Source organism: Exiguobacterium sp. s193, from assembly GCF_018618755.1.
Classification (GTDB): Bacteria; Bacillota; Bacilli; order Exiguobacteriales; family Exiguobacteriaceae; genus Exiguobacterium_A.
Map to the genome: position 1 here is coordinate 115,343 of NZ_JACSMR010000004.1, position 57,671 is coordinate 173,013.

At 44.4% G+C, this 57,671-nt stretch carries 55 protein-coding genes (2 of these 55 running past the window's edge); 17 read left to right on the forward strand and 38 right to left on the reverse strand.

All coding sequences use genetic code 11. The features are described 5' to 3' along the window. On the forward strand, positions 1–270 hold the 3' portion of the coding sequence (locus KNQ04_RS07835; RefSeq protein ID WP_214849049.1) for an NUDIX hydrolase. 177 nt of this gene lie to the left of the window's left edge; the window shows 270 of its 447 coding nt (coding positions 178–447); its start codon lies off the left edge, out of view; the stop codon is at positions 268–270. Between the two features lie 413 nt (positions 271–683). Here KNQ04_RS07835 and KNQ04_RS07840 read toward each other — a convergent pair whose 3' ends face one another. The 10 genes from KNQ04_RS07840 to KNQ04_RS07885 all read right to left on the reverse strand — a co-directional run bounded on the left by KNQ04_RS07840 (position 684) and on the right by KNQ04_RS07885 (position 13,897). Then, positions 684–1,289 carry a hypothetical protein gene (locus KNQ04_RS07840; RefSeq protein WP_214849052.1) on the reverse strand — a complete coding sequence of 202 codons (606 nt, stop codon included), beginning with the start codon at positions 1,287–1,289 and terminating at the stop codon, positions 684–686. 395 nt (positions 1,290–1,684) lie between these two features. Continuing rightward, positions 1,685–2,857, reverse strand: a complete 1,173-nt coding sequence (gene tnpB / locus KNQ04_RS07845; protein ID WP_214849054.1) for an IS200/IS605 family element RNA-guided endonuclease TnpB — start codon at positions 2,855–2,857, stop codon at positions 1,685–1,687. Positions 2,858–3,161: 304 nt separating this feature from the next. Then, on the reverse strand, positions 3,162–3,944 hold the full coding sequence (locus tag KNQ04_RS07850) for a GNAT family N-acetyltransferase (RefSeq protein ID WP_214849057.1): 783 nt from the start codon (positions 3,942–3,944) through the stop codon (positions 3,162–3,164). Between the two features lie 399 nt (positions 3,945–4,343). Beyond that, a complete protein-coding gene (gene bcaP / locus KNQ04_RS07855; RefSeq protein WP_214849059.1) occupies positions 4,344–5,729 on the reverse strand; it encodes a branched-chain amino acid transporter BcaP in 1,386 nt (461 codons plus the stop codon). 222 nt (positions 5,730–5,951) lie between these two features. Further along, complete coding sequence (locus tag KNQ04_RS07860; protein WP_214849062.1) at positions 5,952–7,754, reverse strand: mechanosensitive ion channel; 1,803 nt, start codon at positions 7,752–7,754, stop codon at positions 5,952–5,954. Between the two features lie 170 nt (positions 7,755–7,924). Next, entirely contained in the window at positions 7,925–9,334 is a 1,410-nt protein-coding gene (locus tag KNQ04_RS07865) for an MBL fold metallo-hydrolase (RefSeq protein WP_214849066.1), read from the reverse strand. 46 nt (positions 9,335–9,380) lie between these two features. Then, positions 9,381–9,680, reverse strand: a complete 300-nt coding sequence (locus tag KNQ04_RS07870) for a rhodanese-like domain-containing protein (protein WP_214849067.1) — start codon at positions 9,678–9,680, stop codon at positions 9,381–9,383. Between the two features lie 146 nt (positions 9,681–9,826). Continuing rightward, positions 9,827–11,695: an ABC transporter ATP-binding protein gene (locus KNQ04_RS07875; RefSeq protein ID WP_214849070.1), complete on the reverse strand. Its 1,869-nt coding sequence runs from the start codon at positions 11,693–11,695 to the stop codon at positions 9,827–9,829. Beyond that, complete coding sequence (locus KNQ04_RS07880; protein WP_214849072.1) at positions 11,692–13,416, reverse strand: ABC transporter ATP-binding protein; 1,725 nt, start codon at positions 13,414–13,416, stop codon at positions 11,692–11,694. The genes KNQ04_RS07875 and KNQ04_RS07880 overlap by 4 nt, the downstream gene beginning before the upstream one ends. Beyond that, on the reverse strand, positions 13,409–13,897 hold the full coding sequence (locus KNQ04_RS07885; protein WP_214849075.1) for a MarR family winged helix-turn-helix transcriptional regulator: 489 nt from the start codon (positions 13,895–13,897) through the stop codon (positions 13,409–13,411). Before KNQ04_RS07885 ends, KNQ04_RS07880 begins: the two co-directional genes overlap by 8 nt. Positions 13,898–14,105: 208 nt before the next feature. On the opposite strand from KNQ04_RS07885, the gene KNQ04_RS07890 reads away from it, so the two are divergent. Next, complete coding sequence (locus KNQ04_RS07890) at positions 14,106–14,435, forward strand: ASCH domain-containing protein (protein WP_483299244.1); 330 nt, start codon at positions 14,106–14,108, stop codon at positions 14,433–14,435. Further along, entirely contained in the window at positions 14,419–15,081 is a 663-nt protein-coding gene (locus KNQ04_RS07895; protein WP_251136937.1) for a class I SAM-dependent methyltransferase, read from the forward strand. The genes KNQ04_RS07890 and KNQ04_RS07895 overlap by 17 nt, the downstream gene beginning before the upstream one ends. Before the next feature lie 45 nt (positions 15,082–15,126). On the opposite strand, the gene KNQ04_RS07900 is transcribed toward KNQ04_RS07895, so the two are convergent. Then, positions 15,127–15,996, reverse strand: a complete 870-nt coding sequence (locus tag KNQ04_RS07900) for a cation diffusion facilitator family transporter (protein ID WP_214849231.1) — start codon at positions 15,994–15,996, stop codon at positions 15,127–15,129. 306 nt (positions 15,997–16,302) lie between these two features. On the opposite strand from KNQ04_RS07900, the gene KNQ04_RS07905 reads away from it, so the two are divergent. Beyond that, on the forward strand, positions 16,303–16,626 hold the full coding sequence (locus KNQ04_RS07905) for a thioredoxin family protein (RefSeq protein WP_214849091.1): 324 nt from the start codon (positions 16,303–16,305) through the stop codon (positions 16,624–16,626). 43 nt (positions 16,627–16,669) lie between these two features. Here the strand turns inward: KNQ04_RS07905 and KNQ04_RS07910 are convergent, their stop codons facing one another. The 8 genes from KNQ04_RS07910 to KNQ04_RS07945 all read right to left on the reverse strand — a co-directional run bounded on the left by KNQ04_RS07910 (position 16,670) and on the right by KNQ04_RS07945 (position 25,985). Continuing rightward, positions 16,670–16,969, reverse strand: a complete 300-nt coding sequence (locus KNQ04_RS07910) for an excalibur calcium-binding domain-containing protein (RefSeq protein WP_214849094.1) — start codon at positions 16,967–16,969, stop codon at positions 16,670–16,672. A 172-nt stretch (positions 16,970–17,141) separates the two neighbouring features. Then, on the reverse strand, positions 17,142–17,615 hold the full coding sequence (locus KNQ04_RS07915) for a hypothetical protein (protein WP_214849097.1): 474 nt from the start codon (positions 17,613–17,615) through the stop codon (positions 17,142–17,144). Positions 17,616–17,750: 135 nt separating this feature from the next. After that, positions 17,751–20,144 (reverse strand): carbohydrate binding domain-containing protein, encoded by a 2,394-nt coding sequence (locus KNQ04_RS07920; protein ID WP_214849100.1) that lies wholly within the window; start codon positions 20,142–20,144, stop codon positions 17,751–17,753. 64 nt (positions 20,145–20,208) lie between these two features. Then, entirely contained in the window at positions 20,209–21,555 is a 1,347-nt protein-coding gene (locus tag KNQ04_RS07925) for a GH1 family beta-glucosidase (RefSeq protein ID WP_214849104.1), read from the reverse strand. A 26-nt stretch (positions 21,556–21,581) separates the two neighbouring features. Continuing rightward, on the reverse strand, positions 21,582–22,502 hold the full coding sequence (locus tag KNQ04_RS07930) for a carbohydrate ABC transporter permease (RefSeq protein ID WP_214849106.1): 921 nt from the start codon (positions 22,500–22,502) through the stop codon (positions 21,582–21,584). A 3-nt stretch (positions 22,503–22,505) separates the two neighbouring features. Then, the gene (locus KNQ04_RS07935) at positions 22,506–23,402 is read right to left on the reverse strand and encodes a carbohydrate ABC transporter permease (protein ID WP_214849107.1); all 897 of its coding nucleotides are present in this window, start codon (positions 23,400–23,402) and stop codon (positions 22,506–22,508) included. Between the two features lie 60 nt (positions 23,403–23,462). Continuing rightward, positions 23,463–24,770 (reverse strand): ABC transporter substrate-binding protein, encoded by a 1,308-nt coding sequence (locus KNQ04_RS07940; protein WP_214849110.1) that lies wholly within the window; start codon positions 24,768–24,770, stop codon positions 23,463–23,465. 201 nt (positions 24,771–24,971) lie between these two features. Further along, positions 24,972–25,985: a LacI family DNA-binding transcriptional regulator gene (locus KNQ04_RS07945; protein ID WP_214849111.1), complete on the reverse strand. Its 1,014-nt coding sequence runs from the start codon at positions 25,983–25,985 to the stop codon at positions 24,972–24,974. A 211-nt stretch (positions 25,986–26,196) separates the two neighbouring features. Between KNQ04_RS07945 and KNQ04_RS07950 the strand changes: the two genes are divergently transcribed. After that, on the forward strand, positions 26,197–26,616 hold the full coding sequence (locus KNQ04_RS07950; RefSeq protein WP_214849113.1) for a VOC family protein: 420 nt from the start codon (positions 26,197–26,199) through the stop codon (positions 26,614–26,616). Between the two features lie 240 nt (positions 26,617–26,856). Beyond that, positions 26,857–27,066 carry a hypothetical protein gene (locus KNQ04_RS07955; RefSeq protein ID WP_214849115.1) on the forward strand — a complete coding sequence of 70 codons (210 nt, stop codon included), beginning with the start codon at positions 26,857–26,859 and terminating at the stop codon, positions 27,064–27,066. 11 nt (positions 27,067–27,077) lie between these two features. Here the strand turns inward: KNQ04_RS07955 and KNQ04_RS07960 are convergent, their stop codons facing one another. From KNQ04_RS07960 to KNQ04_RS07995, 8 genes are all read right to left on the reverse strand, one after another. Next, positions 27,078–28,055: a hypothetical protein gene (locus KNQ04_RS07960; protein WP_214849116.1), complete on the reverse strand. Its 978-nt coding sequence runs from the start codon at positions 28,053–28,055 to the stop codon at positions 27,078–27,080. A gap of 23 nt (positions 28,056–28,078) precedes the next feature. After that, positions 28,079–28,774, reverse strand: a complete 696-nt coding sequence (locus KNQ04_RS07965) for a DNA/RNA nuclease SfsA (RefSeq protein WP_214849123.1) — start codon at positions 28,772–28,774, stop codon at positions 28,079–28,081. Positions 28,775–29,195: 421 nt separating this feature from the next. Beyond that, complete coding sequence (locus tag KNQ04_RS07970; RefSeq protein ID WP_214849125.1) at positions 29,196–33,860, reverse strand: FtsK/SpoIIIE domain-containing protein; 4,665 nt, start codon at positions 33,858–33,860, stop codon at positions 29,196–29,198. Beyond that, positions 33,857–35,338, reverse strand: coding sequence for a hypothetical protein (locus KNQ04_RS07975; protein ID WP_214849127.1), 1,482 nt, complete (start codon positions 35,336–35,338; stop codon positions 33,857–33,859). The genes KNQ04_RS07970 and KNQ04_RS07975 overlap by 4 nt, the downstream gene beginning before the upstream one ends. 14 nt (positions 35,339–35,352) lie before the next feature. After that, positions 35,353–36,903: a hypothetical protein gene (locus KNQ04_RS07980; protein WP_214849129.1), complete on the reverse strand. Its 1,551-nt coding sequence runs from the start codon at positions 36,901–36,903 to the stop codon at positions 35,353–35,355. A gap of 25 nt (positions 36,904–36,928) precedes the next feature. After that, on the reverse strand, positions 36,929–38,986 hold the full coding sequence (locus KNQ04_RS07985; protein WP_214849131.1) for a Druantia anti-phage system protein DruA: 2,058 nt from the start codon (positions 38,984–38,986) through the stop codon (positions 36,929–36,931). A 153-nt stretch (positions 38,987–39,139) separates the two neighbouring features. After that, positions 39,140–41,455: a DEAD/DEAH box helicase family protein gene (locus KNQ04_RS07990; RefSeq protein ID WP_214849142.1), complete on the reverse strand. Its 2,316-nt coding sequence runs from the start codon at positions 41,453–41,455 to the stop codon at positions 39,140–39,142. Continuing rightward, positions 41,452–41,775 (reverse strand): nucleoside triphosphate pyrophosphohydrolase, encoded by a 324-nt coding sequence (locus KNQ04_RS07995; RefSeq protein ID WP_214849144.1) that lies wholly within the window; start codon positions 41,773–41,775, stop codon positions 41,452–41,454. Before KNQ04_RS07995 ends, KNQ04_RS07990 begins: the two co-directional genes overlap by 4 nt. Positions 41,776–41,885: 110 nt before the next feature. On the opposite strand from KNQ04_RS07995, the gene KNQ04_RS08000 reads away from it, so the two are divergent. Then, positions 41,886–42,275 carry a RidA family protein gene (locus tag KNQ04_RS08000; RefSeq protein ID WP_214849146.1) on the forward strand — a complete coding sequence of 130 codons (390 nt, stop codon included), beginning with the start codon at positions 41,886–41,888 and terminating at the stop codon, positions 42,273–42,275. Positions 42,276–42,309: 34 nt separating this feature from the next. Here the strand turns inward: KNQ04_RS08000 and KNQ04_RS08005 are convergent, their stop codons facing one another. From KNQ04_RS08005 to KNQ04_RS08015, 3 genes are read right to left on the reverse strand one after another with little or no spacing between them, the layout of a single operon-like run. Further along, positions 42,310–42,576 carry a hypothetical protein gene (locus KNQ04_RS08005; RefSeq protein ID WP_214849148.1) on the reverse strand — a complete coding sequence of 89 codons (267 nt, stop codon included), beginning with the start codon at positions 42,574–42,576 and terminating at the stop codon, positions 42,310–42,312. A 14-nt stretch (positions 42,577–42,590) separates the two neighbouring features. Then, positions 42,591–42,974: a hypothetical protein gene (locus tag KNQ04_RS08010; protein ID WP_214849150.1), complete on the reverse strand. Its 384-nt coding sequence runs from the start codon at positions 42,972–42,974 to the stop codon at positions 42,591–42,593. Further along, on the reverse strand, positions 42,971–43,345 hold the full coding sequence (locus KNQ04_RS08015) for a hypothetical protein (protein ID WP_214849152.1): 375 nt from the start codon (positions 43,343–43,345) through the stop codon (positions 42,971–42,973). Before KNQ04_RS08015 ends, KNQ04_RS08010 begins: the two co-directional genes overlap by 4 nt. 146 nt (positions 43,346–43,491) lie before the next feature. Here KNQ04_RS08015 and KNQ04_RS08020 point away from each other — a divergent pair, with 146 nt between their 5' ends. From KNQ04_RS08020 to KNQ04_RS08030, 3 genes are all read left to right on the forward strand, one after another. Beyond that, on the forward strand, positions 43,492–44,205 hold the full coding sequence (locus tag KNQ04_RS08020) for a Type 1 glutamine amidotransferase-like domain-containing protein (protein ID WP_214849155.1): 714 nt from the start codon (positions 43,492–43,494) through the stop codon (positions 44,203–44,205). Further along, on the forward strand, positions 44,148–44,558 hold the full coding sequence (locus tag KNQ04_RS08025) for an NUDIX hydrolase (protein WP_214849158.1): 411 nt from the start codon (positions 44,148–44,150) through the stop codon (positions 44,556–44,558). The genes KNQ04_RS08020 and KNQ04_RS08025 overlap by 58 nt, the downstream gene beginning before the upstream one ends. Positions 44,559–44,777: 219 nt before the next feature. Then, positions 44,778–45,809 (forward strand): DNA/RNA non-specific endonuclease, encoded by a 1,032-nt coding sequence (locus KNQ04_RS08030; protein WP_214849161.1) that lies wholly within the window; start codon positions 44,778–44,780, stop codon positions 45,807–45,809. Between the two features lie 38 nt (positions 45,810–45,847). Here the strand turns inward: KNQ04_RS08030 and KNQ04_RS08035 are convergent, their stop codons facing one another. Then, the gene (locus KNQ04_RS08035) at positions 45,848–46,933 is read right to left on the reverse strand and encodes a GGDEF domain-containing protein (protein WP_214849164.1); all 1,086 of its coding nucleotides are present in this window, start codon (positions 46,931–46,933) and stop codon (positions 45,848–45,850) included. A gap of 159 nt (positions 46,934–47,092) precedes the next feature. Between KNQ04_RS08035 and KNQ04_RS08040 the strand changes: the two genes are divergently transcribed. Next, entirely contained in the window at positions 47,093–47,278 is a 186-nt protein-coding gene (locus tag KNQ04_RS08040; RefSeq protein WP_214849166.1) for a hypothetical protein, read from the forward strand. 71 nt (positions 47,279–47,349) lie between these two features. Here the strand turns inward: KNQ04_RS08040 and KNQ04_RS08045 are convergent, their stop codons facing one another. Beyond that, entirely contained in the window at positions 47,350–47,877 is a 528-nt protein-coding gene (locus tag KNQ04_RS08045) for an NUMOD4 domain-containing protein (RefSeq protein ID WP_214849169.1), read from the reverse strand. Between the two features lie 137 nt (positions 47,878–48,014). Between KNQ04_RS08045 and KNQ04_RS08050 the strand changes: the two genes are divergently transcribed. Both KNQ04_RS08050 and KNQ04_RS08055 read left to right on the forward strand, forming a co-directional pair. Continuing rightward, positions 48,015–48,596 carry a DEAD/DEAH box helicase family protein gene (locus tag KNQ04_RS08050; protein ID WP_214849172.1) on the forward strand — a complete coding sequence of 194 codons (582 nt, stop codon included), beginning with the start codon at positions 48,015–48,017 and terminating at the stop codon, positions 48,594–48,596. Positions 48,597–48,618: 22 nt separating this feature from the next. Continuing rightward, positions 48,619–48,915 carry a hypothetical protein gene (locus tag KNQ04_RS08055; protein WP_214849175.1) on the forward strand — a complete coding sequence of 99 codons (297 nt, stop codon included), beginning with the start codon at positions 48,619–48,621 and terminating at the stop codon, positions 48,913–48,915. A 51-nt stretch (positions 48,916–48,966) separates the two neighbouring features. Here KNQ04_RS08055 and KNQ04_RS08060 read toward each other — a convergent pair whose 3' ends face one another. Genes KNQ04_RS08060 through KNQ04_RS08070 form a run of 3 tightly spaced genes read right to left on the reverse strand, consistent with a single transcriptional unit; the run spans position 48,967 to position 51,387 of the window. Continuing rightward, complete coding sequence (locus tag KNQ04_RS08060) at positions 48,967–49,296, reverse strand: hypothetical protein (RefSeq protein WP_214849179.1); 330 nt, start codon at positions 49,294–49,296, stop codon at positions 48,967–48,969. 2 nt (positions 49,297–49,298) lie between these two features. Further along, positions 49,299–50,342: a DNA alkylation repair protein gene (locus KNQ04_RS08065; protein ID WP_214849181.1), complete on the reverse strand. Its 1,044-nt coding sequence runs from the start codon at positions 50,340–50,342 to the stop codon at positions 49,299–49,301. Continuing rightward, on the reverse strand, positions 50,329–51,387 hold the full coding sequence (locus tag KNQ04_RS08070; RefSeq protein WP_214849183.1) for a bifunctional transcriptional activator/DNA repair enzyme AdaA: 1,059 nt from the start codon (positions 51,385–51,387) through the stop codon (positions 50,329–50,331). The genes KNQ04_RS08065 and KNQ04_RS08070 overlap by 14 nt, the downstream gene beginning before the upstream one ends. Before the next feature lie 164 nt (positions 51,388–51,551). Here KNQ04_RS08070 and KNQ04_RS08075 point away from each other — a divergent pair, with 164 nt between their 5' ends. The 3 genes from KNQ04_RS08075 to KNQ04_RS08085 are packed head-to-tail and all read left to right on the forward strand — an operon-like array spanning position 51,552 to position 54,131. Continuing rightward, positions 51,552–52,127, forward strand: a complete 576-nt coding sequence (locus tag KNQ04_RS08075; RefSeq protein WP_214849185.1) for a class I SAM-dependent methyltransferase — start codon at positions 51,552–51,554, stop codon at positions 52,125–52,127. After that, positions 52,102–52,791: a response regulator transcription factor gene (locus KNQ04_RS08080; protein WP_214849187.1), complete on the forward strand. Its 690-nt coding sequence runs from the start codon at positions 52,102–52,104 to the stop codon at positions 52,789–52,791. Before KNQ04_RS08075 ends, KNQ04_RS08080 begins: the two co-directional genes overlap by 26 nt. Then, the gene (locus KNQ04_RS08085) at positions 52,788–54,131 is read left to right on the forward strand and encodes a sensor histidine kinase (RefSeq protein WP_214849190.1); all 1,344 of its coding nucleotides are present in this window, start codon (positions 52,788–52,790) and stop codon (positions 54,129–54,131) included. Before KNQ04_RS08080 ends, KNQ04_RS08085 begins: the two co-directional genes overlap by 4 nt. Before the next feature lie 169 nt (positions 54,132–54,300). On the opposite strand, the gene KNQ04_RS08090 is transcribed toward KNQ04_RS08085, so the two are convergent. Next, complete coding sequence (locus KNQ04_RS08090; protein ID WP_214849193.1) at positions 54,301–54,894, reverse strand: DedA family protein; 594 nt, start codon at positions 54,892–54,894, stop codon at positions 54,301–54,303. Positions 54,895–55,086: 192 nt separating this feature from the next. Here KNQ04_RS08090 and KNQ04_RS08095 point away from each other — a divergent pair, with 192 nt between their 5' ends. Then, the gene (locus KNQ04_RS08095) at positions 55,087–56,877 is read left to right on the forward strand and encodes an acyltransferase family protein (protein ID WP_214849197.1); all 1,791 of its coding nucleotides are present in this window, start codon (positions 55,087–55,089) and stop codon (positions 56,875–56,877) included. Between the two features lie 55 nt (positions 56,878–56,932). On the opposite strand, the gene KNQ04_RS08100 is transcribed toward KNQ04_RS08095, so the two are convergent. Together KNQ04_RS08100 and KNQ04_RS08105 are read right to left on the reverse strand one after the other, a co-directional pair. After that, on the reverse strand, positions 56,933–57,196 hold the full coding sequence (locus KNQ04_RS08100) for a hypothetical protein (RefSeq protein WP_214849205.1): 264 nt from the start codon (positions 57,194–57,196) through the stop codon (positions 56,933–56,935). Between the two features lie 253 nt (positions 57,197–57,449). Continuing rightward, positions 57,450–57,671, reverse strand: partial view of a copper amine oxidase gene (locus tag KNQ04_RS08105; RefSeq protein ID WP_214849208.1) — the final stretch only. The gene runs 1,149 nt beyond the window's last position; 222 of the gene's 1,371 nt are visible here — the last part of the coding sequence; its start codon lies off the right edge, out of view; its stop codon occupies positions 57,450–57,452.

Below are 57,671 nucleotides of genomic sequence, written 5' to 3' on the forward strand. Positions count from 1 at the left end.
GCGCGACGTGAGTTATTCGAAGAAACCGGTCTCGTCGCGGATACGCTCAATCTGCTTGGTGTCTACTCCGGTAAAAATTACGTCACGACACTCGCAAATGGGGATGTGTTTCAAAGCGTCACCCTTGCGTACATTGCGTCCGATACTTCCGGCACACTCCGTGTCAGTGATGAAAGTGTTGCATTGACGTATGTGTCGCTGACGGACTTACCGGATAATATCGTCGGTTCGCATCTTCTGATGATTCAAGATTATATTGCTAAACGCTAACTCTTAAAGCACTCAGGTTGTATCTAAAGTTTTTTTGATGCAAGAGTCTGTAAAAAAACACTCTCTTTTCTCGTACTTTCCTCAGGTGAGACATAAGCTATTCCAATGAATAATGCCTTCACGCTGATCTGCAAAATAACGCTTTGATTAAGAAAAGGTTCTATACAGGTTTTCATGCAGTCCACTCTAAGTTAATGCGCCTCTTTCTAAAAAAGAAAGCTAGGCGTTTTTTTTACGTGTCATCTTCTCAATTATGTATTTCATCAAAATAAGTCATGCGATACCGGAAATAATATCAATCATATTTCCTGCAAAAGTTCAAGTAACTAAAGTTCAGTCGACGAAATAGAAAGCGTAGATGTTCCATTGGCATGACGGACTTTTATCAAAAATCAGGCGAGAATACTCCCACCTCAGATGACATCTCCGCCTACCTCACAGTGAAATTGAACGGGAATGACATGAGAGGTAGTAATACCGCTCTCTGTATACTTACCACCTACAGAAATATCATAGGTAGTCAGCGCATCAATCAAGTCCGCTGAATAACCTGTTTGTTTCCATGTCCCTTTAGAGGGCGATTTTGAAGTCAATGAGAGGATACCAGTGAATACTTGACGTTTTCCTCGAGTATCCGTTTCGAATTCACCTTTGATCGCAATGTAAGCACTTGCTCCTTTTGCCTTAAATGACTTCGTTTTGGTTTTAGAGGAGGTAGCCATTTTAGTTGAACCATTATTTTTTTCAGAGAACTCGTTATTAACACGTTTCAATGCTACTTTTTTAAATTGGACAGGTGAAACCCAATCTTCTTTTTTGAACTGTTTTTTTGACGCAAGCTCTAGATCAGCATCAGGATATTTTTCATTCACTTGATTGATTGTCACGGCGTACTGCTTATAGTAAACATTTTTTTGATGCTGTGATGGTTCTGTTGATTTCGCTCCTACATCATGGACCAAAGAAAAAGTAAGTGCAGAAGTGACGACTATTGCTAAAGCGGGTTTGATGAAATTCATAATAAATCTCCTTTTAGAATAGAAATGGCAATGCATTGCTTAATTAAGTTAGCATTTAAAAATAGCTATTCCAATAGGTATAGTATCTATTTTATTCATTTTGATCATCATCCTGTTTCGTGTAGTTAATAAACTTAATTTAATTTCAGTTATGATGTACTTACATATATAGATTTTGGCGCTGAGTAAATAAAAACATCAAGAGGATGCATATTGTTTTTAGTGTAAATCTTTTGTTTTACGGCTGTCTCTACCGTTTCAAGAAACGAAGGACTGGACGAATGGGACAAATATAGTGCACGCTTAAGTTACTTCGTAAATTGAACTAACTCCACTTACGCTTCGCTTAGAGGTGGAGGATTCCTGAGTGATCCGACCTAACGGTCGAAAATTGATCAGGCTAACCCCGTCGTCCCGACGGTTGAAGAAGCTAAGAGGCGTTCAGCTTCTTGTTTAAGGTTCAGTCCTGCGTTCACATCACGGTCGTGGTGGATCCCGCAACTCGGGCATGTCCATTCACGCAAGCCAAGATGTTTCACGTCTTTGTGTTGATGTCCGCAACTGGAGCACAGTTGACTGGAGGCGAAGGTCTTGCCGACTTTCACGACGGTCTTCCCGTACCATTCCGCCTTGTATCCGAGCATGCGGAAGAACTCCGACCAACTGACTTCGGAGATGGACTTGCTCAACTTGCGATTCTTCTGCATGTTCTTCACTTGCAAGGTCTCAATGCCGATGACGTCGTGGTTTTTGACGATCTCGGTCGATACCTTGTGCAGGAAATCGGTTCGCTTGTTGGCAATCTTCTCGTGGATGCGGGCGACCTTCTGCTTCTGCTTCTGATAGTTCTTCGCCTCGGAAAGTTTCACTTTCTTGTCCAAGGCCAACCGTTGACGACGAGAGAGTTTACGTTGCTCGCGCGCTAGCTTTTTCTCAAGCGAACGGAAGTAACGGTCATTCTTGTACACCGTGCCGTCCGACAGGATGGCGAAGTGCTTCAACCCGACATCGACGCCGACGAATGAGCCCGTCTTCGGCATTTCGTTGCTCTCCTGCTCGACGAGCAGGGAGACGAAGTATTTTCCTGAAGCGTTCCGTCGGATGGTCGCGTTCAAGAGGCGTCCGACGACCTGCCTCGAGTTGGCGAAACGCACCCACTTCAGCTTTGGAATTTTGATTTTGGCGCCGACGATCGAGACTTCTGGAAGTTGAGACTTGCCCTGAATGTTCGTCTTATACGATTGAACGGGATTGCTCTTCGACTTGAAGCGAGGCCGTTCGTTCTGTTTCTTGAAGAAGCGGTCAAAGGCATCAGCAAGATGTTTGACGCTCGTCTGCACAGACGTGCTATCGACTTCCTTCAGCCAGTCGAACGCTTGCTTCAACAGCGGGAGTTCTTTCGAACAAGAACCGTAAGACAGTCCTTTCCCTGTCGCTTTATACGTCTCATCCCACTTCGCCAAGAAGTGGTTGAAGACGAAGCGCGAACAACCAATGGTCTTCGCGATTAGGATTTCCTGCTCTTTTGTCGGGTAGATTCTGAATTTGTAGGCCTTGTATGTCAACATTATGTTCACCTCCTTACAAAGGATATACCCGAAAGAGAGGGTGGCGATTCATCTCCCACTTTCACTAGGGTTTCACCCGAATCGTTTAGAAGTGGGCGTATTCTCTCCTAATTTAGATAAAGAGTAACACTCTAGAAATGAGGCCTTTCCAATGATGAACAAAATTATGCTCGTCATACTTGGTGGCACTGGAATCTTATTCGTAATTTTCGCCATCATCGTCATGATTAGTTTATGGACATGACAAATAGCCATTCGTTCCAAAGTAGTAGTCACTACTTACGAACGATGGCTATTTTTTTCGTTAACGAATGGCTTTACTCATGACGAATTGTTTTAAATCACGCTGTACCCATCCTTCTGCACGCAATGCTTCCCAGACAAGTGGATTCGTCGACTGTACTTGATACGTCGTTCCACTCAAACGTCGGGTCGCTTCTGTCGCGATGCGCGCGACCTCTGATTCTTCCGTCAGAATGGCAAAAATCGAGTCGTTTGCAGCAGCGATGAATGCTCCATCCAGTTCATAATAGGTTGCCTTCCTATATTTCATCACGCCCAAATCTTGCTGCCAGATGTATTCGCCTTGCTGGGCATATCTCCGTTCAAATGCCGTCTCATCAATCTCAACGAGTGGGTCAACGTGACTCGGTTCATCCCGCTTGAAGTACCCGAGTTCATGGTCTTGGCGGTAGCCGAGATGGTGATACAAATCAATTGCAGGTGTATTACCTTGGATGACTTCAAGCATCAATCGATCGACTTCCAGCTCTTTCGCATAACTTAGTTGAGCCTCGTATAATGCTTTTGCGATGCCGAGACGGCGATACTGCGGATCTATACCAAGACCACCACACCGCATGACTTGTTCCTTCTTGATTTTCTTGAGACCGTTCAGCCATAACCCAACAGGTCGTTCTCCATGAAAAGCGACAAACGAGTGCTCCAACTGGTTGGCATCCCGCGTCAAAATCCGTTCCTGAAAAACTTCAAGTGACAAACCGAGCGGAATCATGTAATCACTGAACCCTTCTTGCATCGCTTTGTAGGCAGATTCTAAATCAGGATTTCTTTTAATATGAATCATATGTAGTTCCTCCTCTTCTCTCTTCAATCGTTCGACTCTTTGAGAGACGTTTCCTGCACTTGTTCCTAACAAAAAAATCACCCCCGATGAAATCGAGGGTGATCGAGACGATAAACAAACTCTATGAAACATGAGGAATCCATACGGGGATGATTACGTATCATGCTCCCCTGTCTCGTCTTCAAAGCGGCACGTTTCGTTGACTCCTACGGAGAAAGTGCAAGTTCCCTTGCGCTGTCAGAGGCAGGCAAGACCCTGCTCATTGTCCGTGAGGATCAAGGAGCAACGGCTTGCGCCTCGCCCGAGGAAAGCAACGAAAGGAAAGACGCTTTTACTTCCTCACATCACTCTTATCTACGCACTACATCACCCCCGATGAAATCGAGGGTGATCGTGTACTTAATTCAATTTCGAACGGCTTCTTCCATATCCGAAGTAGACCAGTAATCCAATCGCTGTCCAGATGAAGAACGCAATCCATGTAAAGGTTTGAAGGTTCAACATCAGCATGATACATGCGAGAACTGATAAAATCGGAAGAACCGGGACGAATGGGACTTTGAATGCCCGTTTCAAGTCAGGACGCGTCCGACGCAAGATGATGACAGCAACGGAGATTAACGCGAATGCAGCAAGCGTTCCGATATTAATCAATTCAGCTAACGTTCCGAGCGGGACAAATGCGGCAATCAAAGCAGATGTCGTACCGAGAATCCAAGTCGCTTTGACCGGTGTATGGGATTTTTCATTAACGTCCGAGAAAACTTTCGGAAGTAATCCGTCACGGCTCATCGCAAACAACAGACGGACAAGACCAAACGTCATGACAAGGATTACTGTCGTCATCCCGACGATTGCCCCTAAATCGACGAATCCAGCGACCCAGTTTTGACCTGCGACTTTCAAAGCAAGCGAAACCGGGCTGTCGACACCTTCAAACTGCTTGAACGGAACGATTCCGACCATGATTGCAGAAACGACGACGTATAAGACGGTAACGATCGAAAGTGATCCTAAAATCCCAATCGGTAAGTTCCGACCCGGATCTTTTACTTCTTCTGCCGCTGACGTCACGGCATCAAAGCCAAGGTAAGCGAAGAAAGCAATCGCTGATGCTTGCAGAACACCACTGATTCCAAATGGTGCAAATGGTGTATAGTTACTTGGTTCAACGTACCAAATCCCGACGACGATGAATAAGATGACGACGGCAACTTTGACGAGAACCATGACATTATTAACGCGTTTCGTTTCTTTGATTCCGAGTGATAACAAGAAAGTGATGACCATTAAAATCAAAAAGGCCGGTAAGTTAAAGAACGTCTCACTTCCCGGTACAGCACCCGGTGCAGCAGTGAGAGCTGTCGGCAGATTGATGTCAAATCCGGCTAACAGTGACTGGAAGTATCCCGACCAACCTGTAGCGACGGCACTCGAAGCAAGTCCGTATTCTAAAATCAGACACCAACCGATGATCCAGGCGACGAGTTCACCAATCGTTGCGTACGTGTATGTGTATACACTACCCGATACAGGAATCATCGAAGAAAACTCCGCATAACAGAGGGCGGCTAACGCACAGACAATGGCTGAAATAATGAATGAGACCGGTAATGCTGGACCTGCGTATAAAGCGCCTGTTCCTGTTAATACGAAAATACCTGTACCGATGATGGCACCGATTCCGAGTAAGACTAAATCGAAACCAGATAGATGACGCGCAAGCTTAGAATGGCTTTTATTTTCCATCATTACGCTGACATCTTTTTTACGAAGCAAACTCATGATTCATCCTCCGAACTTTTCTCTTTTTTCTGAATATTCAAATCATTTTCTGATTGACCTTCTCATCATAACAAACGATGTCAGCTTTTATAAGCAGTCCCATCTGTGTTTTTTCACAAATTGGTTTGACCAATTTTGTTAATTACTACAACGCACATATGCAAATATGCGTTGACGCACTAAAATCCCCTTCGCGAATACACGAAGGGGATTTCTTCAGCCTTACGGACGATCATTTGGATGATCGAGGTTCGGTCCAAGATTTGGGTCAATCGGATAGTCATCTTGTTGCGCTAAATCATTTTCAGGAAGTGCACCTTTTGGTGTACCATGTGTCGGATTTTTTTCATTCGAATCTGACGGACGTGAAGAACGTGGTGCCCGGTCCGGTGTGACATCATCTGCTGCTTTTGTCGCCGCACCTTTTGCTGCTTCTTTTAAGCTAGGTTTTGTTGAAGCAGACGGTGTGTTGTTTGATGGCAAGTTTGATGTGTCAATATCTGCGTTTTCTGCTTTTTTCTGGAGACGATCGAGGTAACGTGATGCATTATCACGACCACCTAAACCAAATGCTAAACCGAATGCAAGTGCAACAGCACCAAGAATCAAGATGAACGCTGAGTTGACGATTGTAGCTGCAACACCAAGTTGATCAAGTGCCATAAAGACAGCTAGAGCTAGGATAGCGTATTTCGCAACGTTTGAAAGAACTTTTAAATCTGATTTTGCAAACAAGCTGTCCATCGTACGTTTCACCAAGTTGCTGACGATAATACCAATTGCCAAGATGACGATTGCTGTCAAGACGCTTGGAAGGAAAGCAAGGACTGCACGACCTAAATCGACCATGAAGGTAAGACCAATCAAGTTGAACGCTTCGACGACGAACAAGACGACGATAACGATTTCTACAAGTGATCCAACAATCGATGATGGCGATGTCGAAGCATTGTTTGCATCCCAGTTGCCGATTTTCAAGTGACGTGTTAAGTTGTTGAATCCGAGGCGTGACAAGAGATCGGCAACAAATTTTTTCACGAAGCGACCAACGTAAAGACCAACAAGAATTAGGACAATCCCGACGATAATGTTTGGAATCATACCGAGAACATCGTTTAACATGTTGATGGCTGGTCCTGTGATTCCTTTAATATTGAGTTGATCCAGTGCCGAAATCGTAATCGGAATTAAAATTAAGATGAAGACGACTGTACCAAGGATTGAAGAAAGCGATTTTGTATCTTTTTGTTCGTTTGTACCAATGTTGAAGCGTGACGCAAATTTGTCTGTCCCGACTGCATGCAGGAAGTTCGTGACGATATCGCGCACAATCTTCGCAACAAGGAATCCGACGAAGAAGATCGCCGCTGCCGCAATCAGACGTGGGATGAACCCAAGGAATGACGATAATAACTGACTAAATGGTTCCGAAACGCTGCTAATGTTGAGTGCATCGAGCACACCTGGTAGGAAAATCAACAGGACCAAGTAAAAGACGATATCCCCGGCAATTTTCGGATAATTCGATAAATCTGCTTGCCCTTGAAGCATTTTGTTCGAACGAACTTTTTCATTCGCCATCAACTTCGTTCCACCCTTGACGATGATCATCCGTAAAACGACGGCGATGATGTAGGCAAACAGTAGAACGAGTGCAGCTTTTAAGATGTTCGGAATCGCGGCAAGCAACGTACTCATCGTGTCTGCGAGTGGTGCTGCGATGATTCCGAGGTTAAGAATGTTGAATACTAAAATTAGTACAAAAACCATTAAGACCCAAAAAATGACTGTTCCGATGACTTTCTCTGGTGTCCATTTCTTTTTCTCCGTTTTCGCTTCAGCTGACTTTTCAGGCATCAATTTCTCGACGACACCGGATTTTTCCAAAGCTTTTTGAATGCCGTTTGCGATCAGCTTCGCAATCAGCCACCCGATCAGGAATACGACAAGTGCTCCTAAAATGTTTCCGAGAGTTCCAAGAATCCCGTTTGCGTCAAATGACGTCGTGTTCCAAAAGTTGTTCATCTTTCCACACCCCTTCATCTCTAAAATGAATTCATATATTTCTGACACTTCTTTAATTTCCCCCGCTAAAGGATATGTTAAACACTTTACGTCACAAAATATTTTTCTTAAAAAAGTATATGAAAAAATGGACGTTCCCGTAAGAGAACGCCCATTTTCATCATGAGTCATTACCGTGCTGTTGCTATTTTCGAATCATCCAGGACGTCTTCAATCGCTGCATATCCGCCCTCGATGTTGATGACATTCTTCAGACCGAGTGACTGGAGGACACTGACCGCCATCCGTGACCGAACACCTGATGCACAGTGGACAGCAATCGGTTGGTCGCTCGGAAGCTCTTCATGACGCGCGGCGAGTTTTCCGAGTAAAATCCGGTGAGCCTGTTCATAATGGCTCTCTTCCCACTCCGTTTTATTACGGACGTCAAGGACATAGACGTCACCGGCTTCAGCTGCTGCGATGGCTTGGTCTGCAGTCCAGTCTGGATAACTTTCTGTTAACTGACCCGCTGTCAGTTCTTTGACATCAAGCAATGTCACGAAACGATCCAGTCCGATCGATTGTAAATCCGTTTGAATCGTTTCCAGTTGATCCGCTGCTGCGAGGATGGCGATATCCTGATTAAAATCGACTAACCAGCCTGCCCAGGCAACGAATTTCGAATTGTAAGGGATGTTGATCGTACCTGGTACATGTCCCGCACCAAATGTTTTTCCATCTCGTGTATCGACGACTTGCATCGTCTTGACGAGTTCTCCCACTGTGTTCGCTTCAGCAAGGCGTGGACGATCGATTCCTGTCGTCACGGCAATACCTTCTTTGTTGACTTTTTTCATCATCGCGAAGTAGTTCGGTGGTTCTGGTTGATCCGTTGTCAATTCCTTGACGAATGCTGCTTCATCCTCCATCTGGAGTGCCCAGTTCGTCGCTTTTTCGTAGCCGACCGTTGATGTCGGAACAGCACCGAGTGCTTTGCCGCATGCACTTCCGGCACCGTGTCCTGGCCAGACTTGTGTGAAGTCAGGCAGTTGTTTGAAGCGTTTCAAGGACTGGAACATTTGCTTTGCACCGAGTGCTGTCGTTCCTTGAATACCGGCAGCTTCTTCCAGTAAATCCGGACGTCCGATATCGCCGACGAAGACGAAGTCGCCCGTAAATATTCCCATCGGAACCGTTTGATCACGATCGTATAAGACAAACGAGATATGTTCCGGTGTATGACCTGGTGTATGCATGACTTCAAGCGTCACATTCCCGACTTTGAACGTCTCTCCGTCTTTGACGAGACGGGCATCAATCTCTGAAGCAAAACCATACTTCCAAGAAGCATCGCCTTCATCTGATAGATAAGCTGTCGTTCCGAGACGTTTCGCGAATTCGCGTGTCCCAGAAACGAAATCAGCATGAATGTGTGTTTCCGCCGTCGCCGAAATTCGAAGCCCTTCTTTTTCCGCTTCTTTGAGGTACGGTTCGATGTTTCGTGCCGGATCGATGACGATCGCTTCCCCCGTCTTCTGGCACCCTACCATATATGAAGCTTGTGCTAATTTTTCATCATAGAAATAGCGTAATAACATAACGATTCCTCCTTTAGTTGAATGGTCGTACCCGATTGATTGTTGCTTAGCGTGTGACGTTTCCTTCCCAGCTCATCATTCCGCCGTCGACGTTCGTGACGTCGAAGCCCGCTTGCTCCAAATACATCGAAGCATTCATGCTCCGTCCACCAGATAAGCAAATGACGTGAATCGGTTGTTTCGCATCCAGTTCAGCTGTGCGTTCCGTCAATTCAGATAGCGGAACATTTTTAGCTTGTTCGATATGACCACCTGCGTATTCATCCGTTTCGCGGACATCAATCAACTGGATGGATGCATCCGTTTGAAGTGTTTGTTCAAGTTCAATCGTTGATATGTTTTTCATGGAAGTTCTCTCCTTTTGTTGCCCGTTCGGCAAAATGATTTCTGTCCATAATATACCCCCTGCGGTATTAAAAATCAAGGAAAAGGATTATTCCGACAAAAAAAGCAGCTCCCCGTTTCAGGGGAACTGCTTCATTTTTGATCCTGTCAGACGACTTCTTTTTCGGAAAACTGACTGTTGTAAAGGTCCGCATAGAAACCATCTGCTTTTAACAACGCTTCATGCGTTCCTTGTTCGATGACACGTCCTTGATCCATGACGAGGATTAAGTCCGCATCTTTAATCGTCGACAGGCGGTGGGCGATGACGAAGCTTGTCCGTCCGTCCATCAAGCGTTGCATCGCCTGCTGGATGAAGATTTCCGTCCGCGTATCGACGCTCGACGTCGCTTCATCCAAAATCATGATCGGTGGATCGGCGAGGACCGCACGGGCAATCGTCAACAATTGTTTTTGCCCTTGTGAGATGTTCGAGGCCTCTTCGTTCAAGACCGTCTCATACCCGTCCGGTAACGTCCGGATGAAGTGATCGGCATGGGCTGCTTTAGCCGCATCGATGATGTCTTCTTCCGATGCTCCGACTTTCCCGTACGCGAGGTTATCGCGGATCGTCCCATTAAAGAGCCATGTATCTTGTAAGACCATCCCGAAGGTCGTCCGCAAGTCTTCCCGTGACATGTCTCGCGTGTCGATTCCGTCAATCCGGATCGCACCGCCATTTAATTCATAGAAACGCATCAACAGGTTGATTAAGGTCGTTTTTCCGGCACCGGTCGGACCGACGATGGCGACGGTTTGTCCCGGTCGGACATCGATGTTCATGTCTTCAATCAAGAGTTCTTTTCCATAACCGAAGTCGACGTGTTCAAACGCGACGGCACCGTCCGCACGTGCCAGGTGATGTGTCGTCACTTCTTTGATTTCCTCTTCTTCATCTAATAATTCAAAAACACGTTCGGCTGCTGCGACCGTTGACTGGACGATGTTCGCGATGTTCGCCGTTTGCGTGATCGGTTGTGTGAATTGTCGGGTATACGTGATGAAGGCTTGAATGTCCCCGATTGAGATACTGCGCTGCGTCACTAAAATCCCGCCGACGACACTGATCAAGACATAACTGATGTTCCCGATGAACATCATCATCGGCATGATGATTCCGGAAATGAACTGCGCTTTTCGTCCGGCATCATACAGCTGTTCATTGACGTCGTCAAACTCTGCGACCGCTTTTCGTTCATGACCGAAGGCCTTGACGACCGGGTGTCCCGTATACATCTCTTCGACGTGACCATTCAGTTGACCGAGCGTCCGTTGTTGATCGGCAAAATACTTCTGTGACCGTTTTAAGATCGGTCGGATCGCAAAAATCGATAATGGTAACGTCACGAGTGAAATTAACGTCAAGAGCGGACTGATCGTCAGCATCATGATTAAGATCCCGACGATTGTGACGATGGACGTAATGAACGATGTGACACTTTGTTGGAGCGTACTCCCAATCGTATCGATATCGTTTGTCACCCGGCTGAGCGTTTCCCCGTTCGGTCGTCCGTCATAATACTTCAGCGGCAACCGCTCGAGTTTCTGATTGACGTCCTCCCGTAAGTCATACACCGTTTTTTGGGCGACGCTCGACATGATGTATTGCTGAATGTAACTAAATATACTACTGATGACGTAAAGTCCTGCGAGGAGCAGCAAAATCTGGCCAATCTTCGTAAAGTCGATGGCAGCACCCGGAACCCCTTGGAACTTCGCATACGCCCCTTCGAACAGTTCCGTAATCGCTGTCCCCATGATTTTTGGTCCGGCGATCATAAAGACCGTACTGAGAATCGCGGCGACAAACACAGCAATCAGTGCCGTCCGCCGTGGTTTTAAATAGGCGAGTAACCGACGGAACGTCGCTTTGAAGTCTTTCGGTTTCTCCCCCATCATCATCATGTTCCCACCGCCGGGACCGCCACCGGGTCCACCCGGAGGTCCGCCGGCAGGTCGTTTCGTTGTCTGACTCATGCGATTTCCTCCTCTGACAGTTGAGATTTGACGATTTCTTGATAAACGTCGTTTGTTGCATACAGCTCGTCATGCGTTCCGATGCCTGCGACGCGCCCTTCCTCAAGAACGATGATTTGATCCGCATCCATGACCGTACTGACACGTTGGGCGACGATCAGGACGGTCGCTTGACGCGTTTCTTCTTTTAATGCTTTCCGGAGTGTCGCATCCGTCTTGAAGTCGAGGGCTGAGAAGCTGTCATCGAACACATAGAGGTCGGGTTTCCGGACGAGCGCCCGGGCAATCGAAAGCCGTTGCTTTTGGCCACCGGAAACGTTTGATCCGCCTTGTTCAATCACGGAATCGTACCGTTCCGGCATTCGTTCGATGAAGTCGGTCGCTTGGGCGACACGCGCTGCATGTTCGATTTCTTCTAATGAAGCATCCTGTTTCCCGAAACGAATGTTGTCTGCAATCGATCCCGTGAACAACAGGGCTTTTTGTGGCACGAAGCCGATTTTCGAACGTAATTCCTCTTGCGGGACGTCACGGCTGTCGACGCCGTTGACTTGGATTCTGCCACTCGTCACGTCGTAAAAACGGGGAATCAAGTTGACAAGCGTCGATTTCCCGGATCCGGTCCCGCCGATGACGGCCGTGATTTCACCAGGACGTGCTTTGAAGCTGATATCCGACAGCACCGGCGCTTCCGCACCCGGATAGCTGAACGTCACGTGATCGAAGACGAGGGTACCCGGCTCACGGTCTGCTGAAGCGGTTCCTTCATCGACCATCGTCGGTGTCATCTCAAGGACTTCATTAATCCGTTTCGCCGAGACGGCAGCACGGGGAATCATGACGAACATGACGGATGCCATGACGAGGGCGAACATGATTTGCATGACGTATTGGATAAACGCCATCAAGTCACCGATTTGCATGCCACCGTTATTGATCCGAATCCCTCCGAACCAAATGACGCCGACGACCGTCAAGTTCATCACGAGCATCATCGTCGGCATCAAAAATGCCATGATTTTATTGACCTTGATCGAGACGTCCGTCAAGTCCGCATTGGCTTGCGTCAAACGGACTTTTTCTTCTTTCTCCCGGTTGAAGGCACGGATGACACGGATACCTGTCAAATTCTCGCGTAAGACGAGATTTAACCGGTCCAGTCGCTTTTGGACTTGTCCGAACAGCGGCACCCCTTTCCACAAAATCAATAAGATCGAGATAACGAGGACGGGCATCGCGGCGACGATGACGAGCGACAGTTTGGCATCCTTCGAGACCGCCATGATCAGACCACCAATGAACATGATCGGTGCACTGACGACCATCCGTAACATCATGATGACGACTTGTTGGACTTGTGTGATGTCGTTTGTCGTCCGTGTAATCAGCGACGCCGTCCCGACTTGGTCGAACTCCTGCAGTGAAAAACGTTCGACGTGGTTAAAGACTTTCCGACGAATGTCGCGCCCAAGCCCCATCGCTGCTTTTGACGAATAATAACTTGCGGCAATTGCGGCCGTCGCACCGAGTGCCGTGATACCAAGCATGACCGCACCAATTTTCCAAATGTAGCCTGTATCACCGACGACAACACCTTTGTCGATGATGTCGGCCATCAAGGTCGGTAAATACAAATCGGACATCGACTGGGCAAAGACGAGGACCAATACGGCGAGGACCGCCCATTTATAGACTTTTAGATTTTTGAGTAACTTAATCATCTGTACAGCCTCCGTTTCCTGATGACAGGATGTCTTTTAAACCGTCTGCAATCTGTTCATGCGTCTTGAGCATTTGTTCAAAGGCAGCAGGATCAATTTGATCGAGGATTTGTTCGAGCCGTTGCTGCATACCCGCTTCTTGTTGTTTGATCGCATCAACGAACCGTTGCCCTTGCTCACTCAGCGTCAACACGACTTCACGCCGGTTCTCTGGATTCGTATCCCGGATGACCCAGCCGGATTGAACCAATCCCTCAATCGATTGACTGAGCGTACTCTTCGGTAAATGCGTGTGTGCGGCCAGTTCTTTTTGTGTAATCGGACTCCTTGGCGCAATCGTCACCAGACTATGGAATTGCGGTAAGCTCAGTCCGTTTTCCTGTGCCGTCTGATGTGCCGCCCGGACGAGATGCCGCTGGACATTCCAAAAAGATTGCATCATTGCCGTCGAACGGACCGGCTCACGTTGTTCTGTTTCCATCCTTCCACCTCCGTGTTCCATTTCGAATCGTTCCATTTAGAACGATTATCTATGTAAACTAATCTACGCCGATTAATTCGTGAAGTCAACTAAATAACAATGTGAAAATGCACATATTTATAATCAAGAATGAGGTATTTCCAGTATAATGAAGATGAGCAGAAATCAAAGAAATTCTGAGTAAGGAGAGATGGCTTTGTTACATCAGATGGGATTATATCAAAACCCTTTTCAATCCATCGTTTCCGGAAAAAAAGTAGTTGAAATTCGCTTAAATGATCAAAAACGACAAGCAATTCAAGTCGGAGATTTAATTGAATTCACTAATTTATCTACGGCTGAACAAGTGATCGTCAAAGTGACAGCGCGACAAACTTTTAAAGATTTTAAAGCACTTTATGAGCATGTCCCTCTCGAACAAATCGATTGTATCGGATGGTCCATGAACGACTTGTTAGACGCGACCTATATGATATATTCAAGAGAATCAGAAAAAGTATTCGGGGCACTCGCATTAACGATTGAACGGAAATTTTAAACGAAAGGAGCTGATCACCATCATTGCCGCCATTAAGCGATTGATCGATCAGCAATATGCACATCCTACAGGGAGATTTGGCACATACATCGGGGAAAAAATGGTCAGGCAACATCAACCTGAGACTGAGTGGACGGTCAATCTGCTGAACGTTCAACAAGATGACGCGATTTTAGAACTTGGTTGCGGAGCAGGATCTGCCATCAAACGTCTTGTACATCAAACAACAGCAAAGCAGGTTACGGGTATCGATTCTTCCTTCACCATGCTACGTTCTGTAAAAAGAAGAAATAAAGATGCTGTCCGGTCACGTCGTGTAAACGTCCTATACGGAGATTTAAACAAATTAGCTTTTCCGAATAACCAGTTCGATAAAGTGTTCACCATACACACGCTCTATTTTTGGAAAAATATTTCTGGCACCTTAGCAGATATCTATAATGTATTAAAACCAGGTGGTCATTTCGTCATCACGTTCTGTGATGGTAAAAATGATGTCACTTGGAATGGTGTGAAGGATTTAGTTCAAAATGAACTGCTTCCTTCCGCAAAAAAATATGGTTTTTCCGACATTACATTTATCGAAGGGCCTATCTCAAGACAATTTCATACCGTTGCTGTAATCGGGTATAAACCCCTTAATTAAAAAGGAACGATCGTCTTTTGACGATCGTTCCTTTTAACGCATGCTTCACTCCGGTTCCACATGAACATGGATATCATAGACACCGTACTCATCCGTCAGCGTGTCTTCGACTCGTGTTGCGATATCATGGGCTTGATGAATGTTGAGCGTCGAGTTGACAAGAATCACGACATCGACGACTTCGTTATTACCATAGTTTCGTCCTTTGATCGACTTGATGCCTTTGACACCTTCGAGGTCAAAAATCACGTCTTCATACATCTTCAGCTTTTGTTCATCAAATCCATCGGTCAGTTCATGGGAAGCTTCCGAGAAAATATCCCATGCCGTTTTACAAATTAAGAAGCCGACGATGATCGCGGTCACGATATCGAGCCATGGCATCCCGAACTGTGAACCGATGATTCCGATCGCTGCCCCGATACTGACCCAGGCATCTGACCGATTGTCTTTCGCTGCCGCCATGACAGCCTTGCTGTCAATTTCTTCAGACAGTTTGCGGTTATAACGGTAGACAAAATACATGACCACTGCCGAACCGATCCCGACATATGCGGCGACGATATCTGGAGATTCTTGTTTTCCTTCAAATAAACTTGAAATCGTATCGATTAAGACTTGCAGACCAACTGCCATCATAATGAAGGAAGCGACCATTGATGCGATCGTCTCACTTTTCCAGTGACCATATTTATGATTGTCATCTGCCGGACGACGGGAAATCCGTAACCCGATCAAAACAGCGATCGATGCGATGATGTCTGTCGTATTGTTCAAACCATCCGCCCGTAAAGCGGCCGAATCCGCTGAATAACCAACGAACAGCTTAATTACGGATAATAGGATATAAGCTGCAATGCTAATCATCGCACCACGTTCGCCTCGTTTTAAATTTTCGAATTTTTGTTCATCCATCATTCCGTCCGCCCCCACTTACTTGCTTAATTCCGAAAACTTATCGTAGCAGTTCAATGCAAGTGGGTCTAGAGAAATCATTTTGTTTATAACTAGATAATTAATCAATTACCAATTTTGTTTCCTATAAGCAAACTATCTTAATGCTTCATAAATCACGGTTTTCACATACTAAAACCGCTTACACTTGACGAGAAACCAACTTTTTTGCAGGAATTTCTTCATCAAAAAAAGCATAATTCGTGCATCTTCGTACCGGAGTCAGTAGACTAAAGACAAACGATCATACTATAGGGGGAATTACACATGAGTAACTACATCAAGAGCGAAGACACGTTTAAAGAACTAATCGCAAGCGAAACACCGGTCATCATCAAGTTCGAAGCCGACTGGTGCCCGGACTGCAAACGGATGGACTACTTCATGCCGGACGTCGAAGCTCAATTCAAAGAACTTCCAATCTATACAATCGATAAAGATGAGTTCCCGGAAATCGCATCCGATAATGTCGTCATGGGAATTCCAAGTTTACTCGTTTTCCAAAACAACGAGAAGCTCGGCCACTTGCATAGCGCCAACGCAAAAACACCAGGAGAAGTGACAGACTTCCTCAAAAAGAACTTCAACTAAGCGCATGAAGCCCCACTTTCCTCAATGGAAAGCGGGGCTTTTTTTAGCGTTCGCAGGCGATGCCGTCTTTGTCGCGGTCTTTTGACTTATTGAGATTATATGTCGCTAAGCTGACATGTTGGGTGTACTTTGTTTTCTTATAGATTGCTTTCCCATTTTTATCGTAACCCGTTCGGTTTTTCAAACCCTTTTTCTTCGAGACGCCGCCTTTGTACGTTTTTTGCATGTCCGTACAATTTTTAAACGCCTTCGCCTTAGTCGCTGCGTCACTTTGACCAGATGTAGCACTAAGTAATGAAATACTAAGTACACCTGTCATGACGATCTTTAATGCTTTTTTCATCCGTCTACCTCCTTTTCTAAAAAACCAAATTTTAGTGATAATTTGATTATAGTAGATTTCTTTAGAAATAGTTTCCTATTTTTAAATTTTAGAGATATGACTGATCCGACAGTTCAAAAGACAAAGAAAGACCCGCTTCGTTATGAAGCGGGTCTTTCTTTTTAATTACTACTTAGTAACGTAACCGCTCAATCTTGATTTTCTTATACCGTAGGCTTAGACCGAAGGCGATCAATATATAGAGAAAACCGATTAAAAATGAAAACTCACCATATGGAATTGCAGTAAAGGCATTCCAACCAAACATCGGCACGATAAACAGAACATACAGTGGATATTGGATTCCTGACATAATGTCAAACCACGTCTGATCCCAGAGATGATTTTCAAACAGTGTAATCAAATAGACGACCATCCCGCCGATGAAACCAAAGCGAAGGTAGTTAAACAGAAAACGGATGAGCGACGTGTTTTCAAGGATGAGGATTGATCCCATTAAGAAAGCAAACCAGCCAATCGACGTAAGAATTTGTACTATACCAATCGAACCATCCGGATAAATTCCGGCTGGCCAGCCGTTCAACGCAATCGAAACGATTAATAGCGTACAAAAAAGTACGAGATAAGACTTTGTTCCCTTCGGCATTTTCAAATTCCTCCATTACTTTTACTTTTGATATAAAATAGTATTCGCTATCCCCACCGTTAAACCTTCCATAAAAAGTAAAAATATTTAATTTTAAAACAAACAAGCCCCGACGCAGGTCAGGACTTGTTTGGCTTATTTCACTTCTAGTCGTACCTCATCAATCATGATGTCATGCGCCGCAAACGGTGAGCCTGCCGCTTTTCCCATCAAGAACTTCAATCCGGCTGTATCGTCTTGCCCAAGTGTAAAGTCAAACTGATACGTTTTCGCTTCTTCCCCAAGTTCGACGACCTGACTGAAGTATCGTGTATACGCCGCATTTTCGACCGTCACTTCGAGTGGTCGTGCAACCGTCGACGATGCTTTAAACGTTAACTGGTACGTCTGTCCTTTAACGAGCGCTAAGTTGCCTTGTTCCAGTAGGACGCCCCATGGCTCTTGCCCTTCTGAAGCAATCGCAATTTTTGCTGCCTCATTAACGGTTGAAACGACCGCTTGCGCGTCATAATGGACGTATGAACTCCAGAAGTTCAGCCCGTCCGAAAACGAACCATTTTTCAGCGGTGAACGGTCGACTTCGACCGGTGTGACATCAATCAACTCGACGTCATCGAGTGTCACTTCACCTTTTGCTAATCCGAAGTTGAACTGGAGTTGACTGTTCAAATCCGTCGCTTGTGTCATTGTGAATGGAATTTCAACGGTTGTTGCCTGTTTGGTCAACGGCACGTCATGCGTCGGCAAGTACGCTGTTGTTCCGTCCTCATTTGTCGCCTTGACTTGAATTTGTTTAACCCGCTTGCTATCCGCCTTGAAGCGAAGTACATACTGATGGTTTTCTTGCAGTTGGACACCACGTTGCGTCAGCGTCGCCGGTTGTCCCTTTTTCGTCTGTGCTTTTGCTTTAAATGTAAAGTCACGTGTCACCGGGTCGACCGATCCCGTTCCTTTGGTCTGACCGACATCAAACTGCCAGTACGTCAAACGGTCCATCGCCCCTTGGTCAAACGTTCCGTTATAGATCTGATTGCCGTCCGGTAAAGCTGGTTTTGTTGCCGTTTCATCGATTTCGCCGCGTGGAATTTGTTCAACACGGACGTTGCCGATTTTGACGCCGGCTTGTGCAAGACCTAAATTGAATTCAAGTCGTGCCGCAAGATCTGTTTCTGCTGCCATATCGAATGTGAAAGTATGCCGTTTGACGGTTGGCGTCAAATCGATGACTTCTTCATTCGAATATTTCGTGTAGCCCCGTTCTGCCCCACCGCCGACTTTGGCGACGATTGTCCGTGCCTGTTCACTGCTTGCGTCAAAGCTGACTTCGTAGCGTCCGCCTTGGGCGAGGGAAACCTTTTGAATCAACTGGTGGGCGTAGTTTTGTGCCCCCGGTTGGTCAATCGTGACGCTAGCGAATCGGCTTCCGTCCTGCTCCGTCACGTCGACCGATCCCGTGCCGCCAAAGTCAGGCAACGTCACATAGTTCCAGTAGGTCGGATCAAGTGTCTGCGCGCCGTCCGTAATCGTCTTAATCGCTTTTTCGTACGCTTGATCATAGACGAGGTTACCATCTTCAAGTGGTTGCTTCGCCCCGTCCGGTAACGTCACGTCTTCATAGACCGGTTCGACCGGTTCCCGGTAAGCGCGGTTCTTCAGGTCATAGACCCGGACGTAATCGACTTCCATCTCAGCCGGGAACTTCGTCGTCGCGTCGACTTCCCCGTCGAACCAGCCGCCGACTGCGAGGTTCATCACGAGATAGAAGTTTTGGTCGAACGGTGCCGGATAACTGTAGTTCGTCGCCGTATTTTTTCCTTTGCTGTACCAATCGTTTTGTGTCTGATAGAGGTTTCCATCCACGTACCAACGGAGTTCACCCGGCTCCCACTCGACGGCATATGTATGCCACTGGTCAATTCGCTCACCTTCCGGGAAATGATAATCTTTGCCGGTATATTTATTGTTCGGCCAATTTTCGCCGTAATGGATCGTCCCCGCGACCTTTTCAGGCTGACTGCCCCAAGATTCCATCACATCGATTTCACCGGATGATGCCCAGGCACCGTACTTGTCTTGCTCCGGCAACATCCAAAATGCCGGCCACAGTCCTTTTCCCGTCGGCAGCTTCGCTTTGATTTCGTAACGGCCGTACGTCTTGCTGAACAATCCCTTTGTCTTCAATTTTGCCGAAGTGTAGTCATAACTTCCGAAGGCGTCCGTCGTCTTTTCCTGTTTTGCGCGGATGACAAGTTTTCCGTCACGGATGAAGGCATTGTCTTTTTTGTCAGTGTAATATTGTTTTTCGTTATTTCCCCACCCGGATGACACCCCGTTGCCGTCCGCATCGACAATCCAGTTTCCCGTATCATAGTTCCACTTCGTCCGGTCGAGTTGTCGTTTCGTAAACTCATCCGACCAAACCACTTTCCATTTCGTATTGTCTTTCTTGTCTGCTTTTTCAGCATGCCCCGTCCCGGCATAAGATAAAACTAAACCTGTCCCTAGTGCAATCGCGAACCATTTCTTCATCTAAAATCCTCCTTTGACAAAAAACAGGCAAGACCGATGTAATTCGACCTTGCCTGCGACTGGGTTACGCTTCCTGTGAGAGTGCTGCTTTATGTGTCTGGATGACATCGGCATACCAATGCGCGCTGTCCTTCCATGTCCGTTCCTGTGTTTCGAAATCGACATAGATGATGCCGAATCGTTTGTCGTATCCGAAGCTCCACTCGAAGTTATCGAGCAGCGACCAAAGGTAGTAGCCTTCGATGTTCATTCCCTCTTCGTTCAAGTCGGAGACCGCTTGCAAGTGTTGCGCAACATAGTCGATCCGGTTTTGGTCATGGATACGGCCGTCGACGAGTTGATCGTCGAACGCTGCCCCGTTCTCCGTGATGAAAATCGGGAGTGACGTATATTCCGCGCGGAGACGGCGAATTAACTCTTTGAACTCGTTTGGTGCGATGTCCCAGCCCATGCCCGTCTTGTCGTAGTCCGAGTACGCATCTTTGTGCAGGAAGTCATTCGCGGCACTGAACTCAACTAAGTTCCGGCTGTAGAAGTTGATCCCGAAGAAGTCACAGGCGACCGAAATCGTTGCCATGTCGCCTTCTTGGATGAAGTCATACGTATGGACGTATTTCGAGAACAGGTTCATCATGTCGACCGGATACTGTCCCTTGAAGATTGGGTCGAGGAACCAGCGATTGGCGTACCCGTCGGCGTTGTTCATCGCCAACTGATCATTGACGGAATCCGTCTTCGCGTACTTCGGCGCGAGATTCAACGTGATGCCGATTGGTGTCGCCGATTTGAACTCCCCTTTGAGCAGTTCGACCGCTTTTCCGTGTGACAACAGCATGTGGTGAACGGCACGGACCGCTTCGTTCATGTCCGTGTGACCTGGTGCATGGTGTCCGAGGTGGTAGCTGAGGAAACCGGCACACCACGGTTCATTGTGTGTGATCCACGAATCGACGATGCCGTCGAGTTCTTCGAAGCAGACACGGGCGAAGTCAAGGAACCAGTCGACCGAGTCACGGTTGACCCAGCCGCCCTCGTCATATGCCCACATCGGTAAATCCCAGTGGTAGAGCGTGACGGCCGGTTTGATCCCTTCCTCGCGTAAGCGTGTCGCGAGTGTTTTGTAAAATGCCATGCCTTCCGGATTGTATTGACCTTTAGCCGGGAAGATCCGTGGCCAGGCAATCGAGAAGCGGTACGTGTCGACACCAAGTTTTTTGATATGCTGGATGTCTTCTTCAAACCGGTGGTAATGGTCGCAGGCGACATCACCATTGTGTTTTTCAAACACTTTTCCGTCCGTATCGCAGAACGTATCCCAAATTGATGGTGTCCGTCCCCCCTCGTCGTGTGCGCCCTCGATTTGATACGAAGACGTGGCCGTTCCGAAGACGAAGTTTGGTGCAAATTTCATACGCGTACTCCCCTTTAGCTAACAGATTATTCTTTGACGGCACCAGCTGAGATGCTGCTGACGATGTATTTTGATAGGAACAAGAAAGCGATCATGATTGGGACGACGGAAATCGCGATTCCGAGATAAAGTGACCCTAAGTTTTCTGCGACTTGTGAACCTTTTAAGAAGCCCATCAAGACCGGTAACGTGTATTTTTCTGGTGAGAACAACAGGACGAGCGGCATGATGTAGTTGTTCCATGAGCCGATGAACGTAAAGATCGACATCGTTGCGATTGCCGGCATCATCATTGGCAAGGCGATCGTATGGAAGATGCGCATTTCGCTCGCGCCATCCATCCGTGCCGCCTCAATCAAACTCGGGTGCATGACTGTCTGCAAGTACTGACGGACGAAGAAGACCGTGAACGGACTGGCAATCGCCGGAACGATCAGCGGGATGAAGCTGTCGAGCAACCCTAAATTTTTGCTGAGTTCGTAAAACCCGATCAATCCGAGTTGCCCCGGAATCATCATCATGACAAGCATGAAGACAAACAGGACGTTTTTTCCTTTGAACTGGTAGAAGGCAAATCCGAACGCTGTCATCGCTGAGAAGTAACCCGATAGGACGGTGACGAGGACGGCGATGATCAGACTGTTCTTGAACCCGGACCAGATGTTGACGTATGAACTTAGCGCCGCGTAGTTTTCAGCGAGCGAGTTGCCGGGAATCAAGGAGAAACCAGACAGGACTTCTTCGTTTGAACGGGTCGCGTTGATGATCATCATCAAAAACGGGATGATACAAGCGATCGTCAAGGCAATCAGGCCGACATAGATGAGGCTCTTGCCGAACCAGGCTTTTTTCTGTTTCGGTGGTGTCAACTTAAGCGGACGTTCTGAACGGTCCGGTTGTTCTTCCGTTTGCGGCACGATCCGCCGTGCTTCTGCATTTCGTTCCATCGGTCAGGCTCCTTTCGGTGAACGTTCTTTTCGGAACATCCCTTTGAAGACGATGATTGAAAAGACGAGCGTGATAGCAAACAATCCATATGCGACAGCAGCAGCGTAGCCATAGTTGTTGTATTTAAAGGCTTGGTTGTAGAGATAAAGGACCATCGTGTTCAGGGCACCATCTGGCGCACCGACACCGTCCGTGATCAACATCGGGAGATCAAACAGTTGTAATCCACCGATCAGTGACGTGATCATGATGTACAGTAAAATCGGTTTTAACAGCGGCAATGTGATCCGCGAGAAGATTTGCCAGCGTGTCGCACCATCAATCAAGGCAGCTTCGAAATAATCTTTCGAGATTCCAGATACGCCAGCCATGACGACGATGAACGAGTGACCGAGCCACATCCAGGTCAGGATGAGCGAGACGGAAATCTGTGCTGTGACCGGTTGTGTCAACCAGTTGATTGGGTCGGAAATGATTCCGATTTTCATCAACATCATATTGAGTGATCCATGCTGCCAGTCGAGTAAAATCCCGAACAATAGGGCAACCGAGCTGATCGTGATTAAGTTCGGTAAGTAGAACGTCGCCCGGAAGAAGGCGAGCCCTTTTAATTTCAACTGTAAATCCGAGAACAATAAGGCGAGTAACAACGCTCCGCCGATTTGTAAGAGGAAGTTCAGTCCCCAAATCTTAATCGTATTGAAGAAGGCTTCAATGAAGTACGTATCTCCGAGCAAACGCGTATAGTTCGCGAGTCCGACGAGTTGTTCGCCTTCTGCGCCTGTATAGTTCGTGAAGCTGTAATAGAACGTCAACGCGACCGGATAGATGCTGAAGATCAAGAAGACGATCCAAAACGGTGCAATGAACAGATAACCATGGCGATCGAGTTTTTTCACAGGTCAAACCCCTTTCTTAAACAAGAAGAGGTAGGGCGAGGTCCGCCCCACCTAGTCTCCTTATTCCGGTACTTTGACGTCCGGATACGCATTTTTGACTTTTTTGTAGAATTCAGCAAGTGCTTCGTCTTTTGATTTTTTGCCTTGGACGTATTCCATGACTGACGCACCGTATAATGTATCGAGCTGCTGGTCGTACTTCGTCACGATACCTGGTGTGATCTTGTCTGCTTGATCGAGGAAGAACTCATAGTTGTTCTGTCCGCCGAGGAACTCATCTTTGAAGTCTGTTTTGATTTTGTCGGTAACTGGTGTGTATGCAAGGACGTCACCTGTTTCTTTCGCCCAATCCGTCAAGAACTCTTCGTCTTGCGTCATCATTTTGACGAAATCATATGCAAGTTTTTGTTTCTTCGAATCTTTGTAGACACCTAACCATGTACCGCCCCAGAAGTATGGGCTCGGTCCGCTTGTGACTGCCCAGTCACCCGCTGATTTCTTCGCATTTTCTTTTAAGACACTGTGTAAGCCCCATGTTGGAAGGACATACGAGAAGATTTCTGTTTCGGTTTCTTTACCGTTTTCTTTGACTTTGACCGGCTTATCCATCCCTGCGAACCATGATGGTGACCACTCTGGCGCAAGTGCTGTGTATTGTTTTGTCCGTAATTCTTTTGCGTAATCCATGTAGTTCTTCTTGTCTTCTGTCAAGACGAGCTCTTGCTTATCGTTGACCCAGGCCTGAGGATCATTACCTTGTGCGAACCAACGGATTGAACCTTCATCCGGGAACATTTTGTAGCCTTTGCCTTTCATCTTCTCAGCGACATCGAAGACGCCGTCCATCGAGTTCATCATCGCGCCGACTTCTTTTGGATCATCCGTACCGAGGACTTTTTTCGCGATGCTCCGTTTGTAGTAGACGCCACCTGGTGTCGTTTGCCATGACAGGGCACGCACATTACCGTCTTTGTCTTTCCCCATGTCATAGACATACGGGATATAGTCGTCTTTGACTTCGCCTGCGTTAAACGGTTTTTCAGATAAGTTCGCCCAGTAACCGGCATCGACCCATTGTTTCAAGAAGGCGATTTCACCAGTGAAGATATCCGGTGCACCGACGCCGCTCTCAAGTGCCGGTTTCAGCTTCGTCGGGTAGTCCGCGATCGGAACGATCGTCAACTCGACTTTGACATCATTTTTCGCTTCGAACTCTTTGATCGGTTCTTTTAACTCATCCGTGAATGACCAGATTTTCAAGACTTGTTTGCCGCCGCTCGTTTTTTCCTCTTCGCCGCCTGAACATCCTGCTAAAACGCTTGCCGTTAATGCGCCGACTGTTAATACGCTGACTAATTTCTTCTTCATGTCATCCCATCCTTCTCGTCTGTTGGTAGTCCCCTAAGTAAGCGGTCTCATTTATTATCCAAAAATATCGAAAGCGCTTTCGTAAATGGTCTGAAAAAAGTTCCGAAAGCCCTTTCGGAAACGTACAAAAAAATATCATGTATTTCGAAACCGCTCTCGCGTTTTCTCGAAGACAACCTGCGAGAGCGATTCCGAAAAGGATTATGGTTTTACGGGTCCTGTCGACTGACGGACGATCAAGTCGACTGGAATGATATCCGTCGTCATCACACGTCGTTTGTTGACGATTTGTTCAATTAACAGTTCTGCTGCATGCTGCCCGATCCGTTCCGTGTCTTGCCGGACCGTCGTCAGCTTGGGTGTGACGTATTTCGACATTTCGATATCATCGTAACCGACGACAGAAATGTCGTGCGGCACCTGAAGGCCCGCTTCATGAATCGCTTCCATCGCCCCGATCGCCATTTGGTCACCGGCGACGAAGACTGCGGTCGGACGTTTCGGTAAGGCAAGCAACATCTGCATCGCCTGTTTTCCTTCTTCGACCGAGAAAAATCCGCCGTTAATCAGATAGCCGTCCGGAATCGGTAATGCGAGTCGATCCATCGCCTGCTTGTATCCTTCGATTCGTGCCAGTCCCGCATCAATCGTCATATCACCTGCGATATGGGCAATCAAGCGATGTCCCAGTTCGTAGAGGTGGTTGACGGCGAGTGTCCCGCCGGATAAGTTATCCGAGAAGACGACACTGCAATCGGTGCTGTCCATGTCGACGACGACGATCGGAATCGAACTTTGAATCAGTTCCTGGACATGCTTGTCCATTTGGTCGGAACAGATGACGACGATGCCGTCGACCGCCCGATGCTGGAAATGCTCGAGGTAACTCATGTCCCGATTGCGGAGATTCCGCGAGGCGAAGATTAAGTCATAGCCTTGTTGCTCCGTTGCTTTCCGGAAACTTTCGATAATCGCGTTGAAGAATGGATGCATCATCCCGACTTCGTTTGCTTCCGAGAACATGACCCCGATCGTCCAGGATCGTTTCGTCGAGAGCGACTGGGCGTGGGCGTTCGGCAAGTAGCCCATATCGGCTGCCGCCTGAACGATTTTTGCTTTTGTCTTCTCACTGACGTCGGAATAATTATTTAAGGCTTTTGAGACCGTCGTGATCGAAAAACCGGTTATTTTCGCTAAATCATAAATTGTACCCATGTAACCACTCCATTTCACCGAAAGCGCTTTCGATAAATTTAGTATAGGTCGGAATCTGGAAAGACGCAACCATTATTTGCGAATTTTTTTGGAATTTAAAAAATAAATGATATCGCTTTCATTTTTAACCGGAAAGCCCTTTAAATGAGAACAAATGTTTGGTATACTATAAGCATCAGTCAGCCGTGTTCAAATGGAGAGGAGCATTACCATGCCGATCAATCCCTATCTGGTCTTTAACGGCAATACCCGCGAGGCCATCCATTATTATGCCAAGGTCTTTGGGCAAGACATCCCCGAGATCATGGAGTTTGGTCCCGGCAATGGTCCGGACGGTCAACCGTTTGAAAAAGACGTCCAGTCGCTTGTCCTGCATTCACAATTAATTGTTCACGGCACACGTGTCATGTTTTCCGATGCGATGCCGCATGATCCGGTGACGCTCGGACAAAACGTCACGCTGGCCCTGCATCTGCCGGACATCCAAGTCATTCACGAGACATTCGATAAGCTGGCGCAAGACGGCAATGTCATCATGCCAATCCAAAAAACGTTTTGGAGTGAAGCCTACGGTATCGTCGAAGATCCGTTTGGTGTGCAGTGGCAGTTGAATCACGAGGTGACGGCGTAAATTTGTTTTATTTAGGTTTAAATCCCTTTCTTCAAGGTGTCACAATATTTGGAGTAAAAAAGAATGTATTAAGGTATATAAAGAATATTGATAAATGCTGCATGACAATCGTCAAGAGTTTTTGAAAGAGTATTGTTGAAAGAATTAGAGAAATAAATAAATTATTTATCTATTTAGTCAGGGGTAGATTATTTCTACTTGTAAAAATGAGTTATAATATATAAAGAAAGGAGAATAATTTTGATTAATAAAAATGAAATAATTAAATTACGGGAAAAACAAAGAGTGTACCATTTCCCAAATAATGAAACTGTAGTGCTAAACAATGTAGTTGAATTGATAGTTAGAGAATCTGGTACTCATCGTGTAAAAACTGAGGACAAAAAACTTCATGTTATACCTACAGGATGGATTCATATTGAAATAAATGAGGAAGAATGGACAGTCTAAATTACTGTCCATTATTTTTTATTAAAATTGAAGTGTAAAATTGCAATGCAAAGACCAACAATGATTGCTAAGAAAGAAAGACTCAACAGATTGTTTATATTCTGTCCCTGTCCCTTTACTATTAAATTACTTAATTGAAATCCAAGCAATACGAAGGTACTAAGACCTCCAAATGCTAGAGATTTTCTAAAACGTTTTTTTAAAGTAATAAACAGTCTGATAGAATATTTACTTTTTTCATCTTCTAGTACAATATAGGTTCTGTCGCGCTTAAAATCTATTGATCTAGTGTCAAATGTAACTTTCTTCGAATTAATTTTAGCTCCCTTTTCCAATGTATCATTTAAATTTATATGTGATTTATCAGTTTCAATTTTAATAACTCCCTTACCCTCAGATTTATCATAGGTTAAAAATGTAATTGTGTACGAACTATCTTCTTTTAGCTCTAAATTAGTACGTTTTTCAATAAAGCTATAATTCATTTCATATTTGTAACCCTTTATTTTTTCGATATGCAAAAACTTTACATCTTTTTCGAAATAAGGCTCTACTTCTTCTATTTTATTTCGCCATGTAACTTTAGTAAGTTTTATACACGTTTCAAAAACGTTCTTTCGCTCTGTATTATTGTCACTAACGTTTAGATTACTATTAATAAAATCACCTAATTCGAGATAGAAGTTTATCTGTCCCATTTCTTCCTTTTTCTCAATACCTTTTATTATTACTTTTCTGATAGGTAAAAATACTTTTTCTCTACAGTCTTCAATGGTTCCCTTATACTCGTTTTCAGAATCATAGCTATAATATATTACTCCAACTCTATCCTTCTTACTTTCTAAATCATCTAAAAGATGTTTATCAATGTGTTCTAATTGATACCTGTATTGAATTACAAATTTCTTTGGTAATGCTAAAGCTCTATAAATATCCTCAACATACAAACTTCTATAATTTGAACTAATAAATATTAAAGCTTTCTCCATTGACAATTACCAACTTTCATATTTTACATAATTTCTACTTTAATTTTAACAAATGATACTTCTTTCTCCTTGTTTAAAATTGCTCCAATTCCTTTCAATCTGAGTCCATTTTCTATACATTCATTCAAAAGTTTATAGTATTTACTATGTGAACTATTTATAATAACCTTTTTTACAATAGGACTAAGTGAAACAAAGTAGTATTCAACAATATAATTATTTCTTAAAAGAATGCTAATTTGTTCAAGTTGCTTCAACGCTCTTTCTGAATGGACCTTCGGAAATAATACTTCTCTCGTAATACCTATTATACCTTTTGCTTCTATAATTTTTTCCTCAGATTTTAACGGTTCATATATTATCAAGTCAGTTTTATATCCATTTACCGTTTTTTCTTTTTCTATAGTGTATATTTGTGCTTCAACAAATTCATTTTGCTCAATATAATAAGTAAGCAACTCGTTTACCTTATTCAAATTTAAAATTACATATTTATTGTAATACATAACTGCAAACAATGAATATTTTGTTCTAGATTTACTTCCTATATTTTTTGTAAGTAATACCTTTTTATTCGATAATTTCAAATAATTTTCAATTCTTGAGGAACTAGGTACATAGCATTCAACCAATTGATTATCTATTAAAACTTCGCACAGAAATCTATTTTTACTTTCCTTTATAAAAGTACCCTCTATGGTTTCTGTTCCATTGAACATAAAGCATCTCCTATCATAGCTCTCGATTAAAATTATATTTATCTACTACACGAGCAAAGAAGCACTACGCATAAGTTAATTATATAACCAACAATTTAAGATTATATAATGTATTTTATTTTATTACTAATTTTCAAAAACATTTACAAAATATTTTTTGAAACTAGAGAAAATCGTTCAATTAATTTAAATTATCATAAAGGAGTGCAATGGCGGAGAAATGCTTTAACGATATTTTTCTGAAAAGAAATTTTATGACATCTAATTTTAAATTATACTTTATTTTGTATATTCTTGATGGAATTGAAAATTTAATGCGTGAAATAGATACTCTATTATAGTGATCTATGTATAATAAAGCCCCATTTCAAAGTCGAAACGGGGCTTTGTTATACATTATATTATCAATAAAAAGAAAAAATTAAGATTTTAAATTATACTTTATTAATAAAAAATCTTCCAACTCTGATTCACTTATAAATAATCCCTGTAGTCTTTTTAATTCACCATTTACTGAATAAAGCATGTCTCCCTTACCAAGTAAATCCTCTGCTCCAGAAGCATCTAAAATTGTTCTAGAATCTTGATTTGCTGGTAAACTAAAAGAAATTCTAGTTGGTATATTTGCTTTGAGTCTAGAAGTAACAATGTCTGCGCTTGGTCTTTGAGTTGCAATCACTAAATGTATTCCTACATTTCTTGATCGTTGTGCTAAACGAATCATGTTTCTCTCAAACTCATTTTTTTGTCCTTCAAAATCTGCTACTTGAACAAGATCTGCGTATTCATCTATTACAACGAGTATTGGTTTCAAAGGCCGGTCTGAATTCTTCTCATTGTAACTGAAAATATCTCGACTTCTAGAGGACCTTAGCATTTCTGTTCTTCTAGGCAACTCGTTTTCAACTAAGTCAGTTAATATTTCAACTGCATCTTCTGCTTCAATTATTACTTGACCATTCCTTAAATGAGGTAACCCTTCAAAGTAAATAAAATCAGTTTGTTTAGGGTCTACAATTACTAATTCAAGCTCTTCTTCACTATATTGGAAAATCAAGCTAACAATTATACTATAAAGAAATATTGTTTTACCTGAATTAGTGGACCCAGCTGTCAGTAAATGAGGTGCCTTGGCAAGATTTAAAAATTTAGTACTTCCACTGGGGTCCTGACCAACTATCACATTTAAATTTCCAACAGTTTCTTTAGGAACTAAGTTAATATGATCTAGCAATGAAATTACATCAGATGAATCTCTTGGCACGTCAATAATTACAAAATTAGTACCCTTTTCGTTATCTATAAGAACTTCTGAAGTTGCTTCTATCTCACGTGCAATATCCGTTCTTACATTTAAAACCTTTTGCAGTTTTTCTCCAGGACGTAGCCGAACTCTGAATCTAATAAATCTTGATGCTACTAAAGCGTTCTCAGGGTCGATATCTAGTACATCAATAGAATAATCAGTCATAGCTCTGTATAATTTAGAAGTAGTTTTATTTATTAAATCAGTTAATTCAGGCGAAAAATGTTTGGGCGGCTCATCCTTATTTTTTTCTTGATTATGAAATCCGTATTCACTTTCTATAATTCCGTTAACATCATCTTTTGAAATTGATTTCTCTATATTTTCTTCAAGACTTTTATTTTTAGAATCATAATCCTCGAAAGAATTAGTGTCCTTTCCTATTTCTTTTATGATTCGCTCTGTTTTTTTATGACTTTTTTCACTTACCTCACTATTGAACTCTTTTATATTAGATAACTTATTACAATCGGTTAACACCTCAGTTATAACATCATCTTTTATTTTAATTAGATTAATTGTATTTTCTGCATGATATTTTATACCTTCATTTTGAGTAGTACCTTGATCATTAAAACATACATGATGAATGCTTAAATTAATTTTTATATTTACATTTCCAGCAAAGACATTATTTAAGTAACTAGTCCATTCTCTCTTTTGCTGTTTTGTTAAGTTTAATTGGTGTAACACTTTAAAAACTTGGAATCGAAGTAACTCTCGTCTTGAAGCACTCGTTATTTTATCTTGATCGTAAAAAACTTCTTTAATTATTTTATATACTGACTCAACTTGTTCAACTGCATCACCTGAAATTTCATTGTTTTTTATTGTATACGCTCCGTATGTTTTAACTTCAACTATATCAATCCTTACATTTTTATCGTCTTCATAGACAAAGCCTATTAAATCAGACAGGTTATTTTCCGATCTTTCGCTTAACCAATTTCGAGCCAGGTCTGTATCGAGACTCACTAATATTGAATTTTCAAATTGTTTCTTATACCAGTATGCTGATATCGCTGTTCCTAATGCACCTTTAGCATGACTTGTATTAAATAGTTCATTACTTGAAGAAGCTAGATGAAGTATACTTTTTTCATTTAGCTTTTGAATTTCTTTAAGCAGTTTTTTTAAACACTCTTCTTTAGGATTATAGTTACCAATAGACCTCACTAATTTATTTAAGCCTTCAGCGAATTTATCCCATTGACTAGAGTAAATACCAACATCTCGGTATACACCAGATTGATAATATAATGAATTTTCAGATCCTATTGATGAAATCTCTAGATTCTTTAGGTTGGTATCAGCCACAATCAACCATCCTATACCATCTAAAAGAAGTTTTAGCTGAGATTTATTTAATTGAGCATCTGATAAAACAGTATTATGCCAACTTCTAGGTCTATCGTTTAACCTCGCTATAAGTTCATGATGATCTGAGAATATGTTTCCTTCAGAGGAAGGGATTATATCTAATTTATCTGTAACTGGATCATAATTAAAAACTCTAGGTACACACAAAGGATGAATTTTTAAATTAAGTTTATTTTCTCTAATACTATCTGTAACAGTTTTTTTACTTGGATCAAACAGTACAACTATATGGAAATTATTATTATTAACTTTATCAATAATGCTATCATAAGATTCAATATTAAAATTAACTTTTAATCTAAAATTATTTTCTTTGGACATTGAGAACTTATTCATTATATTCTCACTAATGTCTTCTAAATTGGCCCAAGAATTCGCAGTATCTTTTGTTTTATAAATCTCCAAATATGCTCCTGATAGTCTGTTGCTTGCAATCAATTCTTTTAATTGATTTAGAGCAGTTTGTATATCAGGTGGGTTGATGAAGGCAATTCTTAAACCAATGCTACTGTGAGGATAAACGTTAAGATACTTTAAAATTCCTTTTTCAATAGCCTGTAAACCATCTTTAGCTTGATTAACTTGCTGTTCACTAGAATACATTGGTAAATTACCTAGAGTCCCTATTTCAGGTATAGTATGGTCCCCGTTATTAGATATAAAATTACTAATAAATATTGTAGTAAGTGGATTAGGAATTTCACTTGATGCTCTTATTAAAAACTCTTTATCAATACTATTTAAATTAGATGATGTTTCTCCTAATCTTCTAGCTAGTTCAACGTATTTCCAAAGATACAAAGGGTTTAGTGGAGACAAAATAGCATGATATCTGTTTTGCCCAACAAAATAGACTACATCAATCGAGTTTATTTGGGCTATAAGTTCTTTAGTTCCACTTGAGCTAAATTTCGAGAACAGATTGTAGCAATCTTTTAATTTTTTTGTTAATCTACTATATTTTTCAATATAATCTGTAAACTGTTGAGAAATTTCTTTACTTTGCGAGATTTTCAGGATTGGAATATCTGCAAGTCTATGGACGTAAGGATATATATCATTTCTGGCGTTTATAAAGCTTTCAAAAATTGAAAGTATTCCCACTGCTTCAGTGATTTCATCTTCAAATTGTTGGAGCATTATACAAATATTTTCTATGAATTTATCATCAAATGAATAATTTGTATTTTTGCTTAATGAACTTAAAGTATCAATTGGACTCTTATCATTTGCATTTATTATTCCACCATAGGTGCTATCTCCAATTAAAGCATTAATCAAATTATACACTTCTGGAATGAAGGTTACACTTCCATAGGCATCATCTGATTCAACTCTTATTGAATCCTTTTTCCCTTTCTCCCAGGTTTCAAATTTATCCTCAACGCTATCTATAACAGCTTCTAATTGCTCATTATCATGATCAATTAATAAATTTACTCCTACTGAATTTGGTGAATTAGCTTTTTTGCTCTTTTCTTTAGTTTTATTATCTTCTGTCTCTTTATTTTCGTTAGTATTTTGTCTCTTTTTTTTATTTACTTTACTAAGAAGTAACTCCACTGATTCTATGTCAAGATTTTTCAATATTTCATTGTTTCTTGTTCTATAAAATAATAAAATGTTTGATCTAATTAAGTTTGCTTTGTCTATTTCACTAGATTGCAAGGCTTTTTGATCACCCTTATCTAAATCACTCAATCTAATAACAACTTTCTTGTTTTCAATTATTCTTCTTCTAATACTCTCTATATTTTTTATCTCGTTATCACTATTTTTATAACTAAAGAATAATTTTTTGTCTATTAAAAGTCCTAATCGATACATTTCTTTTACTATATCTCTATCTATATTTTCACTATTCTCAATAAAATAATCAAAGTAATCCGCAAGTCTATCTAACGATATTACTTTTCTTACTGATGAATGTTTAAAGGCTTTCCAGAGAACATAAAGGGGATCATTGAGATTTATATCCTTAAATAATTTTTGTCCTTCATCACACAATCGACTGTAAATTTCATTAGTCTCAACCTTCTCATACCAATTAAGTGAGGATAACTTAGGAATATCTCTTTTGACAATGATAATTCTGGTTTTATTAATCTCTCTTTTATTCCTATACATTTCTGCATCTTCGACAGTATAAAAAAAATCAAATTTTCCATTCAATTCAATCATCTCTTGTTTTACCTTTATTAACTCTTCATCAAAAAAACCAACAAAAAAAATAATTGGATTTTCTTCTCCTTCAATTGTGATTTGAGTATTTAGGGATTTTAAATATTCCATGTATGAAAAATCGGGTAAATCTTTTAATAAAATACCGAAACTTTTTCGCTTGATCATCATGAATGTATTTGAGGCCAATAATTTTGATATTACCATTTGGGAACTCATCTCATACCCCCTTTAACACTAAGTATAGTAACTCCATCTGCATATCTTTTTCCATATCCCATTGAAATGTATAAATCAGCAATTTTCTCAGCATTAACGGTTAAGTTACCTGCCAAATCACCAGGTGTATTTTGACTTATATTCCATTTTTTTAAAGCAAAAAGATCTTTTTCTGGATTCGCGCCTATAATTATTCCAAATCTATCCCACAATATTTCTCCAAATTCTGAGAGACTTACTGTTTTATTATTTTGTAGAGTAGATAAAAGTATCACTTCTAAAATTAAAGGGTCAGGAGAGAATCTCTTTCTTCCCCTCCCACCAGCTCTGGGTGCTAACAATCCGATTCTTCCGCCAAAGGATGAAATGAATTGTGAAGGGTCAGTAGTATATTCTGCGAATAACCAAAACCTTGTTGCTTTAACAATAGAATCAAAAGAATTTTTATTTTGTTCGTAAAAGCCCAAATATAATTTTTCGTAGTTTCTTCTTTTATCTTCTTCCGCTTCTTTATTTTTCTTTCTTGGCCCATCTGCAATTGGAATTTCTTGAATCCTTTTTAGCATTTCTTCATGCGTATATTTGTTATATCCTTCTTTCAAAAGAATTACCTCAAGTGATTTTTCAAAAAATTGTTCAATTCCTAAACGAGCTAAAGCCAAAGACTCCTGACTTGCAAATTTAATTGATTCCAAGGTACCATCTGAATCAAAAACTATTGGGAAGCGGTCATTCTCGTCATAATTATTCGATAGATCTAAAACTTTAGAAGACAAATGAAGTATAATTGAAAAGCAAGAAAATAAAACTATTCGTTCTAAAGATAGTAGCTTATTTTGCGAAAATGACATTTTCTCATTTTCAGCTAATCTATCAAATGCATGTCTAATTCTTAATTCTAATTCACCTAAAATAGTATTGCTCTCTTCTAGATCCACAGCCTTCGATCTACTATCATAATCAACAACTGGTTTAGCAATTCTACTTAATTCATCTTGCTCATTTTGTAAATGCTCTCTTAATAGAGGAATGCACTTAGAAACATCTCCATCAATTTTGGCACTAAGTATTTTCATCAAGAAGTTAGGTATACTATACTCATTTTGCACCTTATCAGTTACATGAGTCATTGATGAAATAGTTAACGTAGAGAATTTAATACTAGGCGTTACTGAATTATCGGCATCAAATATTAGTTCTAGAGAATGTCTGATTTTATTTATTTCCTCATCAGTTACAGAATGATCAATTATTTCTTGATATCTTTTCCTGATTTCTCCTGATGTCATAACCTCTTTGCCTTGCCTATATCTCTTAGACCAGGTGTTTAAATGATCTATATTATAGCTCCTACCTAAAACAAGCCTACTTAAACCGTTTGCAATATGCACTGGCTTGATTGAAGAGGAAATGGGTTCATACCCTATAACTTCACGAAATACCCTATTGCCATAATCTTTTAATTTATTTCTGGACATTAAAATCATCCTTATTATTTTGTGGCGTATTTATTATTTCTAATAGATAAATTAAATGAATATCCACTATTAGCATCTTTTATAATAAAGCTATTAGATCTTGTCTTTCCCTCTAATGAAGCCAGTTCATTCATAAACCTATATATCTTAAATTTATGTTGCTCAGGAATTAATAATGTTGGCAATCCTTCATTAATTAATGATAATGCTTTATATAAATCTAAATCTATTTTTAAATCTACAAAATCATTGAAGTTTTGTAGAGACTTAACTCTATAAACAAAGTGATCTGCGGCATAAGGTATTTTCTCTAAATGTTTAGGCATTCTTGGAATTCTTAGAGAAATCATCTCAGTTGGATAACTTTTGTTGGAGATGGCTACCTTTGGATGATTTCTTAACTCATATTTGTGAGTTGTCCATACTCTCAGTTTCTCTTCTTCGCCATCATCAGAATTAAAAAAGCGATTCAGTCCTAGAGTTACCTTATTAACCATTTCTTCATGTTGATCATAAACTTGCCTGATCAAATAGAAATAATCTTTATACTCTGAGGGAATTAAAGAAAGTAACTCAGTTCCACGTTCATGTTCGAAGAAAAATTTCCGTTTAAGTGATATGAATAATTCTTTCGCCTCTACTTCACCAAGCTCTTCTGGTGCTACAGATGGTACATTAAATATCCATCCATCTTTCAGCCTACCACTCCATAGAAGTTCATCTATTTCAGGATGCGTAAAATTAAATGGATCAAACTTTTTTAAAGAATAAAATAATCTATTTTTCCCATTAAAAATACGATTATAATACATATTTTCGTAATTTATTTTACTAATACAATCTGTACCACCTGTTATTACATAAGATAAAAAACCTAAAATATCTCTCATAACAACATGGATACCAGAATTACCCAAAATATCAACAATAGTTAGTAACTGCCGTTTTACAAATTCATTTGATAATGCTCTAGTATTATAAGTTAGATCACATAGAGTATTATTAGTACAGTCATCACATAAATTGCAGTATGAGAGTATTTTATTTAATGCTGAGTTAACTATATCTTTTGATAATACATTTCTATTATTAAGATCAATTACCACTACTCTACTTATGTCTATTTCTTCCTGATAATCATTGTTGTATATCAAAGAATTTTCTCTTTGTTTTTTTATTTCCTCATAAAAAGGAAAATGAACTCCTATTTGATCCATTAATGCTATTAATGGATACTCATTAATAGCTATAATTCCTGGTCTACCTTCATAAATACAGTCCTGTAATTCTTTAAGAAAAACATTGTAATCTTTCACTTCATTTATGTCTTTTTCTACAAATGCATTGAATTCCTCCAAGACATCTTTTACAGATAAGATCAAATGCGTTTTTCCATCACCTGGATTTCCTGTAATTAAAACTAATTTTCCCTGTCTTATAAATTCAGACACTGTTTCTTCTATATTTGTCTCAATGTTCAATGCTTCAATTTCCTTTTTTGTGAAAATATCTGCATAACTGTTCTTATTATTATAAAGTTTAGAAATAAATTTTATATCCAACATTGGGGATAATACCCCCTTTCTTTCTTTAATTAAATAAACTAACCTTTAACGATCTTTTTTCAAATTTATTTAATCGATTAATGATGTCTACAGTCTCAATTCTTTTTAAAAACCATCTCTTTTTCCAAAAATCTATTATTTCTTCTGTTTTAACACTAGCATCTTCTAATGACATGTAATAATCTAATTTTTCTGTTTTCCCCTGCAAAAATTCTAATGAATTTGAGGCTAATTCAATTCCAAAAACGATCCTCTTAGTGTGATGCTTTGTAAACTCTTCTGAAATTCCTAAGGCTGCTAAGCCGTTTCTCATTAATCGCATTCTAGGACTTGTTCCTTCACCAAAGACGTTATTTATTTTTCTCCCCCCTTCTAATTCTTCAAGCATTTTACTAATAAAGCTACTTGTTTGATTCGAAAAAAATACAGAACCAAAACCTTCAGTCTCTCCTAATTTTTTATACTCAATTCTTCCAGATTTAGTTGGAATTTTTATTCTATTGTACTGACTGCTTCCACTTTGATATAAGCTAGTAGTTCCTAAATAGGCTAAGCGCGAATCTCTTACTACTTCTTCACCCTTCATTCTAGATGCTATTTCACTCACATGATGTGAATACTTATCATTATATTGCTTTACTACTAAAGGACTGCAAGCTAGCATGCTTACTAATTTCCCCCCTAATATTTCATTATAAGGCGGAATCGCCCCGCATACAATAATTTCCATAACATTTGAGCCAATTTTCCTTTTTCTATTCGCCTGTAATGCTATATTTATATATTTTCCATTTTTATATTTAACTAATCTATTAATTATCTCTGTTTCTGAATCAGACAAATCTTTTGTTTTTAAATAGACCATTTTTGCTTCCAATAATCTTGAAAGCTCTTGGGATCTTTTTTTCTTAAATAAAGAACTATTAGATTCCTTTTTCCAATCTAACTTTTCATTAGGTGATCTTTTGTTATTAAATTGCTTCTTTTGAAGTTCGATTGTTATATTATTTAATTTTTCAACAACCTCTTTAGTTGGATTTTCAAGTTCGTTTTGATCAATTAAACCTTCTATAGATATTTCACGTATAGCACTCTCAATAAAATCAGTAAGCAGACTCAAGATTTCCTTACTTTCCGTATTAATCCTTATATTGTATTCTTCTTCTGTCTCTAAACTTTTTGAGTACTGCACCTTATTCCTTATATTGAAATCTCCGCTTTTAATTTCTTCATATTCAATAATTTTTGTTTTTTTTGATAAACTTTCTTTAATTGACTCTAATGTCCATCCAATATAATTATCTCTTTTTGTTAAGTGTAAAACAGAGTTTCCAAGTGCAAAAATTCCTATTATTGGGTGATAAGATTGTGCCGCATCTCTAACTATATAAAATTGATTTCTACCTGGTGTAGACTTATAAGGAATTGACCAAGTATACCTAAAATATCTCCAAATTTCTCTAAGCTTATAACCAGTAAGTTCGCATCTTTCGTTAGTTACTAGTTGTATATACGGTTTTATAGCTTCTTTAGATATCTTCTCTCTTTCATATGTTATATCGTAATTTTTCAATTCATTAATACTACTGATTAGAGTATTTTTATCTCCAATTAAATTAGTAATATTGATTTCATTCCCTTTAAAAACTTTATTCTTTTCCATATTATTAATAAATTTTATAATACTAGGGACCTTTAATTGTATATTCCTTTCTTTTTGTAGTTTTTTTCTATTAAATATTTTATTTTTGTTATCATCTAATGGCGGTGGTGCAAGCATCAAAGTATCTTTTTTACTTTTTTTAATTCTCCAGCCCTGAATCAATAAATCTCTTAGTACTGAAAATATTGTAATAAGTTTGATTAATTCGATATTTTTCTCATCTTTTGCTAGCATTTCATTGTAAATCTTAATTTCTTGATCAATAAATTCCGTCCTAGGTAGACCAGGATGCTTATCAAACAATTGATTGCTAATAGAAGAAAAAATCCGCTGGTATTTATCACTTAAATTAGGTTTAAAATCTTTAAATATTCCCTCTGAATTGCTGTAATCAGTATGATCTAACGTGTCAATGCTCACTATAAAATCTCCTCACAAAAACTAACATAAATTATTTTTTTCTTTAATTAAAACTTTTTGATGATATTTTTAAAATTCAATGCTCTTACTAAAAACACTGAATTTACATACTATCTATCATACAGTTTGATTTAAGATAACTATTATTTAAATTTACACTTTAAAATACATATTAGTTCTAAAAAATACAATAGAGTATATCATCTCGTATAATTTTTTAGAATTATCCTTGACTGTATTTATAGATAAAGTACTATTTTCATAAGAAAATGAATTCCCCATTTTTTGAAAGGGCATCTTCTTTAATAACTTTTCTATTTTCGCTGAATCAAATGTCCCTTTTAACTCCGACGTTTGTGCATCCTTCAATTCCCGATACTTCTCCGCATGCAAATACTCATAAAAGAACGGAGCCACTTCTTCAGCCGTAATCGGCTCCATCCATCGCTCTTGTCCCCGCTCAAGCATCGCCAGCAAGACGACCATCTTGTAACTCCGGTTCATGACCGTTTTTTCGACCTGTTCGATCAATTCACGGTTAGCATCGTAAGTCTCTACTTCTTCATCCGTCAATTCACCTTGTTCCTTCAGGAAACCAACGTACGAGCCCCACTCTTGTTTATAGCCCGTTGGCACGGCTGTCAGTTGACCAATTTCGATGTAAGTCGGACGACGTCCAAGATCGAGCTTCAATTGTTCATAGCTTTCAATCAAACGCAGTTTACGCTGATTCGGTTGACGCATCCGATAAATGATATTCAGTGCTTGTATATCGAACTCGATGATGCATCCCTTTGGTGGGGTAATCGGCTCCGTATCCCCACGCTTAATCTTGTCTTTTACTGTTCCAAGCAACATCAGCTTCGTTTCGACGTTTTTATAGTTGCCGATCAAATCGATGATGACACAATGTGATTTCTTATTCGATAAACGTAAGCCTCGTCCGATTTGCTGCGTGTAGATTGCAATTGATTCCGTCGGCCGGCAAAACAGTAACGTATCGACTTTCGGAATGTCGACTCCTTCATTAAACAAATCGACCGTAAAGACGATCTCTAACGTTCCCTGTTCAAACTCTTGGATCCGCTCCCGTCGATTGATGGTCTGTCCGGTCAAGGCAATCGCTTGGTGTCCCATTTCCCGGAACGTCTGCGCTAAGTATTCCGCTTGGCGGATCGACGAACAAAAGCCGATCGTCTTCGTCTGCCGGTGCTTCGACCAGGCGGTATAGATGTTTTCTGAGACTGCCCGATCAATCTGCGCCTGTTCCAGTTCCATCGCATCATATTTCCTTCCCATCCGCCGCATTTGCAAGTAGTCGATGACGTCATGAATCCCGTAATAATGAAACGGTGTCAGGAATCCTTCGTTGATGGCTGACGTGAAGTGCATTTGAAACGCAACGTTATTGTCGCACAGTGTATAGACGTCCGCTCCGTCCATCCGGTCCGGCGTCGCTGTCAGTCCCAGCAAAAAACGCGGTTCGAAATGCGCCAGAACTTTTTGATAACTTTTAGCTGCTGCGTGGTGAAACTCATCGATGATGATCAAATCAAAATAATCTTGTGCGAACCGTTCAAGATGCCGGTTTTGGGATAACGTCTGGACTGATCCAAACAGCACGTCCGTCTGTTCATCATTCGTGCGGTCTGATCCGATATAAAAGGCTGCCTGCCAATTGGATTCGACCTTCTTAAACGAACGTTCCGCTTGTTCCAGCAACTCACGTTGATGTGCGAGGAACAGAATCCGCTTAAAGTCACGCGCAAAGAACGCACTGAGATACGTTTTCCCAAGACCCGTCGCAAGTACGGTCAAAGCACGGTTTCGTCCTTCTTCCATTGTTTCCCGGAGTGCACGTAATGCTTCCTCCTGCACCCGGTGCGGCAGAATTTCTTCGGACATGACGAGCTGTTGCTCCGTATAGTCAACTTCCGTTTCTGCGACATATTGCCGTGCGTCATGTTCTTGCCGGTATGCTTCGAGGACAATCGGATTCAGGTCTTGAGCTGCTTCACTTAAATAAAGATCCATGAATGCCTCAATCGCATCATCCAAGATATGCGGCGCGACGGCTTGCGGCAAATGGAGATTCCACTCGACACCGGTTCGAAACGCGCTTTTGGAGATATTCGACGAGCCGACAATCGACAGCCCTGTCTCCGCATTGCGGAACAGATAAGCTTTCGGATGAAACGCCCGTCCGCCGGAGCGATAAAACCGGATCGACAGACCGTCCAGTTTCAATAATTCTGCCAACGCCTCCGGGTCCGTAATATGTAAGTAGTCGCCAATCAAAAAATGCACATCAGCGCCCCGTTCGACGGCGCGACGTAACGCCGGTAACAACAGTTCAACACCCGAGCGTTGGGCGAAGGCGGCGACGATATAGACTTCATCGGCTTGGTCAATGGCATCGACCAACGACGCATACAAATCGTGTGTCGTCAGTTTTGCTGCCGGAATCAATCTTCGACCTCAATCAGATACAACTTGTCATCAAAGCCGCCCCGCTTATCATGTTTCGTCAGCCGGATTGCTTCCAGTTGTTCCGGTGTCGTCCCGTGCGTCCGAGCAAGCGCGTGAACCAGCTCCAATAAGTCGGCCAATTCTTCAACCGCTTCTTCGGTCGTCGTTGCTTCTTCGTATTCCGCTACTTCTTCATGCAACTTCCGTTTCGCTTCGACGAGGAATTCTTCCTCATTAAGTGTCCGGAACGTTGCTTTTTTTCCGTTCCGAGCAATGATAGTTGGAATCTGATCCCGGACTAATTTATGATAAAGAGGCATTGGATTCACTCCTTGTAAGTATGGTGATGGTGTTGTAAAAATTATCCTATAGTTCAAGGCAGATAGCACGTTCTACATACGATTTATTTTAGATTAGAGGAGGAGTTTTCATGAGTTCATTCCAGAAAATCGAAACAACCAACGCCCCGGCTGCCATCGGTCCTTATTCGCAAGGCTTCATCGCTAACGGTACGTTATATGCTTCAGGTCAAATCCCGATCAATCCGGCAACGGGTGAAATGGTCGTTGGTGGCATTACGGAGCAGACAGAGCAGGTCATGAAAAACGTCGATGCCATCTTAAAAGAAGCCGGTCTGACACCGGACCGTGTCGTCAAGACGACGTGTTACTTAACGAGCATGGAGCACTTTGCGGCCTTCAATGAAGTTTATGCTGCGTACTTCGAACCGCATCACCATTTCCCGGCCCGCTCGTGTATCGCCGTCAAAGAATTGCCGAAAGGTGCTTTGGTTGAAATTGAGATTTTAGGATTAGTCTAATACTTTGGAACACGTCACGTTTGGTGGCGTGTTTTTATTTCCGTAACCCCCAACGTCCTGTTCCTTTGCCTGTCTCACTATAGAACAAATCCTTCGTTCCTTCATATAACTCACACTCACTCGCATGAAGATAGATTAATTTTCGAATGCGGGCATCGAGTCCGGCTTCCGTCGAAAAACGTGACAAATCTAAATCGTTCCGCTCTCGTACATGCTGGTAAAGCTCCGTCAACTCCAGTTGGCGTCCTGTCCCCAAGATTTCGATGATGGCTTCTAATAATGCTTCACTGCTTTCAGTCATCGGGTCTCCTCCACTCATTCAGTTATCTGCTTTTTCATTCGTTGTTTTGCTTCCCGTGACATCGCGACGACCACCGCAATCAACTGCGGAATGAGCATCAACAAACTGACGAGCAAAATCAGTTGTTCGGCTGTCAGCGGTTTAAAATACCCGTCCCAGCCGAAGTCGTTCCTCTGTCCCGCAAAAGAAACCGAGACGAAATAAGACACGATATTACCAACAACTACAAACAACAGATGACTAACACGTTGTCCGACATAGGCGAGTGCCGTAAACATGACAAGTAACAGCACATAACCAAGTAAGGTTCCCGTTTTGAAATCTTCCAATAACGCAAAATAAACGAACGGAATCGTGTACCCGATTAGGACGATCAGTCCGACCAGCCCTTTTTTCATCTCGTTTCCTCCCCGCTTTCTGTACATTGTCCATAGAGCCAATCCCGCAGCACTTCCCATTCTTCTGGAAAGGCATTACTGCCGCGAGATTCCCCGTCTCCACCTGGACCGCTCCAACTGATTTCCCAGTCCGTCCCGTCGAGAATCAGCCACTCCGTCTCGTAGACCGGTTGCCAGTCGGCTACCTTTGCTTGCGTCAACCGCTGTTCAAGCACCGCTTGTTGCTTTGACGAGAGTCGCTTGATTTTAGGTTCTTCCCGCCCGTCCTCTTCGTATCGTAATTCCCCCGTCGCCCCGTTCCAGAAAAACGTTTGCCCTTGCCCCATCCCGGACTCCCGATAGCGAAATCGATTTATCTGCTTTTGGTTCATATCCAACTCTCCTCGCTGTGCTTTCCCTGGTATTCCCATTGTAATTCATTTTCCGTTTTCTACCTATCACAAAAAATAAATAGGTACCCTTTACCGTACATTTCCACTACGATGAAAGAATACATTTTTGAAAGGAGGTCTTTCCCATGACCGATCAACATCTCTTCTTATTCGGCAGTGGACCGCCGTTCACGCCAACACTCTGTGCCGCGTTTGCCGATTGTGTAGACGGACCCGGACCCGTCGCCTTACTTTATGTTCCGCGTCCCGGTTCGTCTTTCTCAAGTTACGCACCGGTTTATACGGATGCGTTAGCCGCCTGTGGGATAACTGACTTTTTCCACTTGCCGTTGTCGGCCCATCCGACTAATGGACAGCTTCAACAGTTGAGCAAAAGCATAGGCATCATCATCTCGGGTGGAGAAACGGAATATTATCAGGACTACATCCTCAACACACCAATCGGCGCCGTCATCCAAGAACGGTACCGCTCTGGTGTCCCGGTCGCCGGTTTTTCTGCCGGGGCATTACTCGCACCGGACGAGTGCCGGATACCGGCGATTGACCAGCGGGACGGTCGAGATTTAGTCCTTGAAGGGCTCGGTCTCTTACCGGACGCTGTCCTCTCCGTCCATTATGACGCTTGGGATGAAGCTGCGAATTTACAACGGGCTTTCACGTTGACTGAAAGTTTGTCCGGCTACGGTTTACCGGAACGGACAGGAATCTACCTCAAAAACAATCAACTCGTCCAACAGGAAGGTCCCCTGCCTGTTGTGCTCAAGCGAACGGAGGAACACACATGCCGACCATCGTCACCGCCGTCAAAGACATCATCCGGTACGACAACCAAATGTTAATCGTCCAGCGCGCCGCTGCCGACTCAGGTGGCGGGACATGGGAATGCCCGGGCGGCAAAGTTGATTTCGGGGAACACCCGGAATCGAGTCTGCTGCGCGAAATCCGGGAAGAGACCGGTTTGACGGTCACAGTCGACCGGATTGCGTATGCCTCAAGCTTCCTGACCCACCCGGACCGCCAAGTCATCTTAGTCGTCTATTTCTGTACGGCGGCAACCGATGCCGTCAGCTTATCCGACGAACACGATGCCTATCTTTGGGCTGACGAAGCAGACGTCCGGAAACAGATTGCACCGAACATCCTGGCCGAGTTTGAGCGGCATCAGATTTTCCCGCAACTCATCTCAATCTGAAAACACGTCACGTGCTGTGGCGTGTTTTTTTGTTGTTCTCCTAGGACCTGTCACGCTGTTTCGTCATCTCACGGAAGGATTGCTTAAGTAAATTTACATATTTTATTTAAATACACCCAAATATATATTAAGGTTGTTATATATTGAAAATTAGTTTGAATCGGGATCTGAAGAAGAAAACAGCACAGAGGAAACCGTTCAAATGAAAGGAGTTTGATCATGAAAAAGAAAATAACGTATCTCGCTTTACCACTGACCGTCCTCTTGATGACGGGGTGTGCGAACGAAGAGGACGCTTCGACCGAGCTGAAGGTTGAGGAGCGAATCCCGACGGAAACGGCACCTGAAGCGAAAGAAGACGTCACAGAACTGAAAAAGGAGGCGACTCCTGTCGCGAAGGTCGTCAAAGAGACACCGGAGAAGACCACCCCTAAAAAAGACGACTCCGAAGAAAAAACGGACACGACACAACAGACGCCCGCAACAAACAACGATCCATTCGCAGGCTACACACAGATTCAAGTCGACGGTGGCGATCTGTCCGGATCGCGTCAAGCGAACGTCGTCGTCGATATCGGATTCGGCGACCGGAAATACTGGGCATTTACGAACAAGCACGGACAGCTCGTCAAAGTCATCGCCAAAAAGATCATCTTACAAAATGATGCGACAGAAGACGTGACGTCAGCCGGTCGCTACTATCATGACGAAGCGAAAGTACCGGGTGTCGAACATCGTGATCTCGATGAAGGACATGTCATCGCCGATTCGCTTGGTGGTGTCTCGAATGCCTACAACATCACACCGCAGGACAGTACGCTCAACCGCCACGGCGATCAAGCCTACATGGAAGACAACATCCGTAAAGCGGGAGGCGCGACGAATTTCGAAGCAATCATTACTTACGAAACGACGAACACTCAAATCCCTTCAAGTTACAAATATACGTATACCTTAAAAGGCAACGTCATCGTCGACAAGTTCGACAACGTCAACCCGGATGGTGTCAACGCCTCGCTCGGTCTGACGGAGAACAAGGAAAGTAAATCGAAGGCAGAACCGAAAACAAAGACACCAACTAAACCGAAGTCGGAACCGACCGGTGACGTCTCGAGTGTTGACACGAACGGCAACGGACAAGTCACGATCCAGGAGGCAAAGGATGCCGGCTTCAGCATGCCGATCCGAAGCGACCACTGGCTTTACCCGTACATGCGGGATAATGACCATGACGGGATGGTCGGAGAATGACAAAAAAGGCGGACTCCTTAGAGCCGCCTTTTTTTGATTCAACTGTATGCATACCCGACGACCTTGTTCCGCCCCGTCTGCTTCGCCTGATACAGCGCCTGATCAGCCAGTTGGACGACTTCGAACGCCGTTTTTCCCTGGTCGGACGACGCGACGCCCATCGAAAGTGTGACATGGAATGGCGGATAGGGCTTGAAGACAAAATGTTGATCGGCACAGGCCGTCCGGATCCGCTCGCCGATCCGTTCCGCCTCGCGATGTGCGATGTCCGGTAAGACAACGACGAATTCTTCACCGCCATACCGCGCAACGAGTGCTTGTTCCGGCGCAAAGGTCGCTAACAAATGGCTCAGTTGCCGGAGGACGACATCCCCGCCGTCGTGTCCGTATTCGTCATTAACCGACTTGAAGAAGTCGATATCGACGATCAGGACGGAAAAGGCATACCCGTGTTTGTCATAGTCGGCTAACGTCTCGTCGAGCTTCCGCCGATTGGCGAGATTCGTCAGGCTGTCCGTCAAGGCAAGTTCCTGCTGGGTCTGGACGAACTGGAAATGTTTCCGCAGTTCCTGCAGGAAACGATACGTCACGTAGCCCCCGAGCAGGTTGAAGATGATATAGACGAACGCCATCTCGAGAAACCGCATGAACGTATCCGTCAACAAATACAACGCCGGTAAGCTGTAGCCGATCCCGATGCCGAGAAGAATCACGTAGTCCTTAAACGTCTGGGCGGCGAACCGGCGATAGATGCTTGCTGTGACGAGTAAAGCAAGACAAATCAGTGTCGCGAGAATCAAACCTTGGTAGACGCCGGGTGGTGTGACTAAAAAACGGGCCCCAATGACAGCGACCGTCGTCAACGCCCCACTGATCCATCCCCCGTAATAATAGGCCGTGACGAGTGCGACGAGCCGCAAGTCAATCTTCGCCCCATCATACGAGATACTATTTAAGACGAGTAAAGCACCGATTATACTTGCGATCAGTCCGACGGCAAGCCGAATCCGGATTGAGGAATTCGGCGAAATGCGTGAAGTGTTACGCATCGGTAAAAAAGCAAACAACAGGGACGTGATTAAAAGGGAAAAGTTTAACAGAAACTGGTTGAACTGACTCAACATACTGAACGACATCCCTTCAAAATAAACTCTTTGTTGTTCTATCTTCTCTATCGTCTGATATTTCCCTTTTTTTCAGCCGCTTCAAAGGTTTTCCATTTTTCGCAATCGGGAAACAGTACCTGACATGCGATTTTCAATTCAACCAAGGAGGACGTCAGCATGGATATGAAAGAAGAAAAACGGAAAAGCAAGATGCCGTTCTTTATCGGGTTCGTCATCGTCATCTTTGTCATCGTCGCTGCCGCTTTAATCATCTACGTCACGTCCGAACCGAAAGAGGAAACGCAGCATCTCGTCCAATCCGCAGTCAACTTCGTCGTGCCTTACCTGCCACTCGCTTCGTAATTTCGGATCCATGTAAAGGGCAGACCGTACATCCACGGTCTGCCCTTTATCTTTCTAGTCAGATTGACGGTTTACACGACGTATTGTGCCTCTTTTTTATCGATGATGTTGCGGATTCGGTTTTCCGTCACCTGATAGACCATTGCCAGTCGCCGAATCGATGCTTCGCCCGTCCGGTAGCGCCGCCGGATCTCGCGAATCTGCCACGTCGTCAGTTCGACCTGTCGCGTCAGCAACCAGTCAAGTTCCTCAAGCAGCGAGGTATATGCATGTTGCGCGGACGGTTTCACGGACAGATTATCAATCTGGTCATTCAAGCGGTCAGCGTCTGCCCGCAGCAGATGTTCCTGGCAGGCAGTCGGATCGATGAACGCCCGGGCGACGAGTTCACCGACGTAAAACCGTTCACCACGCCCCTGCTGATACAACGTCACTTTTCGGTAGCCGTCCTGATTGATTCGCGGACGCAGGACGACACCCGTGCGCCGCTGTTTGACGCCGCGGCTCGTCTCGACAATCCGGTCGAGAGAACGGACGTTGCCTGACGTCGAGACCTGATAACTCCCCTCATATCCTTGCACCATCTTCCAATGTTCCATATGAACAATGACCTCCATTCGGTCCTAAAACGCCAACAGTTCTTACTCCCATTATACAATAAAGCGAACAAACGTTCTAATTTTAATATTCCGGTTTTGTATGGTAATCTAACAAAAAAAGGAAACGGGGTCTTTCGATGAAATTTGTTTTGCTGCTCGGTCCTCAGGCCGTCGGAAAGATGACAATCGGTCAGGAACTGGAACGGTTGACCGGGATGAAGTTGTTTCATAACCACCAGACGATCGATTTGCTGTTGCCCTATTTTGACTTTTCAAAGCCCGCCCATCACAGGCTGAAAGACTTAATCCGTCGGGAGATGTTCAAGGAGATGGCGGTCAGTGATCTCGAAGGCGTCCTCTTCACATTCCTCTGCCTGTTCGGGGTTGAAGGCGGGGGCATCGAATTCATCGAGGAGACGGTCGCATTGTTTGAAGAGGCGGGTGCCGACGTCTATATCGTCGAACTCGAAGCATCCGTCGCGACACGTCTCGCGCGAAACAAGACGGAAAACCGGCTTGCCCATAAGTTTACGAAACGGGATCTCGCCGCTTCCGAAAACGACTTGCTCGAGACGGCAGACGGCTACCGGACATCCTCCCTGCCAGGAGAACTGCCGTATCCGAACTACTTCCGCCTCGATACGGAAGGACGCTCTGCCGCAGAAAGTGCCGAAGCAATCTGTGCCCGCTTCGGCTGGTCTTACACACCCGTCAGTTAACGTCTCGAAAGGAGAATCCCGTTTGACGTCACACTCACACGAATACCGCTCACTTATCCTGACGTTCCTCCTCTTTTTAGTTAGCCTCCTGCTGTTTTTCGGGCTGAATGGACGGACGTTCCCGAACATGACTCTCTGGGTCCCAATCAGTCTGTATTCGCTCGTTGGCGTCGGCTATGTGATTTCACTTGTGATCGGACTCCGGTCGAAAAACAACTTTATCAAGATTTTTAGCCTGCTTGCTAACCTGATGCTGCTGCTCCCGCTCGTGATTTGGGTCTACCTTCTCCTGCTTGCGAACGGCATCTCGGAACCTTAAAAAAGGACAACCCGTTTCGCAGTCTGCGACGCGGGTTGTCCTCTTTTTGGTTTAATGCGTCAAGGCTAACGAAAATCCGTCATCCGTTCTCTTAAATCCACTCTTCTCCCAGACGACGGCTTCTCCGCCGCGGCCCGTGACGGACGGTAACAACAGCGTCCGTGCTAAATAGGCCGTGATGACTGTCAACGCTTCGTTGAGATAACCGTCCATGTCAAAGACATCGTCTGCCCGATAGGTCAGTTCCCGCTCCCGAAAGTGAATCGTCGCGACAGTTCGTCTACTGCGTCGTTCCTGTAACACCCAGTCACATCCATCTTGCATATCTGTCGCCTGTATGAATAGACGGGACGTCGTAAAGTCCGGATGGCGTCCGTTCATCTTCACTCCTCCTCTGTCACTTCAAACGTTGCTGTTGCGTACGCTTGCCCATTAATCAAGATCGTCACACGATGCGTCCCCGGATAGTGGACGCGTGTCGTCAAGTTCCGAAACGATTGCCGTTTCGTAAATGTCTCCGGTCCATCGACAAGCCGTTCACTGATCCGGAAGACCTTTCGGCTTATCTTCCGCTGTTTGACGTAATCGATCGCATACTCCAGGCGGAGGATTTGCGCTTCCGTCGTCGTCAGACCAAACGTAAACGTCAGCTCGCCTCCGATCGGCAGCGACGGTGTCACCGTCAAATCATCGACCGTGACCGTCCCGCGCGTGACGAGACCAAATGCCTTCAGGACGTCCGGATGTCCTTGCTTGAGCAAGGTCCGTGAGGCGTAGCGCAACACCCAGTCCGTCTGCGGATTCTTTCCGAGCTGATCGAGTCGTTCAATCACAAGTTCCGGATGCGTTTTCGTGATGTCATTCAAGTGATTGGCGACACTCTTACGGACGTACAGCGAACGGTCCGCTGCTAACGCATCGAGCAACGGCAGGACGGGACGCGGATCGGCGATCAACGACGGGATCGCCTGTCCCCACGGCAGGCGTGGTCGTGTCCCTTCCGATGCCAGGCGCCGGACATGTTCATCGTCCGACGTGCTCCAGAGCAGTGCTTGTTGCAGGTACCGGTCTTGGTCGGTCAGTAAAAACCGCCGGACGGCGAACTCCGCCGTCGAATACGGCGTCAGCCGTTCGAGTGCCAGTAACGCCCGGTCCCAGTCGTCGCCGTAGAGTTCGATGTAGTCGGGAAATACGATCCCGGCGAGTCCCGTGAACTCCGGGGCAAGCCGTTCGAGTTCTGTCGCCGCCACATCAAATTCACGTGGCAAATACGATTCAAGCGACGTCGAAATCCGTCGGACCCGTTGTTTGAACGCGAGTTCCTCCCAGTCGGTTTGTTTGATGTCCTGCTGCAGCCGCGGCGCATCCAGCGCCCGACCCAGGCGGTCGAGCCAGTCGTCCGAGAAGACATCTTTAATCAGTGCCATGTGAAATCAAGTCCTTTCGTCGTTCAGTTTCGAGTAACGTCGCTTTCCGGGCGAGCCCGCCGGCATACCCGCCTAAGTCGCCGTTCGCCCGAATGACGCGGTGACACGGGATGACGAGTGCCAGTTGATTGGCACCATTTGCTCGGGCGACGGCCCGGACGGCGAGTGGATTGCCGATCCGGATGGCAAGTTCTTGATAGGAAATCGTTTCCCCGGATGGAATGCGCTCCAACTCGGCCCAAACGAGCCGTTGGAACGGCGTTCCGTAAAGGGCACGTGGTGTCTTAAACTGAATCAGTGTCCCGCCGAAATAGTCGGCCAGCTCCTGTCCGATTTGCTCAAAGATAATCGATTCCCCCGGGACGATGACGGCACGTGCCGCGAGACGAAGCCGTTCGATCTCCCGTTCCAGTCCCCGGCGATCGACGAACTCAAGCAAATGGAGGGCTTCCTCGTCTGCGATCGCGAGCATCGGACCGAGTGGTGTATCGAGCCATTTCGCCTGCAAGTAGGTCCCGTCCCAGCGTTTCGGTGTCGCACCCATGATTTTCGCGAAGGCATCCCGAAAGCCACTGCTCGATTCGTAGCCGCTTGCGAGCTGGGCCTCGATGACCGGTTTCCCGGTCCGGATTTCCTTCATCGCCAGTCCCATCCGACGTGAGCGGGCATATTCGACGAACGTCATCCCGAAGCGTTTTTTAAATTGGCGCCGTGCCGTTGACGCATCGAGTCCAAGCTCCCGGAAGTCGGCCTCCTTGAAACGTTTTTCCGGTGTCGCTTCGACAGCGGCGACGAGACGGCTGATGACGTCACTCTCGCCCGGATACGACAACGGTTTACAGCGCAGGCACGGGCGATACGAAGCGAGTAAGGCTTCTTTCGCCGTCCCGTAAAATTCACAGTTCTCGCGTTTCGGTTTCCGGGCCGGACAGGACGGACGGCAAAAGATGCCCGTCGTCTTGACGCCGACGAAGAACCGTCCTTCATAGGTCGCATCCCGGCGGACGAGTGCCGCATAATACTCTTCTGTACGTTGGTCATCCATGCGATCCCCTCCTTTTCTTCAGTATACCGAGTTCTTTCATCATGATGTCGCCGAAAATCAGGCATCAATCTTTTAATTAAGGAAATCTTAAGAATTCTGCGGCGTCTTCAGAAAGATACTGCGTCTATCATCGATGATATACTCAAGAAGAAAGTAGGGTTTCGATGTTTGATTTTTTAAAAGCGGCTGTCCATTCGCCGCAATCCGTTGGGGCGATCGCCCCAAGTAGTGCCCGATTGGCCCAGATGATGGCGCAACGTGCCGTCGCCGATCATCCTGATGTGATTCTCGAAGTCGGCGCGGGAGACGGTGCCATCACAAAAGCCTTGCTCAACGCACGGCGTCCTGAGACGACACTTTGGATTTGCGAACGCAATCCGACGCTCGGGAAAACACTCCAGGCTTTGCTTAAAGAGGAAACGAACGTCCAGCTCTTTATCGGTGACATCACGGACTTTCCACCCGCTTGGCTCGGTCGTGTCGATGTGGTCGTCAGTGGTTTGCCGTTCGCATCTTTTTCGCAAAACCTTCGCGATCAGCTGTTGCAAACGTTTCATGATTTACTTCAACCGGGCGGTCACTTCATCGCCTTCCAATATACCCTCCTTCATTTCAAGACGTTCCACCGTTACTTTTCTGAGCACAGTTATTCGTTTACGTTTCAGAATCTGCCGCCTGCCTATGTCTTTGAAGGTGTCCAAAAGGAGGAAAAACATGCCTACCATCTTAATCGTCGATGATGAAGCCGATATCCGGCAATTGTTGCGGCTTTACCTGCAAAATGACGGCTATGAATTACTTGAAGCAAGCAATGGTGAAGAAGCACTTCAGTATGTCGAAACACATCCGATTGACTTGATGTTACTCGATGTCATGATGCCTAAACGGGATGGCTTTTCGACCGTTCAAGCCGTCCGTCAGGCAGGACACACATTTCCCGTCTTAATGTTGACTGCCAAACAAGAAGACCTTGATAAAATTCAGGGTCTGACGTTCGGGGCAGATGATTACATCGGTAAACCGTTTAATCCACTCGAAGTGTTAGCACGGATTAAAGCCATGTTGAGACGTGTCCAGCAGTACCATCCACCGGTCGCTGCGAGCGCACTTCAAGTCGGACCGTTTACGTTGCGCGCAGACGAACGACTCATCCTCAAGCACCATACCCCGCTCGCTTTGACACGTCGGGAATTTGATGTGCTCGCACTTTTGTTGATGCATCCAAAACGTGTTTTTCCTGCCGAAGAACTCTATGAACGGATTTGGCAAGAAGAGGCGCTCGGTTCGGCGACCAATGCCGTGATGGTCCTGATGCACAAACTCCGCGAAAAAGTAGAGGATGCGCCCAAACAACCACGGCACCTGCAGACGGTTTGGGGTGTCGGCTACAAGGTCGAGCCATGAGACGGTTTAAATTAACTGTTTGGATGACGATCATGCTGATTTTAGCCGCAGTGCTCAGCACGACGCTTGCCTGGCTCATCGCCAGTCAGATTCCGCTCGGAGCGAAAACTGTCCCCCGTTACTACTACCCGACCGAACAGGATATCGCCCAGCGCGTCGGACAAGACATTAAACGTTATGAATCCGGTGCACAACCGACCGGCGACTATGAGTGGGCGATTTATCGCGCAGATGGACGGTTACTCACAGCATCGCCGGACTTTCCGCAGACGATGACACCGAGCCGTCTCTTAGACGTACAAACGTTGACGGAACGGGAACCGGGTGACCGCCCGGAGGTCCGGACACTCCATTACATGACGGCCGTCGACGTCGGCGACGAGACACCGGGTTATTTTCTTTCTCTTGAAACGGTCAAGCCGCGACTCAATGAGTACCAAGTCGGAAATCCAGTGATGTTTTTTGTGGTCCAGTTGGTCTTATTCATCGTGTTCATCCTTTTGTTGACGCGTTGGATTGCCCATTTGTTCAAACAACTCGAACTCCGTCTAAAACGACTGACGACGACAGTCCCGGAAACCATCCCTGAACCGCTGGCCGGTCCCCGTGAATTCAGGGCTTTCGCCCAGTCGATCGATACGGTCGGTGACGAATTAACGCTCCTTCGAAAACGGGAGCAGGAACGGTTCACGCAACAAATCCATTTAATCACGAGCCTCTCGCACGACTTACGGACACCGCTCACGTCAATCCAAGGCTTCATCCAATGGCTGTCGGAACACAATCAGACGTTGTCTGATTCCGAACGGGCAGAATTTTTATCGATCGTGACCCGTCAATCGGAAACGCTCGCAGCGCGGATTGACGAGCTATTCGCATTAGCAAAGCTCTCAAACAAAGAGTACCCGGTCCACCTCGAACCGGTTGACTTCGTGACCTTGCTCCACCAGGTCGCGAGCCAACATCCGGATACGTCTTACCGTTACCAGGGATCGGAACAACTCGTATTACAGGTCGATCCTCAACTGATCGTCCGGTTGATCGAAAATTTGATCCGTAATGCAGAACTGCATGGAACCGGACAACTGCTGTTTCAAATCGTCCGTCAGCCGGACCATATGTTGTTTTCTTGCTCCAATGCGATTGAGCATGCGTTGACGCCGGATCAATTAGAGGCGTTTGAAACACCCTTCGTCAATTCAGACGTTTCCCGCTCGAACGGTGGCTCAGGGATTGGACTGTCGATCGTAAAACAAATCGTCGCCCGTCATTCCGGCACGTTCCGTCTTGATTCGCAGGACGGTCGCTTTATCGTCACGCTCCAGTTCCCCCTCCATTAAAATGAGGAGGCTGGAGTTCATTTTTGCGCGGACAGAAGTGCGACACGCGTAAGATGCTGTCCTGTCAGAGACAAACAAAACCCGCTTTCCTGTCCGCACAGGGAAGCGGGTTTGCGTTGATCGCCTGATAAAGCATGCGCGTGATTCCTTTTAGATCCAGTCCTTCAGTTCATCTAGTATGCGGTGTCCCAGTCACTTGCATCGTCAGGGAACGTCCCCGTTTGTGTTGCCTAACGAGCAACCCGAGAATCGTGACGCCCCCGAGTAAACCAAGCCCGAGAAGCATCGGATTCTCCGTTACGTCATTCATAATGGACGACCACGTCACCAGTTTCCCGATCCGGACAATGAGAAACGTCCAAACGCCTGTATATACTCCAGCCGCCACAACATTAATCGCTACGTAACGGCCAAGCGGATAGTTCAGTAATCCTGCAGCGTAGTGAATCGGATGCCGGACACCCGGTAAAAAGAACGATATTCCAATCGCCCATCCCCCACGTCGTTCCAGAATCGTTTCGGCTTGAGATAAAAAACGCGACTTCATGATTTTTTTCACGAACGGAACTTCCCGGAAAAATCGGGCGATCAGGTAAAACCACGTAAAGGCGATCACGAATACCGGCCAGGTCATCAACCACAGCTTCAGAGGATGAACTCCTTCAGTCACCCCGAGTAGCGTGTGTCCCATCATCAATACGTCATCCGATAACGGAGTAAACATAATGCCACCTGCTAACCGAACAAAAGCCATCCAATCCATTTTCACGTCACATCCTTTTCGTTTTCATCTGATAAGAATAGTATCCGTGATGTTTCTTCACTTCACCGCAGGATGTTTCTTAAGCAATTCTTAACTCCGGTTGTTACTGCTTCGACACTCCTTTCGAATTGGAATTCGATACACTAGGGAATGTAATTCTTTAGGCACAGCATTAAAGGAGTTTGTTTACTTATGAAATCATTGAACCGCCCGACTACATATATGCCAGGCCTTGACGGTTTACGCGCGTTCGCCGTGATCGCTGTTATTCTTTACCATCTGTCTCTCCCCGGACTGACGGGTGGTTTTCTTGGTGTCGACCTCTTTTTTGTCTTATCCGGTTACTTGATCACCGGTTTGTTACTGACCGAATGGAGCCAGACGGGACGAATTGACTTAAAACGATTTTGGATCCAGCGCTTGCGCCGGCTTTTTCCGGCACTGTTCGTCATGTTAGTCCTCGTCCTGACCTATGTCACGCTGTTCGAACATGACTTAGTCGCGACACTTCGCCAAGACAGTGCTGTCGCACTCGTCTACTTGACGAACTGGTGGTACATCTTTCATGATGTCTCCTACTTCGAGTCGTTCGGCAAACCGTCACCGATTCAAAACCTGTGGTCGCTTGCGATCGAAGAACAGTTCTATTTGATTTTCCCCGTCCTGCTCTGGTTCGGATTACAACGCAAACGTTTGTTGCTCCGCAGCATCGGTCTCGCCGTCGTCCTATCCGTCCTCTTGATGGCGATTTTGTTTACACCAGGAACCGATCCGAGTCGTGTCTACTACGGGACGGATACACGACTGTTCGCCTTACTGATCGGCAGCTTGCTTGCCTTCGCTTGGCGTCCGCAACGGTTTAAGCGCACGATTCCCCGGCGCGGTGTCCGGTTACTGAATATGACCGGGGCAGCGATGCTCGCGTTTTTCGTCATCTGCATCACGATGACGAGTGAATACGGTCAGTTTCTCTACCGTGGTGGGTTTTTCCTCGTCGCTGTCGCCGCGGGACTGCTGATTGCGACGATTGCGCACCCGGCGTCGCTCTGGCAACGTCTGTTTTCGCAGTCCTGGCTGATTGCGATCGGAAAGCGGTCTTACGGTCTTTACCTGTGGCACTTCCCGCTCATCACGTTGATGACGCCGGTCGAACAGATCGGGACGTTTTCACTTTGGCGTAGTCTTGCGATTGTTTTTGTCCTGGTCGGGGTGACTGAACTGTCGTACCGATGGATCGAACGTCCGATCCGCCATCTCGGAATCATCGGTTTCATCCGCCAGTTCCAGCTTGCACCGTCGCAGTTCCGGCAATTTTCTGTCCGGAAGTGGGGTGTGCTGACGGTTACAGCGGTACTCGTGTTCAGCTTCATCGGGAACTTGTCGATTCTCGCTGTCAGCGATGCGAAACCAGAGGAAACCATCCCGACTGTTGCTGCGCCACATACGAAACCGGCGCCTGTCGTCAAGGATCATACGCCGAAGCCGAAAAAACGGGTTCACAACAGCTGTCGTCCGACCGTCGCCATCGGTGACTCGGTGTTACTCGGTGTCGAAGACTATCTCGGAAGTACGTTACGACAGCTGACGATCGATGCGAAGCTCGGTCGCCAGCTCCGGGAAGCAATTCCCCTCAGTGCATCTTACGCAGCATACAATCAAAAAGGGCATCAAGTCATCTTACACCTCGGAACAAATGGCAGTTTCCATCCTGATCAATTAAATGAACTACTCAATCAGTTCGCGAACGCCGATCAGGTGTATCTCGTGACGACACGCGTGCCGCGTCCGTGGGAGCAGGAAGTCAACACGATGCTGAGACAAGCAGCGAAACGAAAACACGTCTCCATCATCGATTGGTATGCCGTCGCCGTCAAACATCCGTCGTACTTCGGGCAGGACGGGGTCCACCTCAATGTCAAGGGAGCCCGGGCATACTCGAAACTGCTCGCGGAAGCAACAGGTTGTGCCGCGACAACAAAATAAAAAAATGACCCGCTTTTTCCGTCTGAAATAGCGGAAGTAGCGGGTCGTTTCTTTTTTAATGCCGTTTTGGCTTACGACGCAGGAGGAGGAACGTCACGAACGCACTGAGTAACAAACTACTGACGACCCACGGTAAGAGGCGTGGGACGATACCTGGTTCAACTGCACGATCTTCGACCGGGATGACTTCGCCTGACGTCAATGGATCCTGCAACAAATGTTCAAACACCGGCTCATGTAGTTGCGTTGCACGAGCTGGTGTCATCGATGAAGTAAATACGATGAAGATCAGTAGGACCATACCGACGCTCTGTTTCATCATTCCTCCCCCTTTCTTGATTTCTATTTTAATGGTACATCCTCTAACAGAGATTCGTTTCGCAAAAAACAGAAGGGAGTAGGAATCGAAACTTCGATCATCCAGAAACACCGGGTCTACAACCTCATGGAACTGACTTAAAAGTCAATCTCCACACAGACAAGGGTGGCAGATCTTACATCCGCCACCCTCCTCTCGTCCAAAAGAACGCACTCGCTTCACGTGACTCTTTTGAGTCACCCCGTTAAATGACTTATTGTTGTTCGCGACGACCGCGGAGTGCAAAGAATCCGAGGATTGAAGCAGCAGCGATTCCGAACAGTGACCATAAGATACCGGCTGACGATTGCGTTTCAGTGGTTCCACCAAGTCCTGTGTTCGGCATGCTTGCTGGCGTACCTTGGAATTTATCCGGGAACTGATCGACGATTGCCGTCGCTGTTCCTTCTCCGACTCCGTACATGTGACCGTAAGC

Coding starts and splice junctions, on each gene's coding strand:
- KNQ04_RS08100 (WP_214849205.1), bottom strand. CDS start 57,196: ATGAAACAGAGCGTCGGTATGGTCCTACTGATCTTCATCGTATTTACT.
- KNQ04_RS08090 (WP_214849193.1), bottom strand. CDS start 54,894: ATGGATTGGATGGCTTTTGTTCGGTTAGCAGGTGGCATTATGTTTACT.
- KNQ04_RS07885 (WP_214849075.1), bottom strand. CDS start 13,897: ATGGAAACAGAACAACGTGAGCCGGTCCGTTCGACGGCAATGATGCAA.
- KNQ04_RS08075 (WP_214849185.1), top strand. CDS start 51,552: ATGTTTGATTTTTTAAAAGCGGCTGTCCATTCGCCGCAATCCGTTGGG.
- KNQ04_RS07920 (WP_214849100.1), bottom strand. CDS start 20,144: ATGAAGAAATGGTTCGCGATTGCACTAGGGACAGGTTTAGTTTTATCT.
- KNQ04_RS07890 (WP_483299244.1), top strand. CDS start 14,106: ATGGGATTATATCAAAACCCTTTTCAATCCATCGTTTCCGGAAAAAAA.
- KNQ04_RS07970 (WP_214849125.1), bottom strand. CDS start 33,860: ATGAGTTCCCAAATGGTAATATCAAAATTATTGGCCTCAAATACATTC.
- KNQ04_RS07940 (WP_214849110.1), bottom strand. CDS start 24,770: ATGAAGAAGAAATTAGTCAGCGTATTAACAGTCGGCGCATTAACGGCA.
- KNQ04_RS07850 (WP_214849057.1), bottom strand. CDS start 3,944: ATGATTCATATTAAAAGAAATCCTGATTTAGAATCTGCCTACAAAGCG.
- KNQ04_RS07840 (WP_214849052.1), bottom strand. CDS start 1,289: ATGAATTTCATCAAACCCGCTTTAGCAATAGTCGTCACTTCTGCACTT.
- KNQ04_RS07950 (WP_214849113.1), top strand. CDS start 26,197: ATGCCGATCAATCCCTATCTGGTCTTTAACGGCAATACCCGCGAGGCC.
- KNQ04_RS08095 (WP_214849197.1), top strand. CDS start 55,087: ATGAAATCATTGAACCGCCCGACTACATATATGCCAGGCCTTGACGGT.
- KNQ04_RS07875 (WP_214849070.1), bottom strand. CDS start 11,695: ATGAGTCAGACAACGAAACGACCTGCCGGCGGACCTCCGGGTGGACCC.
- KNQ04_RS07880 (WP_214849072.1), bottom strand. CDS start 13,416: ATGATTAAGTTACTCAAAAATCTAAAAGTCTATAAATGGGCGGTCCTC.
- KNQ04_RS08025 (WP_214849158.1), top strand. CDS start 44,148: ATGCCGACCATCGTCACCGCCGTCAAAGACATCATCCGGTACGACAAC.
- KNQ04_RS07910 (WP_214849094.1), bottom strand. CDS start 16,969: ATGAAAAAAGCATTAAAGATCGTCATGACAGGTGTACTTAGTATTTCA.
- KNQ04_RS07865 (WP_214849066.1), bottom strand. CDS start 9,334: ATGTTATTACGCTATTTCTATGATGAAAAATTAGCACAAGCTTCATAT.
- KNQ04_RS07930 (WP_214849106.1), bottom strand. CDS start 22,502: ATGGAACGAAATGCAGAAGCACGGCGGATCGTGCCGCAAACGGAAGAA.
- KNQ04_RS08000 (WP_214849146.1), top strand. CDS start 41,886: ATGAGTTCATTCCAGAAAATCGAAACAACCAACGCCCCGGCTGCCATC.
- KNQ04_RS08060 (WP_214849179.1), bottom strand. CDS start 49,296: ATGAACGGACGCCATCCGGACTTTACGACGTCCCGTCTATTCATACAG.
- KNQ04_RS08035 (WP_214849164.1), bottom strand. CDS start 46,933: ATGTTGAGTCAGTTCAACCAGTTTCTGTTAAACTTTTCCCTTTTAATC.
- KNQ04_RS07975 (WP_214849127.1), bottom strand. CDS start 35,338: ATGTCCAGAAATAAATTAAAAGATTATGGCAATAGGGTATTTCGTGAA.
- KNQ04_RS08080 (WP_214849187.1), top strand. CDS start 52,102: ATGCCTACCATCTTAATCGTCGATGATGAAGCCGATATCCGGCAATTG.
- KNQ04_RS08045 (WP_214849169.1), bottom strand. CDS start 47,877: ATGGAACATTGGAAGATGGTGCAAGGATATGAGGGGAGTTATCAGGTC.
- KNQ04_RS08020 (WP_214849155.1), top strand. CDS start 43,492: ATGACCGATCAACATCTCTTCTTATTCGGCAGTGGACCGCCGTTCACG.
- KNQ04_RS08085 (WP_214849190.1), top strand. CDS start 52,788: ATGAGACGGTTTAAATTAACTGTTTGGATGACGATCATGCTGATTTTA.
- KNQ04_RS07860 (WP_214849062.1), bottom strand. CDS start 7,754: ATGAACAACTTTTGGAACACGACGTCATTTGACGCAAACGGGATTCTT.
- KNQ04_RS08015 (WP_214849152.1), bottom strand. CDS start 43,345: ATGAACCAAAAGCAGATAAATCGATTTCGCTATCGGGAGTCCGGGATG.
- KNQ04_RS07995 (WP_214849144.1), bottom strand. CDS start 41,775: ATGCCTCTTTATCATAAATTAGTCCGGGATCAGATTCCAACTATCATT.
- KNQ04_RS07925 (WP_214849104.1), bottom strand. CDS start 21,555: ATGAAATTTGCACCAAACTTCGTCTTCGGAACGGCCACGTCTTCGTAT.
- bcaP (WP_214849059.1), bottom strand. CDS start 5,729: ATGAGTTTGCTTCGTAAAAAAGATGTCAGCGTAATGATGGAAAATAAA.
- KNQ04_RS07965 (WP_214849123.1), bottom strand. CDS start 28,774: ATGTTCAATGGAACAGAAACCATAGAGGGTACTTTTATAAAGGAAAGT.
- KNQ04_RS07945 (WP_214849111.1), bottom strand. CDS start 25,985: ATGGGTACAATTTATGATTTAGCGAAAATAACCGGTTTTTCGATCACG.
- KNQ04_RS07980 (WP_214849129.1), bottom strand. CDS start 36,903: ATGTTGGATATAAAATTTATTTCTAAACTTTATAATAATAAGAACAGT.
- KNQ04_RS08040 (WP_214849166.1), top strand. CDS start 47,093: ATGGATATGAAAGAAGAAAAACGGAAAAGCAAGATGCCGTTCTTTATC.
- KNQ04_RS08005 (WP_214849148.1), bottom strand. CDS start 42,576: ATGACTGAAAGCAGTGAAGCATTATTAGAAGCCATCATCGAAATCTTG.
- KNQ04_RS08070 (WP_214849183.1), bottom strand. CDS start 51,387: ATGGATGACCAACGTACAGAAGAGTATTATGCGGCACTCGTCCGCCGG.
- KNQ04_RS08065 (WP_214849181.1), bottom strand. CDS start 50,342: ATGGCACTGATTAAAGATGTCTTCTCGGACGACTGGCTCGACCGCCTG.
- KNQ04_RS07915 (WP_214849097.1), bottom strand. CDS start 17,615: ATGCCGAAGGGAACAAAGTCTTATCTCGTACTTTTTTGTACGCTATTA.
- KNQ04_RS08030 (WP_214849161.1), top strand. CDS start 44,778: ATGAAAAAGAAAATAACGTATCTCGCTTTACCACTGACCGTCCTCTTG.
- KNQ04_RS07900 (WP_214849231.1), bottom strand. CDS start 15,996: ATGGATGAACAAAAATTCGAAAATTTAAAACGAGGCGAACGTGGTGCG.
- KNQ04_RS08010 (WP_214849150.1), bottom strand. CDS start 42,974: ATGAAAAAAGGGCTGGTCGGACTGATCGTCCTAATCGGGTACACGATT.
- tnpB (WP_214849054.1), bottom strand. CDS start 2,857: ATGTTGACATACAAGGCCTACAAATTCAGAATCTACCCGACAAAAGAG.
- KNQ04_RS07870 (WP_214849067.1), bottom strand. CDS start 9,680: ATGAAAAACATATCAACGATTGAACTTGAACAAACACTTCAAACGGAT.
- KNQ04_RS07905 (WP_214849091.1), top strand. CDS start 16,303: ATGAGTAACTACATCAAGAGCGAAGACACGTTTAAAGAACTAATCGCA.
- KNQ04_RS07960 (WP_214849116.1), bottom strand. CDS start 28,055: ATGGAGAAAGCTTTAATATTTATTAGTTCAAATTATAGAAGTTTGTAT.
- KNQ04_RS08050 (WP_214849172.1), top strand. CDS start 48,015: ATGAAATTTGTTTTGCTGCTCGGTCCTCAGGCCGTCGGAAAGATGACA.